This is a genomic window from uncultured Novosphingobium sp., assembly GCF_964277725.1.
GTDB classification, from domain to species: domain Bacteria; phylum Pseudomonadota; class Alphaproteobacteria; order Sphingomonadales; family Sphingomonadaceae; genus Novosphingobium; species Novosphingobium fluoreni.
Map to the genome: position 1 here is coordinate 1 of NZ_CAXYKL010000045.1, position 41,917 is coordinate 41,917.

Consider the following 41,917-nt stretch of genomic DNA (forward strand, 5'->3'; position numbering starts at 1 on the left):
GTATCGGGCAGATGTTCGCGCAGATGCGCCAGATCGTCCCACTTGGTAGCCCCGTTCACGACAAGATAGAACGTGCCGCCGCGGTTGGTGACCATCAGGTCGTCCAGAATGCCGCCATTTTCATCCAGTAACAGCGAGTAGCGCAGACGACCCGGCTTCAGCGCGGAAATCTCGCCCGGGAGCAGTGCTTCCAGAGCCGTGGCGGCGGCGGCTTGGTCGCCGTCTTCGCTCGATATTTCCAGCTGCCCCATGTGGCTGACATCGAACAGGCCTGCATTTTCGCGCGTCCAGAGATGCTCGGCGATGATGCCTTCATATTGCACCGGCATCCAGTACCCGGCGAACTCGACCATGCGGCCGCCCCGCTCGCGATGCCACAAGTCCAGCGGCAGGCGCTGCGTTTCGAGGACGGCTTCCTCATCATCAAAGGAATCGATTTCGCTCAAGGCACAGCTCCGCACAGACTTGGCACACCCAACAGGTGCCCCCTCTGTCACGGAAGCCTGAGAGCTTTCCCCCGGTTCCCGCAAAAAGCGGATCGGGGTTACACCTTCGGCGGCCGCCCCCGCACGGGGATCGGCACTTTCCAGAGTATCGCTATCGACGAAGCGCGGTCCTTTTTGCCTGAGAGTTTCCGGGGCGGTTGCTCCTTCGGCGTCACCAAGACCCGTTTTCGCGAATCGTTGGCGATCTCTCCCGCGCTGTCAGCGAGTGGCCGGAGGGATGCTAGATAGCCTGCGCCAAGTCAACGCGGGCGATGTGACATGTGCGCGCATTCCCTGCCACCGGAACTATTTGGATAATCCGCTTGCCGAACCTACCACATGGTATAGAAAGCCGTTGACAGGCGCGGTTCAGGTTTCTATACCGATAGGTACAGAAGAACGCCGCCGCTCTATCCCCTCGGCATCAACGTCCTTCTTCATCGGCTCCGGCGCCCGCCGTGCCGGAGCGTGTCCTGATGTGCGTTCCGCCATCCCCCCCGCCGGGGCGCACATCAGGGCCTTTTTGGGAGGATTGAGATATGGCATTCGTAAACTTCGCCGATGCCGCTCCTGCGGCTCTACCCATCGCTCACTCGGCGATCTTCGCGATGCGCCGTCCCGAAGCGGTCGAGCCGTACGTCGCGCTGCCGCAGGTCGCGCCGCTCGACGCGCTGGAGCGCCGCGTGATCGAATTGGCTCGGGGCGATGGCATGGAAACACTCAAGCCCCGCCGCAAACGCTCGTGGCTCGCCCGGCTGATCCTGGGACCGCAAGCTCCGTCACCAGTGCTTGCGAACGAGCGGCTGGAGGCGTTGCGCCGCCTGGCCGTACAAGCCTGGCATCACGGCTACACGCTGCCCGCCTCTGCCCTGCACGAAGCCCGCAAGGCGGGCTGGGACGAGCGGCAGATCGGTGCCGTGATCGACATGATCGGCCGCCTGCAGCCTCCCGTCCGGCGCCTCGCCGCCTGACGGCGGACCTGCGCAAACGACGCGGCCCTGATGGGGCGGGCTTCACCACCGAAGCCCGCCCTTTCTCTTATGCTTTGTCGAACAAGTCGCGATACTGGCGCGGCTGAGACCGCAGGTACTGCGGCGGCGCAGTGACCTGCGCACCCAGATGCGCAGCGGCGTGCCACGGCCAGCGGGGGTCGTAGAGAATACCGCGCGCCAGAGCGATCATGTCCGCATCGCCGGTGGCGACGATGGCTTCCGCCTGCTCGAATTCCGTGATGAGACCCACGGCCACTACCGGCATGGTCGTGGCCTGCTTCACCGCGCGGGCGAGCGGCACCTGGTAGTTGGGGCCGACGGGGATCTTCTGCGCCGGATCCAGGCCGCCGCTGGAGATGTGCGCGGCGGCGCAGCCACGCTTTTCCAACTCTCGGACCAAGGCGACAGTCTGCTCGGCATCCCAGCCACCCTCGACCCAGTCGGTGCCGGAAAGGCGCACGGTGACAGGTCGATCCGCCGGAAAGGCAGCCCGCACCGCATCGAACACCTCCAGCGGGAAGCGCATCCGGTTTTCCAAGCTGCCGCCGTACTCGTCTTCTCGATGGTTGGAGAGCGGCGAGAGGAACTGATGCATCAAATAGCCGTGCGCCATGTGCAATTGCACCGCTGCGATATCCAGGCGCGCGGCGCGCCGGGCGGCATCGGCAAAGGCCTGCACCAGCGCCGCGATCTCCGCCTTGTCCAGCGCCAGCGGCGCGGCCTCTCCCTCGGCATAGGGAGCGGGCGACGGCGCACGGGTCTGCCAACCGTTCACGTGATCGGCCGGGATTTGCTTCTCACCCAGCCATGGCACATCCGTGGAAGCCTTGCGTCCGGCGTGCGCCAACTGGATCGCGATCGGCATGTCGGAATAGGAACGCACTGCTTGCAGCGTGCGGGCCATTGCCGCTTCGGTGGCGTCGTCCCAAAGACCGACATCGGCGTAGCTGATGCGCCCTTCGGGCACCACCGCCGTCGCCTCGATCGTCAGCACCGCGGCGCCCGACAGCGCGAGATGGCCGAGGTGGATCGTGTGCCAATCAGTCATGCAGCCATCCACGGCGGAATACTGGCACATCGGGGCGATGACGATGCGGTTGGCAAGCGAGAGACCGCCGACCTCAATCGGCTCGAACAACTTGGGTGAAGGCACGGCGATGCTCCCGGAGAATCCTGCAAAACGGGGACTTGGTATCGCATGAGCCCTCTCACAAGGCGCTGACAGCCGCGCTTATTGGCAAGACGGTTGCATGAAGCGGCAGAGAGGATGAGACGGACCGCCTTAACCCACGAAAAAGGGCGACGCTCCGTTCGAAGCGCCGCCCCCAGATCGGTACTTGAAAGGTCGCTCAGGCTGCGGCTGCAGCCTCGACCTTCTGCGTCGAACCCTGGTAGATTTCGTCGATCGCCTCGCCCAGCGACTTGTCGAACTCGTCGTCGGTCATCTGCGAGCGCAGATCCTGCAGCAGCGCGCGGCTGAAGCTGGCGATGATGCCCTTGTTCTTGGACAGCTCGACGCACGCTTCGGGGCGCTCGTAACCGCCGGAAAGCGCGACGACGCGCAGCACCTTGGGATGCTCCACCAGCGGATCGAACGTGCCGGGCTTCACCGGCAGCGACAGCTTGAGCATCACTTGAACGCCCTCGTCCAAGCCGTCGAGGCCCTTGAGGATTTCCTGAAGCAGGATCGCGTCACACTCGGCGCGGGTCTCGCTCTTGATGTTGATCTCGGGCTCGAGCATCGGCATCATGCCGTGGCTGAGAACCTGCAGGCCGATCTCGAACTGCTGCTTCACGATGGCGGCAATGCCTTCCTGGTTGGCCGAGTTGATCACCGACCGCTCCTTGGTGCCATAGACGCCCAGCGCCTTCGAGCGCTCCAGCAGCGCGTCCAGCTCAGGCATCGGCTTCATCAGCTGCACGCCGTTGGCCTCGTCTTCCAGACCCTTGTCGATCTTGATGAAGGGAACCACGCCCTTCGCAATCAGCGCCTGCGGGGTGGGCACGCCATCGACCTGGCCATCCATGGTGCGCTCAAACAGGATCGCGCCGATCACCTTTTCACCGGTGAACGCGGGCGATGAAATGATGCGGCTGCGCATGTCATGGATCAGGCCGTACATCTCGGCCTCAGTGCTCCACGCGCCCTCCTCGATGCCGTAGCCCTTGAGAGCCTTGGGTGTCGAACCACCGCTTTGGTCAAGTGCCGCGATAAAGCCTTTGCCTGCGGCCATCTTCGCCGTCATGTCGGAGGTCTGCATGATCTTCCCCTGTATTGGATCGCTGAACTTTGGCGACGTCTATCCGCCACCCGCTTTTTTCGCAACTGCGGCAATGGCGGACTGTACCATTTCAGGCGCCCACCGTTTGCCGGCGATTATCCGTCTGGCGCAGCAGCGCTGACAGCTTGCGGCGTAGCGGCAAGTCATACCACCGCACCGCCGCCCAGGACGCGATCAGCATCAGCGCCATGAACAGCGTCGCCGCCGGAATCGGCGTCAGGCCGACATACCGCACCGCCGCACGCATCGGTTCGATGAAGGACCAGTGCACCGCGTAAAGCGCATATGACGTCTCACCAAGGAACGCCGCGGCGGGCGCGATGAAGCGTGCCGGTTCGATCCGGCTGCCCAGGAATACAAGTACTGGCGAGAAGAACAGGATGATCGACAAGTCATAGATGGCGAACCATTCGCGCGGCATCGGCATTGCCAGCAACACGCCGATGGCAAAGATACACGCCACGCCCAGCCAGTGGGCGGGCCGCCCGTGGACAGCACCCCGACCTGGCAGCATCGCGATGATGATCCCCAGCGTGAAGGAGAATGCCGTACGCATCAGCGCGATGCCATATTCCCCCCACAAGGCGCCAATATTGCCCGAGCCGTTGTCCAGAATGATCGGCACCATGCCGATCGCCGCGACAATACAGATCGCCGGCAGGGCAAATCTGGGCAGGCGGAAAATCAGCACGATCAGCGCCAGATTGGCCACCACCTCGAAGAACAAGGACCAGGACGGCACGTTGAAAGGATAAAGCGGCAGCGTTGCCGGCGATGGCAGCATCGCCGCGTTGAACAGCGTGGCATTCAGCAACTTGCTCGCCGCCACCGGACGGTGCGGGTCACCCACCATGAGTTGCTGCACCGCCAGCGCTATACCCAGCAGCAGCCCCAGAAGAAACAGAGGATAGAGCCTGGCGAAGCGCTGCGCCATGAACCGACCGGCACTCAAGCCCGCCCGAAACCGGGGTAAATAGCTGCGATAAAGAACGAAGCCGGACAGCACGAAGAAGAAGTCCACCGCAACGTAGCCATGAGGCATCAGGTAGATATCGAAATGAAACAGCGCGACTGCGATTGCCGCCAGCCCGCGCATCCCGTCCAGAGTGACGTAACGCGCTGGTGGCTGCTCGGTCACGCCGGAGCTGACATCCGGAAAACCCGTCATGAAAGCGTCAACTCTGCGCCAGCTAGCGCCTGATGGTATGGAGGCCTTGGCCCCTGCCCCAGACGTATCGCGCGAAATCGAGGCACGCTGGCGCGAAGCCCGCACCTCTCGACTTCGCCCGCCACAATAAGGGGAAGAGGTTGCATAAGGGAAGAAGGATCAGGCCTCGAGCGCCACGACGCCGGGCAATTCCTTGCCTTCCATCCATTCGAGGAAAGCGCCGCCCGCGGTTGAAATATAGGAAAAGTCCTGCGCCACGCCGGCGTGGTTCAACGCCGCAACGGTATCGCCGCCGCCAGCGACGGAGACCAGCGTTCCCTCATGCGTCAGCGCCGCTGCCGTTTTGGCGAGAGCCACCGTCGCTGCATCGAACGGCTGCATCTCGAACGCACCCAGCGGCCCGTTCCAGACCAGCGTCTTGCAGGTCTTTAGTACGTCGCCCAGCGCCTCGGCAGCCGATGGCCCGGCGTCCAGGATCATCTCGTCCTCGGCCACCTCATGCACGTTGCAGGTGCGCAAGCTGGCCGGGTTTGCCGCGAATTCTTTGGACACGACGACTTCGTACGGAAGATGCACAGTGCAGCCCGACTTGTCGGCCGTTTCCAGGATCTTGTTCGCAGTGTCCGCCAGGTCATGCTCGCACAGCGACTTGCCGACGTTCACGCCTTTGGCGGCGAGGAAGGTGTTCGCCATGCCTCCGCCGATGATCAGGTGATCGACTTGCGTGACGAGGTGCGTCAGCACGTCCAGCTTGGATGAGACCTTGGCCCCGCCGACCACGGCAGCGACCGGCTTCACCGGCTTGCCGAGCGCGGCATCGAGCGCTTTCAGTTCCGCCTCCATCGAGCGTCCGGCATAGGCCGGCAGCACTTTCGCCAAACCCTCGGTCGTCGCATGCGCGCGGTGCGCGGCGGAGAACGCGTCGTTCACGTAGAAGTCGGCGTTTTCGGCCATCGCCTTCGCCAGGTCGGGATCGTTCTTTTCCTCGCCCTTCCAGAACCGCGTGTTCTCCAGGATCGCAATATCGCCAGGACGCAGGATGCCTACGGACTGCTTGACGATGTCACCCGCGATCTCGGGAACGAACATCACTTCCTTGCCCAGCACCTTTTCGACGGCGCCGACGACCATCGAGAGCGATTGTGTCGAGACACGCTCCCCCTTCGGACGGCCAAAATGCGCCAGCAGCAGGACCTTGGCGCCCTTCTGCGACAGTTCCAGTACGGTCGGTGCGGCAGCGCGGATGCGCGTATCGTCAGTGACGCTGCCGTCCTGCATCGGCAGGTTGAGGTCGACACGGACCAGCGCAACTTTACCGTTTACGTCACCAAGATCGTCCAGGGTCTTGAAACTGCTCATCTTTCGATCCTTATTTCATCGCCCACGGCGATCTCGCCGTCCGTCAATACTTTACCCAGAAAACCGCCCCGCCAGTCTGGCAGCAATGCGGCTTTCAGGCCGGGCAGCAATTCTTCCATGCGGCTGCATGGGTCGCATTCCTGCGTGATCTCTATGCGCAAGGTCGCGCCGATCGCCACGATCGTGCCGGCCTCGCGCGGCAGCCGTAGATGTTCGATCAGGAGATTGGCGCGGCGGGCATGCCATGGCAGCCTGTCTCCGGGGCGGACTTGGAGTTCGGCCATCGCCGCGTCCCAGCAATCAGCCTCTATGAGCGAGACTTGCCGGCGCCCCTTGCCGCCCGGTTTCACCGCGCCGCGAAAGTCACCTTGCAAGCCGCCCACGACGGAGACGCTGACGTGATCGATCGGCTCGATAGGTCCGCGCGGCCGTGCATGCCGCGCGATCCCGCCCAATCGTCCCGTCTGCGTCATCCGTTGATCGCGTCGCTTAGATAAGCTTGGCGATCACGCCGGCCGTGTCGACCATGCGGTTGGAGAAGCCCCACTCGTTGTCGTACCACGACAGCACGCGAACCAGCTTGCCTTCAAGCACAGCCGTTTCCAGGCTGTCGATGGTGGACGATGCCGGATCGTGATTGAAGTCGATCGAGACCAGCGGCTCTTCGGTGAACGCCAGCACGCCCTTGAGTTCGCCTTCAGCCGCTTCCTTGAGCAGCTTGTTGACTTCCTCAACCGAAGTGTCGCGGCTGGGCTGGAAGGTCAGGTCGACGACCGAGACGTTCGGGGTCGGCACGCGGATCGACGAACCATCGAGCTTGCCCTTCAGATCAGGCAGGACGAGGCCGACAGCCACGGCGGCGCCAGTGCTGGTGGGGATCATGTTCATCGCCGCAGCGCGGGCGCGGCGCGGGTCTGAATGGATTTGATCCAGGATCTTCTGGTCGTTGGTGTACGAGTGGATCGTAGTCATCAAGCCGCGCTCGATGCCGATCTTCTCGTGCAGGACTTTCGCCATCGGGGCGAGGCAGTTGGTGGTGCACGACGCGTTCGACACGACAAGATGCTCGCCGGTGAGCTGGTCATGGTTGACGCCATAAACCACGGTCAGGTCGACGTTCTTGGCCGGGGCCGAGATCAGCACGCGCTTCGCGCCGGCCGACAGATGCTTGGAGGCGCTGTCCTTGTCGGTGAAGAAGCCGGTGCATTCCAGGGCGATGTCCACGCCATTGGCGGCGTGCGGCAGATTGGCGGGGTCGCGCTCCGCCGTCACCTTGATGCGCTTGCCGTTGATGACGAGATCGTCACCATCGACTTCCACGGTGCCTTCGAAAGCACCGTGAACCGAGTCACGCTTGAAGAGGAGAGCGTTCGCCTTGGCGCTCGCGAGGTCATTGATCGAAACGAGTTCGAGATCGTGGTCGGTCCGCTCCAGGATGGCGCGAGCGACATTGCGCCCGATACGTCCGAAACCGTTGATCGCAACCTTGGTCGCCATGAGAACTTCTCCTTCTTAAGTGCTGATTCTATCCAGAATTTGGGGAACGATCGCATCCGCCGTGAAGCCGAAACGCGCAAACAGGTCCTTGGCGGGAGCCGACGCGCCAAAGCGATCAAGGCCAATGTTGAGGCCGTTGACCATCGTGTAACGCTCCCAACCCCAGGTCACGCCCGCCTCGATCGAGACGCGCAGGATCTGCGACGGGTCGGCATCGGGAAGGAGATCGCGCTTGTAGGCTTGGTCCTGCTGCTCGAACAATTCCAGGCAAGGCGCGGAGATCACGTCTGCACCGATACCCTGGCCTTCCAGTTTCTCGGCCACCTGCAGCGCGATCTGCACTTCCGAGCCGGTCGCCATCAGGATCACCTTGCGGGCGCTTTGCGCGCTCTTGAGGCGATAGGCCCCGCGCGCGGACAGCATGCCGCCTTCGTGGCGCAGCTGCGGCAGGTTCTGGCGGGTCAAGGCCAGCACCGACGGCGTCTTGGGCGATTGCAGAGCCAGCATCCAGCACTCCGCCGTCTCGATCACATCGGCTGGGCGGAACACGTTGAGATTGGGGATCAGCCGCATCGACATGATGTGTTCGATCGGCTGGTGCGTCGGCCCATCCTCACCAAGGCCGATGGAGTCGTGCGTCAACACGTAGACGACGCGCGTTTCCTGCAGCGCCGACATGCGGATGGCGTTGCGGCAATAGTCGGAGAAGATCAGGAACGTGCCGCCGTAGGGGATCACGCCCCCGTGCAGCGCCATACCGTTCATCGCCGCAGCCATGCCGAATTCGCGGATGCCGTAATAGACATAGCGACCGGCATAATCGTCTGCGGTCAACGGAGCCTGGTTCTTGGCCTTGGTGTTGTTCGAGCCGGTGAGATCGGCCGAGCCGCCGATCATCTCGGGGATCGCCGGCACCAGCACGTTCAGCGCGTTTTCAGACGCCTTGCGCGTGGCGATGTTGGCGTCACCCTGCAGCCAGGCATCGAACGCGGCGCGAATATCCGCGTCTTCGGGAAGTTCACCCTTCATGCGGCGCTGCAGTTCCGCTCCTTGCGGATCGGCGGCGGCACGAGCCTCCCACTCCTCACGCGCGGCAACACCGCGGCGACCCGCCTCGCGCCAATCGGCCAGAACGTCTTCAGGAATAACGAAGGCTTCGGACGTCCAGCCCAGGCCCTGGCGGGTCAGCGCGATCTCGTCAGCCCCCAAGGGCGAGCCGTGGACATCGTGACCGCCCTGCTTGTTCGGTGAGCCCTTTCCGATGATCGTGCGGCAAGCGACCAGGGTCGGCTTTTCGGACAGGTCGGCTTCCGCCAGCGCCCGCTCGATGTCCGCGAAGTCGTGACCATCGCACTGGATCACGTCCCAGCCCGAAGCACGATAACGTGCCGGGATATCTTCGGTGGTGGAAAGCGAGGTATCGCCATCGATGGTGATGCGGTTATCATCCCACAGCACTTTGAGGCGGCCCAGCTTCAGCGTGCCGGCTAGGCCGATCGCCTCGTGATTGATGCCTTCCATAAGGCAACCGTCACCCGCGATCACCCAGGTGTTGTGATCAACAAGGTCATCGCCGAAGGTGGCGTTCAAATGACGCTCGGCAGCGGCCATGCCCACGGCCATCGCCAAGCCCTGACCCAGTGGGCCGGTGGTGCATTCGATACCGGGAATCAGGAAATTCTCAGGGTGGCCGGCGCAGACCGAACCCATCTGGCGGAAATTGCGAATATCCTCGATCGCCGGGCTGTCATAACCGGTCAGATAAAGGAGCGAGTAAATCAGCATCGAGCCGTGGCCGGCGGACAGGACGAAACGGTCGCGGTCGGCCCAGTCCGGGCGCGAGGGATCGAAACGCAGGAACTTGCTGAACAGCACCGTGGCGACATCGGCCATCCCCATCGGCATGCCGGGGTGGCCCGAATTGGCTGCCTGCACCGCGTCCATCGACAGCGCACGGATGGCGTTCGCCATCGGCGCGTAGCGGGTGGGATCGAAGCTCATGCAGGTACTCCGCGCAGTCTTTGGTTGGCGAACGCCGATTCGTATTTTCGCGGCCTCCTTCGCGGCTCGGGCCATCCCCGTCAAGGCGCGGCCCGGCGCGTATAGGGCACTGGCGAGGATATTCATTCACAGCTTTCTGCCGCAAATGCTTGTGCCGCCGGGATTGCACGCTAGCCAGAGCGAATGGATGAGGGATCACTCATCGCGTCGCTTGACCGGATCGAGGCTGCCCTCGCCCGCGTCGAGGCGTGCGCGCAGCTTACAGCCGGAGCATCCGCGAAGGCGCCGGACGACGATCTGGAACGCAGGCACGTGGCGCTTCGCGGCAGCGTTCAGGCGGCGCTCGCGCGGTTGGATGCGCTGCTGGACGAGCGGGAAACATGAGCAACGTCCAACTCACGATCGGAGGGCGCGGCTTCACCATCGCCTGCGCCGATGGCGAGGAAGCGCACATCACCCGCCTGGGCGAGATGATCGACGCCATGGTCTCCGAAGGAGGCCTGCGCACCCAGAACGAACCGCGGATGTTGCTCTACGCCTCGCTGATGCTGGCGGACCAGTTGCATGAAGCGTTCCGGCGGCTGGACGCGCAGCCCACGCTCGATCCCTCGGCCGCCCAGCGCCTCGACCAGATCGCGGCCAGGCTGGAAACATTGGCCGCACAAATGGAGCACGCGGCACCTTGAGTGACCGAGTTGCAAGCCCTACATAGGGTTTGACGGGATCTGCCCGGCACGTGCCGTTCGAACATCCCTGAGGCTATAAGTAATCCATATGGGGGCTGTCCCTGGTCGGATCCTGGTCCGGCACACATGGTTCCCACCTGACGTTGACGCGTCAGAGGATTTCTAGGAAACGACCCACGGTGGACCCGTCACCCCCGACCGATCTGAGCGAAGAGAAGACGCGGCTGCGAAAGGCCTTCCGCGCCGCGCGGCGCGAGCATGTGGATGCTCTGCCGCAAACGATGCGCGCGTTGCTGTTTTTGCGACCGCCTGTGCCCGTCGTGCAAAAGATACCTGAGGCGGCGATCGTCGGCCTGTATTTTCCTCATTCCCACGAGGCGCCGGCACTGTCCTACGCACGGTGGTTTCATGAACGCGGGCATTCTGTCGCCCTGCCGCGGTTCGAAAGCCGCGAGGCGGCGATGGCGTTCCATCGCTGGGACAACCCGCTGGACGAGGAAAGCCTGAAGGCCGGACCTTTCGGCATGCCGCAGCCGGACAGTGATACGGATCCGGTCGTTCCTGATGTCCTGTTCATGCCGCTGGTGGCCTTCACTGCAAATGGCCAGCGACTGGGCCAGGGCGGCGGGCATTACGATCGTTGGCTGGAGGCCTATCCCGACACGCTGACCATCGGCCTAGCGTGGGATGCGCAACTCGCGGAAAGCTTGCCACATGAAGCGCATGATCGCCCGCTGAAGATGGTGGTGACGCCGACGCGGCTATACGAAACCCCGGCCTTGCAAGAGAGAGACCGTTGATGCGCGAAGAGCCAACATGGCGGATCCCGGTGGGGATACTGGGCCTGGTGGTCGCGCTGGGGCTATATGGGCTGGCGATCGCCAACCTGCTTGCACCCTGGATCGCCGGGTGGCCGGCTCTGGCGCAGGCGCCGGTTTATCTGGTGCTGGGGATCGTGTGGATCCTACCCTTGCGGCGGTTTCTGATCTGGATGGAAACCGGACGCTGGGGCTGATCCCCGGCCCTTCGCATCGCTTTAATTTTCGTCGGTAACGAACCAAGCTGAGCATTCTGCAGCAGGCGCTGACGCGGCCTGCTTCCGCCCGGCCTGAACGGTCGGAGGGCGGCCCCGGCTAACTTGCCAAGGCCACCCTATCATCCGATAAAATCAGAAAAATTCCCCAAGTGGCGCGAGTGACGGGACTTGAACCCGCGACCTCCGGCGTGACAGGCCGGCGCTCTAACCAACTGAGCTACACCCGCGTTCTAGAACGTTTTTAGGCGTGCACCCCTTGGGGAGCCGCGCCTCTATGGCAGGTGGCGGGGGCTGTCAACACTGCTTTCTCGGCTCTGTCATTTTTCCTGCCGGGCCCCCTAAAATACCACCGCGAATAAGGTGCGGTTAGCGCGGCATTAGCGCGCCAACAGCACCGCCGGAGCCTCTATGAGTTTCTTCAGCGCCTGCGCGAAGCTGGCGGCATCCCAGCCGTCGACGACGCGGTGATCACAACTCATCGAGATATTCATCAGCTTGCGCTTCTCGACCCGCTCCTGCCCGTCCGCACCGCGCACGAACATCGGCCGCTCGACGATGCGGTTGGGACCGATGATCGCGACCTCCGGGCGGTTGATGACAGGCGTCGTCGCCACGCCGCCCATTGGCCCCAGCGAGGTGACCGTGATGGTGGAGCCGGAAAGCTCTGCCGACTTGGCGGTGCCTTCGCGGGCGGCTTGGGCGAGGCGGCCGATCTCGTGCGCCAGTTGCCACAAGTTACGATCCTGCGCGTCCCGAATCACCGGCACCATCAGGCCTGCCGGAGTTTGTGCCGCCATGCCCAGGTGCACCGCGCCGTAGCGGGTCACTACGCCCGCGTCATCGTCGTAATGAGCGTTGAGCATCGGGAACTCGGGGATCAGGCGGCAGATCGCGGTGATCAGGAACGGCAGCATCGTCAGCTTGGCCCGATCCCCCCGGGCTGCATTCAACTGCGCGCGCGCTTCCTCCAAGGCGGTGACGTCGTACTCCTCGACATAGGAAAAGTGCGGGATGCGGCGCTTCGAGGCGGCCATGTTTTCGGCGATGCGACGGCGCAGGCCGATGACGCGCACCTGCTCGTCCGCACCCTTGCGCCCGGCGGGCTGGAAGCCACCTGCGGCGTTGTAGGCCAGGAAGGCATCGAGATCGGCGTGGCGGATGCGGCCATCCTCCGCGGAGCGCACTTCGCCAAGGTCTATGGCCAGATCGGCGGCGCGCTTGCGCACGGCGGGGCTGGCAAGGACTTTGGCGGCGGGGTGTGCTGGCTTTGAGCTACCCTTCCCGTTCGGGTCGAGCGGTGCCGAGACAAGAGGTTCAGGGGTTGCTCGCGGTATCTCGACTTCCGCTGCAGGCGGAAGCTTATCCTGAGCGCCCGCCGTGCGAGCAGACGAAGCGCTCGACACGAACGGGGGTGATGTCTGAATCTGCTCAGCCGCCATGGCGCGATCGGCATCATCGGCGTCGGGGTTTTCGGCCTCGATCCGCTCCTCGACCACCTCGGCCTTTGGCGCGGGAGCAGGCGCGGCAGCAGAAGCCGGAGCCGCCGGAGCTTCCTCCACGTCCCCTTCCGTCTCGATCACCACCAAGGGCGAGCCGATGGCGATCACGTCGCCCTCTGCGCCGGCCACTTCGACGATCTTGCCCGAAACCGGGCTCTCCATCTCTACAGTGGCCTTGTCGGTCATCATGTCGGCCAGGCGGCCGTCTTCCTCGACCATGTCGCCGATCTTGACGTGCCAGGCGACGATTTCAGCCTCGGCGATGCCTTCGCCAATGTCGGGCAAGCGAAATGTGTAACGACCCATTGGATCAGTCCTTCAACAAACGATCGACCGCCTCGCCGATGCGGACGGGACCGGGGAAATACGCCCACTCGAGGCTGTGCGGATAAGGCGTGTCAAAACCGGTGACGCGCTCCACCGGGGCTTCCAGGTGATAGAAGCACCGCTCCTGCACCAGCGCCGACAATTCCGCGCCGAAGCCGGAGGTGCGCGTCGCCTCGTGTATCACCAGGCATTTCCCGGTCTTTTCCACAGAGACTTGCACAGTCTCGATGTCGAGTGGCACCAGGGTGCGCAGGTCGATGATTTCGGCATCGACGCCCTTTTCGGCCAATACCGCCTCGGCAACGTGGATCATCGTGCCGTAAGCCAGCACGGTCAGCGCCGAGCCTTCCCGCACCACGCGCGCCTTGCCCAGCGGGATCTTGTAGTACCCTTCGGGCACCTTGCCGCCGGGATGGCTCTTCCAGGTTTTGGAGGGGTTGTCGTAATAGCCGTCGAACGGACCGTTGTAGATGCGCTTGGGCTCGAAGAAGACGACCGGGTCATTGTCCTCGATCGCGGCGATCAGCAGGCCCTTGGCATCGTGCGGGGTGGCCGGGATCACAGTCTTCAGGCCCGCGACGTGGGTGAACAGCGCCTCCGGGCTCTGGCTGTGCGTCTGCCCGCCGAAAATCCCGCCGCCGAACGGAGAGCGGATCGTGATCGGCGCGGTGAACTCGCCGGCAGAGCGATAGCGCAGCCGGGCCGCCTCGGACACCAGCTGGTCGAGGCCGGGATAGATGTAGTCTGCGAACTGGATTTCCGGCACCGGGCGCAGGCCATAGGCGGCCATGCCCACCGCCGCGCCGATGATGCCGCATTCGTTGATCGGCGAATCGAACACGCGGTTCTTGCCGAACTTGCTCTGCAGCCCGGCGGTGGCGCGAAACACGCCGCCGAAATAGCCCACGTCCTCACCCATGATGACGATATCGGGATCGCGGGCCATCATGATGTCGAGCGCTTCGTTGATCGCCTCGATCATGTTGAGCGGGCGCGAAGGTGCATCGTGCAGGCTGACGGGTTCTTCCTCGATCATCAGCGTGTCTCCCCGTCTTCTTTCCATTCGGGCCATTTGGTCCGCCGCTCGCGAATGGCCTGCTCGGCCTGCTCCTCAAGATGCCAGGGCAGTTCCTCGAACACGTCCTCGAACATCGTGTGGAACGGGTGATGGAGGCCGTGGCCGAGGATGCCGTTCTTCTCGGCCTCCTTGGTGGCGGCCTTCACCTGCTCCGCCAGTTCGCGATCCATCGCGGCCTGCTGCTCTTCAGACCATTCGCCCAGCGCGATAAGGTGGTGCATCAGCCGCGCGATCGGATCGCCCAGTGGCCACTCCTGCCGCTCCTGCGCGGAACGATAGGCGCTGGGATCGTCGGAGGTGGAATGCCCCTCGGCGCGATAGGTGAAGTGCTCGATCAGGGTTGGCCCGCCATTCGCCCGCGCCCGGTCCGCGGCCCAGCGCGTGGCGGCATAGACCGCCAGCGCATCGTTGCCGTCAACGCGAAGCCCGGCGATGCCATAGCCCTCCGCCCGTGCCGCGAAAGTGGCGCGCTCAGCCCCTGCAAAGCCGGAGAAGCTGGAAATCGCCCACTGGTTGTTGACGACGTTCAGCACCACCGGCGCGTTGTAAACGGTGGCGAAGGTCATCGCCGCGTGGAAGTCTCCTTCGGCGCTGGAACCCTCACCGATGAAGGCGGTGGCGATACGGGTGTCGCCCTTGATCGCGCTGGCCATCGCCCAGCCCACCGCCTGCGGGAACTGCGTGGCGAGATTGCCGGAGATCGTGAAGAAGCCATAATCGCGCGCCGAATACATGATCGGCAACTGGCGGCCCTTCAGCTTGTCCGCCCGGTTGGAATAGATCTGGTTGACCATCTCCAGCAGCGGATAATCGCGCGCGATCAGCACGCCTTGCTGGCGATAGCTGGGAAACACCATGTCCTGTCGATCGAGGGCATAGGCGCTGGCGACCGAGGTCGCCTCTTCGCCGGTACACTTCATGTAGAAGCTGGTCTTGCCCTGGCGCTGGCTGCGGTAGAGCCGATCGTCGAACGCCCGCGTCAGCGCCATCGTGCGCAGCATCCGGCGCAGCGTCTCCGCGTCAAGCTTGGGGTCCCACGGCCCGACGGCGCGGTGGTCCTCATCCAGCACGCGGATCAGATCGACGCACAAGGGCTTCGTTTCCGACGCCGGGCATGTCTCATCCGGGCGGGGTTGCGCACCGGCCGGTGGGATATCGATGTGCGAGTAATCGACGGTATCGCCTGGCCGAAAGCGCGGCTCGGGCACATGCAGTTGCAGTGGCGGCAGATTGCCGCGTGGCGGTGCCGAGTTGGAGCCGCTATCGGCCATTTCGCATCTCCCGCGCTTGCCCAGGAGACACGGCACCTGAGAAGCATTGTTCTAAGATGCGGTCATAATATTGCGCGCTTCCGCAATGTCAATCAGACCGCGACAGGTGCCGCGATGTGTTCCTGGGGTGCATATCCGCTCACCGTCATGTCTTCGATCCGATAGTCGAAGATCGAGGCGGGGCGCCGGTTGAAGGTCAATCTCCCCTCTCCTGCCGGGATCCGGGAAAGCTGTTCTTCCACCAGAGCCGCGTGATTGAGATACAGGTGCACGTCGGCTCCTGTCCAAACGACTTCGCCCGGCTCCAGGTTGCATTGCTGCGCCAGCATCCGCGTCAGCAGCGCCAGCGACCACATGTTGAAGGCAAAGCCCAGCCCCAGGTCGCAGCTGCGCTGAAACAGCATGCCGAAAAGCCGCCCGTTGGCGACGTGAAACTGATAAGTCTTGTGGCACGGCGGCAGCGCCATCGCGTCCAGCTCCGCCACGTTCCACCCTTCGATGATATGGCGGCGGCTGCCGGGGTTGTGCTGGAGGCTCTCGACCAACTGCGCGATCTGGTTGACGCCGGGGCCTTGCTTGTACAGCCCTTCGCCCACCGGCTGGTACGTCGGCCAGTCGACCCACTGCTTGCCGTAAACCGGGCCAAGGTCGCCCCAGCGCTCAGCAAAGTCCGCATCCTCCACGATCCGGCGGGAAAAGGCCGCCCGCTCGATCGGCTCACCGGTTTCGCGGCGATAACGGTCCAGCGGCCAGTCAGTCCAGATTTCCACCCCTTGCGCGCACAGGGCGCGGATGTTGGTGTCTCCCGTTAGGAACCACAGCAGTTCGCGCGTGGCTGTTTTCCAGTAGACGCGCTTGGTGGTCAGCAGCGGCATTGCGCCATCGGCCAAATTGAAGCGGATCGTCTCGCCAAACAGTGATCGCGTGCCGACGCCGGTGCGGTCCACCCGCTCGTCGCCCTCTTCCCAAATGCGGCGCATCAGGTCCAGGTACTGCCACTCCCAGTGGCGCGAGCGGTCGTTAGCATCAGCCATCCGCGTTGATTAGGCCCGCCACACCGACGTGCCAAGCCGACGCGGAGAAAAGCACACAGAGTTGTCGCTGCCCGCTTGCCCTCCCCCCAATCGCTCTCTATAGGCGCGCTCCTGCCTCGAGCCGACGCAAGTCGGCACGATCGGTCGGGGAGTAGCTCAGCCTGGTAGAGCACTGTCTTCGGGAGGCAGGGGCCGGAGGTTCGAATCCTCTCTCCCCGACCATTTCATTTTTTTGCTGGTGGTTGCGTTTGCTGGGCTTCGCGACGGTGGCCCTTGGGGCCCGCGAACATCATTACCCGTTCTTAATCACACTCTAAGCATTTCCGGCTAGTTCTGTGCCCGTAGCAGGGGTGGATCGGCATGAATGTTCCGGAGATGCTCGTCCGGCGGGTGGATGAGTTAAATGGCAAGGCGCGCTTTTTCGTTGCCGCCGTGGCGGTGATGGGCCTGTTGCTGATCGGTTCTTCCATCGTCGCATGGCAATCGAGCAAGGAGCAGAAAAGGCTCGACGCCGCCTACACCCAGACGTTGCGCGTGCTGCGCACCACGGCGACCGTCAAGGTGGCGACACTGGAAACCTTGCGGGGTGAACGCGGCTTCCTGCTGACCGGCCGCCCCGCCGAACTGCAACCATACTTTGCCGGTCGCCGCGAACTGGCCCGCAGTCTCGACGAACTCGATCGCTACGTGCCCGAATCGAACGGCCATGATGCGATGTACGATCTGCGGCACAGCGCCGGTGAATTCCTGCTCCATGTGGACGAGGTGGTCCGCCTCACCCGAGCCGGTCAGATCGACCGCGCACGGCTGGCAGTGCAGCGTAGCGCGGTGGGCGATGTGATCGCCGCGATCGATCGCACGTCAGACGTGGTGATCGCCGAGGAGCGCGCGCGGCTGGACGATTTGCAGGACAATGCGGCGCGCGTGATGAAGACGCTGCTGCGGTTCGTCTATCTCACCTCCTTCGCCGGCCTGTGCCTGCTGGCCCTGGCCGTGGTCGCCGCGATCGCCTTGCGCCGCTCGTTCCAGCGCGAGAAGGCCTATCAGGCCGAGCTGCGCAAGCGTGCCGAAACCGACGAGTTGACCGGCGTTTCCAACCGGCGCGAACTGCTCAGCTATCTGGAAACCCGCATGGCCGAAGCGCGTCGACTGGGCACGCCCCTGTCGTTCGCCATGTTCGACATCGACAACTTCAAGCGCGTCAATGACACGCACGGCCATGGCGTGGGAGACGAGGCCATTCGGCACGTCGTGTTCAATGCGCAGGCCACGGTGCGCATCAATGATCGGATCGGACGCATGGGCGGCGAAGAATTCGGGATCGTCCTGCCCAAGTCCTCCGAAGAAAACGCCTACATGGTGTGCGAACGCATGCGCGCGCGGCTGCGAGGCAATCCGTTTGCGCTGGACGACACATCGGTGCTGCTGGTCACGATCAGCACCGGCATCGCCAGCCTGACGGCGGACGATGACGCAGCCAGCTTGATCGAACGAGCGGACAAGGCGCTTTACGAAGCGAAACGCAGCGGACGCGACGTGGTGAAGCTGGCGGCCTGAAGCTGGCTTTTCCCCCTTGATCTATTTCCTAATCAAGGCCGCTCAACCACCCCGCAGCAGTTGCACACCCCAATCGCGTTCGAACAGATAGAGCAACAACCGGGCCGCTTCTCCGCGGGGGCCGGACAGGCCGCCGTCGCGCTCGATCAGCAGCCGCGCGTCGTCATGGGCGATCGGCAGCAGTCTCTGGATCTGCTCCAGCGTCGCCACGCGAAACGGCGTGTCGCCTGACTGGCGCGTGCCGAGCAGTTCGCCGCCGCCGCGCAGTTCCAGGTCTTCCTCCGCCAGACGAAAGCCGTCCTGCGTCTCGCGCATCAAGGCCAGCCGCTTGCGACCGGTCTCCGAAAGCTCGGCACTGCGCAGCAGCAGGCAGACTGACTTTTCCGATCCGCGCCCCACGCGCCCGCGCAGCTGGTGCAACTGCGCCAGGCCAAAGCGCTCGGCCTGCTCGATCACCATCAGCGTGGCGTTGGGCACGTCCACGCCCACCTCGATCACCGTGGTCGCCACCAGCAGCTTGGCCGCGCCGGAGGAAAACCGCTCCATCGCGGCGTCCTTCTGTTCGGGCCGGAGCTGTCCGTGAACCAGCACGACGTCATCTCCGAATCGCAGTTTAAGCGCTGCAAAGCGCGCCTCGGCGGCGGCGAGATCGTCACCCTCGCTTTCGCGCACCATCGGGCAGACCCAATAGGCCTGGCCGCCCCCTTCCAGATGGCGAGCAAGCGCACCGGCCACATCGTCCATCCGGTCGATCGCGATGACGCGGGTGTCGATCGCCTGTCGTCCCGGCGGCAGTTCGTCCAGGCGCGAGACGTCCATCTCGCCATATTGCGCCAAGGTCAGCGTGCGCGGGATCGGCGTTGCGGTCATCGCCAGGAAGTGCGGGGCACGCCGCCCCTTGCGCGCCAGCAGCAGGCGCTGGCTGACGCCGAAGCGATGCTGCTCGTCGATCACCGCCAATGCCAGGTTCTTGTAGGCCACCGCCTCCTGAAAGATCGCATGGGTGCCGACCAGAATGTCGATCGAGCCGTCCAGCAGCCCCATCAGGATCGATTCGCGGGCCCGGCCTTTGTCCCGCCCGGTCAGCAGGGCGATCTCCACCCCGGTGCCCTGCACCATGCGCATCAGCGTTTCGTGATGCTGGCGCGCGAGGATCTCGGTCGGCGCAAGCATGGCCGCCTGCGCGCCGGCCTCCACCGCGATCAGCATGGCAGTGAGCGCCACAACCGTCTTGCCCGAGCCGACATCACCCTGCAGCAGCCGCAGCATCGGCGCGGATTGCGCCAGATCGCCCTCGATCTCCGCGATCGAGCGTTGCTGCGCCCCGGTCAGCGCGAAAGGCAGGCTCAGCTTGGATCGCAAGCGCCCGTCACCCACCAGCGCCAGCCCCTTCTGCGTCCGGTTGCTGGCACGCACCAGCATCAGCGCCAGACCGTTGGCCAGCAGTTCGTCATAGGCCAGCCGATCACGCGCCAGGGGATTGGGGCCGCGATGCGCGAGTTCCAGCGCCTCGCGCCAGGCCGGCCAGCCCATCCGCTCTACCAGGCCCGGCTCGCACCACTCCGGCAAGTCCGGCACCGGCTTCAGCGCCTGGCCGACCAGCCCCGTTATCCGGCCCAGCGTCATTCCTTCCGACAGACCATAGACCGGCTCGCGCACTTGCCCTGCCAAGGCAGAGGCTGCTTCGGCGATATGGTCTGGGTGGACCATCTGCAACATCTGGCCATACTGGTCGAGCCGCCCGGCGATCCACCGCTTCTCCCCCACCGGCAGCGCTTTCTTGGCGGCATAGGAGGCGCGGCCGAAATAGCTGATCGCGCAAACGTTGCCGCGCGCATCTTCCGCCAGCACGCGGAATGGCCCCCGTCCCGTGGACGAGCGATGCTCTCGCACCGTCAGCGCGACGATGATGTTCTCCCCCACCGTGGCCTCATCCAGATCAGCAACGGCATGCCGCTCCACGAAGCGCTCGGGCAGATGGTAGATCAGGTCACGCACGCGCGTGAGGCCCAGCTTTTCCAGCGGGCGCATCAGCTTGGGGCCGACGCCTTCCAGCGCCTGCGCTTCGACGAACAGGGGATTGAGTGCCTCGGGCCGCATGGCGCGCCTTCTAGCCCGCTAACGGACCGTTTCGCCAGTCGCCTCGGAACAGCCGGGTGTAAAGGATCGTTGCGGCTGCACGTTTGTCATAGAAAAGGAGAAGCCATGTCGCTGCCCAAGGGAACCGCCATCGCCGTTGTCGACGGAACCAAGTTCGAATTGTACCGCAACACCGGCACCGAAGCAGAACCCAAGCTGGGCGCGGTCGAGACGCCGGAACTGGAACTGACCAACTTCAGCGCCGGCGCACGCATCAACGATGGCGGCGCAAGGCATTCGGCCCGGACCGGAGACGGCAGCAACGATTCGGTGGATGAAAGCGCGCACGCCATCGCCGTGGCGGATTGGTTGAACCACCAGGTGCTGACCAACAAGATCGAAAGCCTTGTGATCATCGCGGATCCCAAATCGTTGGGAGAGATGCGCAAGCGCTATCACAAGCAGCTGGAAGCCGTGCTGAAAAAGGAACTGTCCAAGACGCTGACCGGGCGCCCGGCAGGCGACATCATGAAGGCGCTGGAAGACTGAACCGCGTGCGTCGCTCCGGGGTTTTCTCGGCGCGACGCGCAGGTGCAGCCTCCTCATCCCCTTGTCCCTCCCTGCACGTTGGCTTACCTCGCACCCCATGTCTTCACCGAACCCCGGCCCCGAGCTTCCGCCCCGCCTCGCCCGCATCCGCTTCCGCGCCTGGCACCGTGGTACGCGGGAGGCGGACTACATGATCGGCTGCTTCTTCGATCGCTTCCACCAGGATTGGTCGGAGGAAGACGTGCTGTGGTTCGAGGATCTGCTGGAAGAGGATGACGTTCACGTGATGGCCTGGGCGCTCAAGACCGAGCCGGTGCCGGAACGCTATGCCGGCGCTCTGATGGAGCAGATGCAGCAACTGGATTACGTTGATATTCCCAGGTGAGCGCATCGGGCTGACTTAGCCGAGCCAGCTTGCCAACCAGAACACTTGCCGAACGCAGCCCTCCCGCTTATCGGGTCGGCGCATGCCCCGCCCTCGCCGATTTCCCAGCAGTCATGCCTGATATCCAACGCATCCTCACCGCGTCCGCGCCGCTGACCCTGTCCTCCGTGGTGCGCGGGGCGCAGCCGCTTGTCATGGCGGACCTCGCGCGGGCGGCGGCATCCAAGGGCAAGGGCGGCCGCGCCGTCTTCGTCGCGACGGCGGAGGCGGAGATGCGCGCGGTGGCAGAAGCCGCCTCGTTCTTCGCGCCCGAGTTGGACGTGATCGAGTTTCCAGCGTGGGACTGCCTGCCTTACGATCGCGCCAGCCCCGCCTTGTCGGTCAGCGCGCGTCGGTTGTCGGCGCTGCATCGCTTGCAGGCTAAGCGCGAGGGGCCGCAGCTTCTCGTCACCACCGTCAATGCCCTGCTGCAACGGGTGCTGACGCCGTTCCGCATCCGCGAATCCGTGCGGCTGCTGATGCCGGGGCTGGAGATCGGGCATGAAAGCCTGATCGGCCTGCTGCGCCGCCAGGGCTATCAGCGCACCGACACCGCTATCGACGCGGGCGAGTTCGCGGTGCGCGGCTCAATCTTCGATATCGTGCCCTCGGGGCTTGATGCGGGCCTGAGGCTCGACTTCTTCGGCGATGAGCTGGAAACGCTCCGCCTGTTCGACACGTCCACCCAGCGATCGACAGGTCCGATCGACGGCCACCTGCTGCTCCCCGCCAGCGAAGCGCTGATGGATGAGGACACGGTGAAGCGTTTCCGTGCCCGCTATCGCGAAAAGTTCGGCGCGAACGCCACGGCTGATCCGCTCTACATGGCGGTCAGCGAAGGCCGCCGCCTTGCCGGCATGGAACACTGGCTGCCGCTGTTCGAAGACAAGCTGGTAACGCTGTTCGATCACCTCTCGAAAGACGATGTGGTGGTGTTCGACAGCGCGGCCCAAAGCGCGGGCGAAGAACGGTTGAAGGACATCGAGGACTATCACAAGTCCCGCCTCGATACCTCAGGCCAGAAGGCGGGCAGCTATCGCCCGCTGGCGCCGGACACGCTCTACCTTACTTCCGCCGAGTACGAGGATTGCGCCGCGAAATGGCCGGTCCACCGCGCCGATCCCTTCGCCCAGCCCGAAAGCGCCAAGGTGCTGGATTTCGGTTTCAGCAACGCCCGCGATTTCGCCCCCGAACGCGCGCGGGGTGACAACGCCTACGAAGCTGCCGCCAAACACCTCCACGCTATCGCCAAGTCGGGCAAGAAGGCGCTGTTGGCCGCCTATTCCACCGGCAGCCGTGCGCGCATCGCCTCGATCTTGGGCGAAGCCATGGCGCCGGAACCGGCGATGGCGGGCAACTGGCAGGATGCGCTGGGCAAGGCAAGCAAGAGCCGCCCCGCCGCGCTGGTGTTGCCGCTGGAAACCGGCTTCGCGAACGACGAACTGGAGATCATCACCGAGCAGGATATCCTGGGTGACCGGCTGGTCCGCCGCAAGAAGAAGAAAAAGGATTCCGACGCCTTCCTCGCCGAACTGGCGGCGCTGACGCCCGGCGACTTCGTGGTCCACATGGATCATGGCATCGGCCGCTACGAGAGGCTGCAGTCGATCCCGGTGGGCAAGAGCCCGCACGACTGCGTGATGCTCACCTACGCAGGCGGCGACAAGCTCTACATCCCGGTCGAGAATCTGGACGTGCTTTCGCGCTACGGCTCGGAAAGCGACGGCGTCGCGCTGGACAAGCTGGGCGGCGAAGGCTGGCAACGGCGCAAGGCCCGCCTCAAGGAACGCATCCGCGAAATCGCGGACGAATTGATGAAGACCGCCGCCGAGCGTGCGCTGCGCCATGCGCCCGTCTTCGAAGTGGAAAGCTCTTCCTTCAATCAGTTCGTCGATCGCTTCCCCTGGCAGGAGACCGACGACCAGGAACGCGCGATTGAGGACGTGCTGGGCGATTTGTCCGAAGGCAAGCCGATGGACCGTCTGGTTTGCGGCGACGTCGGCTTCGGCAAGACCGAAGTCGCCTTGCGCGCCGCATTCGTGGCGGCGATGGCCGGGCATCAGGTGGCGGTTGTCGCGCCGACGACGCTGCTGGCGCGCCAGCACTACACCGGCTTTTCGGATCGCTTCGGCGGCTTCCCGCTCAACGTCGGCCGCCTCTCCCGCCTCGTCACCGACAAGGAGGCGCGCCTTACGCGTGAAGGGCTGGCGAACGGCACCGTCGATGTCGTGGTGGGCACCCATGCCCTGCTGTCGAAGTCGGTCACGTTCAAGAACCTGGGTCTCGTCATCGTCGATGAGGAGCAGCGCTTTGGCGTCACCCACAAGGAAAAGCTGAAGCAGTTGCGCAGCGACGTGCACATGCTGACGCTTACCGCCACGCCGATCCCGCGCACGCTGCAGATGGCGATGAGCGGCCTGCGCGAACTTTCCACCATCCAGACCCCGCCGGTCGACCGCCTCGCGGTGCGGACCTACGTGATGGAATGGGACGACATGGTGATGCGCGAGGCGCTGCTGCGCGAACATCATCGCGGCGGGCAAAGCTTCATCGTCGTGCCGCGCATCTCGGACATGGCCGAGGTCGAAGAATGGCTCGCCAAGCATGTACCCGAAATCAAGCCGATCGCCGCCCACGGGCAGATGAGCCCCACCGAGGTCGAGGAACGCATGAGTGCGTTCTATGAGGGCAAGTACGAGGTGCTGCTCTCCACCACCATCGTAGAGAGCGGGCTGGATATTCCGCGCGCCAACACGATCATCATTCACCGCGCCGACCGCTTCGGCCTGGCCCAGCTCTATCAGTTGCGCGGCCGTGTGGGCCGATCGAAGCTGCGGGCCTATGCCTACCTGACGACGCCGGCCAATCGCGCCTTGTCCGAGGTCGCGGAAAAGCGGCTCAAGGTGCTGGGTGATCTGGACAGCCTGGGCGCAGGGTTCCAGCTGGCCAGCCACGATCTCGACATTCGCGGCGCGGGCAACCTGCTGGGCGACGAACAATCTGGCCATATCCGCGAAGTCGGCTTCGAGCTCTACCAGTCGATGCTGGAGGACGCGATCCTGATGGCGCGCGCGGGCGGCGCTGCGCTGGAAAAGAGCAACGCCGGACTTTCACCGCAAATCACGGTCGATGCGCCGATCCTGATCCCGGAAGATTACGTGCCGGATCTCGCCGTGCGCATGGCGCTTTACCGTCGCCTCAACGATGCCGACAGCACGGCCGAGATCGAGTCGATGTCGGCGGAAATGATCGACCGTTTCGGCCCGCTGCCCGATCCCACCGCCAATCTCGTCCGCCTGATCGAGATCAAGCGCCAGGCGATCGACGCGCATATCGCCAAGATCGACGTCGGCGCGCGTGGCTCGCTGGTCAGCTTCCACAACGATGCCTTCCCCAACCCCGCCGGCCTGATCGCTTATGCCGAGCGGCTTGAAGGCACGATCAAGCTGCGCCCGGACAACAAGCTGGTGATCACGCGCGTCTGGGGCGATCCCAAGGCGCGGCTGAACGGGCTGTACCAACTGACCAAGGGCCTGAGCCAGATCGCGCGCAAGGCGGCGTAGAGGGGCCCGCGCGCCCCATTCCCACGCCTCGTAGCTGGCAGCAAACGTCGACCCGCCCAAGCTTACCCAATCGCAAGCAATCCTCCTTAAACCCTGCGCGCATGGCCACGCTTGCCCCCCGCACCAGAGACAGCATCGCTCCCGCCCGCTGGTCTTTCGCGCTTTCCACCCCCGCCGCCATTGCGATCATCGCCGTGGCGACGCTGCTGTTCCGCCTGGGCAGCCTGTTCCCGGAACAGATCGACTGGGACGAATGGAGCTTCATCCTGATGGGGGCGGACGTGGCGCACGGGCACTTGCCGTTCGTTCACCAGTTCGACCTGAAGCCGCCGCTGATCTTCTTCCTGTTCGGCGGCGTGATCGCGCTGGTCGGCAAGAGCTTGCTGGCGATCCGACTGCTTGGCACGGCCTGCGTCATCGCCGCCTCCAGCCTTGTGTACGTCACCTGCCGCCGCCCTGCCGGGAGATGGCCAGCCTTGGCCGGGGCCATGATCTGCGCCGTGCTGGCCTCTGCACCGTTCGGCCTCTCGACCAGTTCGGAATTGCCGGCGATCGTTTTCCTGAGCGGAGCGGCGTGGTGTCTTTCCCGCTCTCCGGTTTCGGCACGCGATGCCGCCATCGCCGGTCTGCTGATCGCGCTGGCCGTGCTGACGCGCACCAACCTGGCGCTTGTGGCTCTCGTGGTGGGTCTTGCCCTTCTCGCCGCCGCCATGCTGGCCCCGGCCCATGTCGCGCGCCGCTCCTGGCTGGCCTATGGCGTGGCGGGCGCGATCCCGCCGCTGCTGCTGGCCTTGATCTACGCCGCCGCCGGGGAGCTGGCGACATTGAAGCTCGCGATGATCGACGTTCCGCTGGCTTACTCGGGCCAGCTGGGCATGGGTGAAGTCGCGCGCGAACATGCGATGCAGTTCTACTACACCGCCCAGCGCGCACCGCTGCTGTATGGGTCTCCTTTGCTGCTGGCGCTGGCCGGCCTCGGGAGCGCGCTATCGGCCCTGCTGCGTCGGGAGAGGCGATGGGCGGAAGTGATGTTCCTGACCCTGGCCGCCGCGACGACCGGCTCGCTGCTGATCGGCGGCGCGGCTTACCCGCATTACTGGCTGCAACTGATGCCGTTCCTCGGCATCTTCGTAGCCCTTGGCGTCAGCGCGCTGACCAGATGGACCGCTGCCTTGCGATGGGCCGTGCTGGCGCTTGTCGGCCTGCCCGTGGCGGTATCGATTGCCGCGGCGCTACCCGAGGCGCATCGCACGCCGCGCCTGATAGCGCAAGCCGCCGCCTACATCCGCCAGACCGGCGGCGCGAACCCGACGATCTGGGCCTGGCACAAGCATCTGATCCACTGGTATCTCGATGCGCCGCAGCTCTCGCGCGCCGGGGTCCACCCGGACAATCTGGCGCGCCGCGCAATCATCGATACCCTGGCGCGCCATCGCTACGTAGGGCCGGACGAGGTCGGACGATTGATGGCGCTGCGTCCGCAATTCGTGATCACCGATGCGGGCGGCAAAGGCCTCGGCTGGATGCGTGCGGATGGCCGACCGGTGGACGCGTGGCTTGCGGCGAACTATCGGCTGGGCCGCCAATTCGGTGACGTTCTGGTCTACCGCCGCCGCTGACGGGTCAGGCCGAGACGGCCACCAGCTTGGCAAACATCTCCGCGCTCATCGGCTGGGCGCGGATGAAGCCTTGATAGTAAGCACAGCCTTCCGCCGCCACGCGGGCGCGCTGCGCCTCGCTCTCGATCCCTTCGGCGATCACTTCGAGGTCCAGCGCCTTGGCCATGGCGACGATCGCGCGCAGCACCGCCCTGTCGCGCCGATCGCGCCCGATACCGTCCACCATGGAACGGTCGAGCTTGAGATAATGCAACGGCAGCAGCTTCAGGTACCGGAAGTTGCAGAACCCCGCGCCGAAATCATCGAGCGCCATGCGGATACCGTTGGCCACGAATTCCGCCATGATCTGCGCGGCCAGGCCGATGTCGGTGATGAGCGCCTGCTCCGTCACTTCCAGGGTCAGCCGGTTGGGCGGAAATGCCGTCGCCCGTAAGGTGTCCAGCAGCTGGCCCGCATAGCTGCCGAAAGCCAAATCCGCTGCCGTCACATTCAGCGAAAGGCGCAAGTTGGCCGGCCAGTGGCCCGCCTGGTTCAGCGCCTTGCGTGCGATATGCTGGGATAGCGGCGTGATGTGATCGGTGCGTTCGGCAATGGCGAACAGCGCGCTCGCGCCGATGCGCCCCAGCTCCGGATGATTCCACCGCGCCAGCGCCTCCGCGCCGACCAGTCGATCGTCCGACAAGCTGAACTGCGGCTGATAGAGCACCTCGATCTCGTCCCGCTCGATCGCGGCGAGAAGATCGGCCTCCAATTGCGCCGACGAACGGCCCGGCGGTGTCGCCTCGCCGTTGGCCCACACGAATCGCGCCCCTTGCTTCAAGGTGGCCTGGCTGAGCGACTGGCCCAACCGGTCCAGCATCAGCTCGATCGTTTCGCTGGTCAGCATCCGGATCAGCGCCACGCGAGGTGACAGGCGCAGCACACCCGAAGGCAGCGCGATCGGACGTGAGACGACCTCCGTCAGTTCGTCGGCCACAAGTTGCCAACGCTCCCGACTGCAGGGCTCGGCCGCCAGCAGCAGGAACGAGCCGCCTCCGGCACGGGCGACGAGCCAGCGGCCTTCCAGTTCGCCGGCGGCGAAATTATTCATCCGGGTGGCGACTTCTTCCAGCGCTTCGTCCCCGGCCGCCTCGCCATAAGCCAGGTTCACCGCGTCGAACCGGCGTAGGCCCACCAGCATCGCGTGAAGGTGGGTGCTGCCTTCCTCGATCCCTTCGGTCGCCATCCACTCGGTAATGCGGCTTTGCGCGCTGTCTAGCCCGGTGGCACGATCGCGCGGCGCAGGTTCTCCGGCGTTGCTCAAGCCCGGCTCCCCGTTGGAGGACGGGGGCGCTGGAGCCGCCATATCTGCCTGTCGATAACCGCGCATCCTGATTGCCATAGCGCGAAAGCCCTTGCCAAACACGCGCAAATTGGACAGCCAATCTGTCGCCTGGCGGGACAACACGCGTCGGCGGTGAGGATATAGCGACGCGTGCAAACCAAGCTGGCCCTGATCGTCTCCGATACGCCCCAGGCGCAGGCCGGGGTGGAAGCCCTGCGCAGCTCTCACGATTGGGTTGCCCCGGCAGAGGCCGACGTGCTGGTCGTGGTGGGCGGAGACGGCTTCCTGCTCCATGTCCTGCATGAGATGCTCGATTGGGACCATGTGTTGCCCTGCTACGGCATGAACCTTGGCACCGTGGGCTTTCTGATGAACAGCCAGCAGGATGACGGTCGCCCGATCGCCCAGCGCGTGGCCGAAGCGCATTCCGTATCCGTCCGCCCGATCGAGATGCATGCGGTGGACAAGCACGGGCAGGAATTTTGCTACTACGCCATCAACGAAGTCTCTCTGCTGCGCGAAACCCGGCAGACGGCGAAGCTGGAAGTGCGCGTGAACGGCAAGGTGCGTATGGAGGAACTGGCGGGGGACGGCATCATGGTGGCGACGCCTGCCGGCTCTACCGCGTACAACCTTTCCGCTGGTGGGCCGATCCTGCCGCTGGGCTCTCGCATGCTGGCGCTGACCCCGCTCAGCCCCTTTCGCCCGCGTCGGTGGAAAGGGGCGATCCTGCCCGAAAGCGCCGAAGTGGAGTTCCGCATTCGCGAGCCGGAGAAGCGCCCCGTCGCCGCCGTGGCTGACCAAAAAGAAGTACGCGAAGTGCGCAGCGTGCGGATCGTCGCCAGCCAGGCCAAGGAACTGACCCTGCTGTTCGACCCCGGTGCCAGCCTGGAAGAACGCATCTTCGCCGAGCAATTCGAAGTTTGAAAACCCCTCGCAGCGGCAATGTCACCGACCATGCGAAAACGCGCCAATCCCGCTTGCCAAACGAATCCATGCTGGTATACGCGCACCCCTGCCCGACGGTGGAGACACTGACGGGCTGCTCCCCGATAGCTCAGCGGTAGAGCATTCGACTGTTAATCGAATGGCCGTAGGTTCGAATCCTACTCGGGGAGCCAATACATCTCACCATCTGGATGACTTGCGAAGCGCCTTCGGGTGCGGCGCTTCTGCATGATCGAGGCGTCTGTTCTGCCGCATGCGCCTTGATCCGTATCGCACGGGCTGACTATAAGAATTTCCGGAGGAGACGGCCCTCACCCGCTGACCGCGCTGCTGCGTGACGGGGCAAACACCCGGGACGGCCCGGCAACTGCCAAGGGAGGCTGTTGTGGCCTGGCTCTATCTGATTGTCGCGGGTTTGCTGGAAGTCGTCTGGGCTTACGCGATGAAGCTGTCCGACGGTTTTTCGCGGCCCATCCCCTCTGCCATCACCATCGGTGCGATGATCGCCAGTTTCACCCTGCTGGCGCTGGCGATGCGCAGCTTGCCGCTGGGCACGGCCTATACGATCTGGACGGGAATAGGCGCTGTCGGCGCGTTCGCTCTTGGCGTCATCGCCCTGGGCGAGCAAGCCAGCCTGGCGCGGATGCTCGCCGCAGCGCTCATCTTGTCCGGATTGGTGCTGATGAAGCTATCCTCGCCGGGTTGACGCCTGCCGGGCAATCAGTCCTTGGGCTTCACCGTCACCCAGATATCGACCGGGGCGACGAACTTGCCGGGGGCAGGCTTGCCCACGTCGATGCGCTCTGCGGTGACAAGCTCGCCCGTCTCAAGGTTGAAGCTGATCCAGGGCTTGGGCATCCGCCCGAACGTCATCTTCTGGAGAGGACGACCGGTGGCGGTGTTCATGATGGTGGCGACAATGCTCATGCCGCTGCCGATAGCGATGCCTGGCCGCGCCTGTCCACGCAGCGTATCGGGATATCGACGGGCGCCTGCCGGGTTCAATCGCCGCGGCGGGATTCGCGGATGGCCGTGGCGACAAGGACACTGGTCGAAAGCAGAATGCCGCTCACCATCGCCCCGATGCTGAGCAGGCCGATCGGCGTCAACTCAACCGTCGCGCGAACCTTTACGAACTTTCCTACCCGGACGAGTGAGCGAGCGACCTGACGTTCGGACAAAGCCTTCATGCCTTTAGAACTCTGCGACGAAACACTTGTTTCTGGCCGATTTTGCGTATGTTTTGCGCATAATTACGTGTCTTCCCGTAGGTGGCAAATCAACGTATTGTCCCTTCGATGGAACGGTATACAACTATATCCCTCATCAACGCCGATGTACGGCGGCGGGCGGAGATCGGGCGAGGGTTGGCCGGCATCCGCTTTCATGTCGAACCGTATGAAAGCGTCGCCGAGTTTCGCGCGCAAGGCAATGTGCAGACGCTGATCATCGCGCGCGATGAAGACTCTAGCCTGGCCGACCTGCTGGACGATATGCGGGTGCGGGATTACTGGGCCCCCGCGCTGGGATACGGGCCGACGTTGGAGCCGGTGCGATGCAGCCACTTCATGCTGCGTGGCTTGGCGGGATACCTGCCCGACCCGTTCGACCGGTACGACATCGAAGCGCTGCTGGATGGCGCGGCCACGGAATTGACCGCGCTGATCGACTTGCGCGCTGGCGCTGCCGACGCCCGGCGCCGGATCCGCACCCTGACCAAGCGCGAAGGGCAAGTGCTGGAACGATTGCATTCGGGCCTGACAAACCGCGAGATTGCCGAGGCGCTGGACATCAGCCCGCGCACCGTGGAAATCCACCGCGCCAACATGCTGAAAAAGATGGACGCCAAATCCGCGCTGTCGGCCATCCGCATGAGCGTGCAAGCCAAGCTCATGCTCTAGGGCGTCTCACCCCGAAAGGACGGCGGCTTACTGCCCGTCCAAGAAGCGGATCATCGCGGAGAAATCGCGCTGCCCTTCGCCGCGATTGGCCAGCATCTGGTAAAGAGCCTCGGCTGCGTTGCCCATGGGCACGCTGGCTCCCACTTGCGCGGCAGCTTCACTGGCCAGCTTCAGGTCCTTGAGCATCAACGCTACCGCGAAACCGCCCTGGTAATCGTTGTCGGCCGGAGATTGCGGACCGACGCCGGGCAGCGGGCAATAGCTCGTCATCGACCAGCTCTGCCCCGAAGATACGCTGGAGATGTCGTAGAAGGTCTGCGGGTCCAGCCCCAGCTTGCCGGCCATGGCAAATGCCTCGCACGTGGCGACCATCGTCGCGCCCAGCAGCATGTTGTTGCAGATCTTCGCGGCCTGCCCGGTGCCCGCGGGACCGGCGTGGATCACCGCCTTGCCCATGGCGGAAAGGATCGGCTGTGCCCGGGCAAACGCCTCGTCGCTGCCACCGACCATGAAGGTCAGCGACCCGGCAGCAGCGGCTGCGATCCCGCCCGAAACCGGCGCGTCCACCATCGCGAACCCGGCGGCGCCCGCCGCTTCGGAAACCCGGCGCGCGGTGGCGACATCGATGGTGGAGCAATCCAGCAGCAACGCGCCCGCGCTGGCAGCGCCGAAAACCGCGTCGTTATAAACCGCTTCCACGTGCTTGCCTGCCGGCAACATGGTGACGACCGCATCGGCTCCGGCAACCGCGTCCTCGACAGTGGCGGCGATCGTCGCGCCGTTCTCACCTGCCTTGGCGAGTGCCGCCTGGGACAAGTCGAACGCGCGTACGGTGAAGCCGTTCTTCACCAGGTTGGCGGCCATGCCGCCGCCCATGTTGCCCAAACCGATGAATGCGACTGTACCGACCATTGCCTTGCCTCTCGTTTATTTTTGTACGCGATCAGTCGCGCAGCATGTCTCGCGCCACGATCATGCGCATGACCTGATTGGTGCCCTCCAGGATCGAGTGCACACGCAGGTCACGCCAGAACCGCTCGATCGGATAGTCCATCAGGTAACCGTAACCACCGTGAAGCTGCAGCGCGCGATCGACCACGGACGAGCCGGTGTCGGTGGCCAGGCGCTTGGCCATCGCGGCAAAACGCGTCTTGTCCGGCGCCCCGGCCGTCACCTTGGCGGCGGCCGCGTAAAGCAATGCCCGCGCGGCTTCCAGCTCGGTCAGCATGTCCGCCAGCATGAATTGCGTGTTCTGGAAATCCGCGATGCTCTGGCCGAACTGCTTGCGCTCCTTTGTGTAGCGCACTGTTTCGTCGATGCAGCGCTGCGCACCGCCCAGCGAGCACGCCCCAATGTTCAGCCGCCCACCGTCCAGCCCGGACATGGCGATGCTGAAGCCCTGGCCTTCCTGCCCCAGCAGGTTTTCCACCGGAACGCGCACTTCGTCGAAGTTGACTTGCGCGGTGGGCTGCGAGTGCCAGCCCAGCTTGCGCTCCCGCGCGCCGAAGCTGACGCCGGGCATGTCCCTTTCGATCACGACGCAGCTGATGCCCTTGGGACCGTCCGCGCCGGTTCGCACCATCACGACGTAGACTTCGTTCTCACCGCCGCCGGAGATGAACTGCTTGGAGCCCGAGACGACGTAATGGTCGCCATCACGCACCGCCCGCGTCTTCAGCGCCGCCGCGTCGGAACCGGAGCCTGCCTCGGTCAGGCAATAGGATCCCAGCACCTCCATCGGCACCATGCCGGGCAGGTATTTTTCCTTCACCGCCTGCCCGCCGTAAGTGTCGATCATCCAGCTGGCCATGTTATGGATCGAGATGAAGGCGCTGGTGGAAGGGCAGCCATAGGCCATCGCTTCCATGATCAAGGCCGCCTCCATCCGCCCCAGGCCGATCCCGCCCCACTCTTCGGATACGTAGATGCTGCCGAAGCCCAGTTCTCCTGCGGCCCGAATCGTATCGCGGGGGAAGATGTGCTTTTCGTCCCATTCCGCCGCGTTCGGGGTGATCGCATCGGCGGTGAAACGCCGGGCAAGATCCTGAATTTCACGCTGATCGGAAGTGAGATCGAATTGGCTCATGTTTTCAACCCATTGTCGGAATGACGAAGGCACTGTCGGCGCTGGCGCCGCCATCCGGCCAGCGCTGGGTCACGGTTTTCACCTTGGTCCAGAACTTCACGCCTTCCATGCCGTGCTGGTTCGTATCGCCAAACGCAGAACGCTTCCACCCGCCGAAGGTGTGATAGGCCACCGGCACCGGGATCGGGACATTGATGCCGACCATGCCGACATTGACCCGCGCCGCAAACTCACGCGCGGCATGGCCGTTGCGGGTAAACAGGGCGACGCCATTGCCGTATTGATGCTGGCTGGGCAGCTTCAACGCTTCCTCGAAGGTTTCCGCCCGCACGATCTGCAAGACCGGGCCAAAGATTTCCTCTTGGTAGGTGCGCATCTTCGTGGTCACGCGGTCGAATAAGCTGGGTCCGATGAAGAAGCCCTGCTCATGCCCCTGCAGCGTAAAGCCGCGTCCGTCGATCACCAGTTCCGCGCCTTCATCGACGCCCATCTGGATGTAGCTTTCCACCTTGGCCTTGTGCGCTGCATTCACCACCGGACCATAGTGCGCCTCCGAATCGGTGGAGACGCCGACGCGCAAGGCATGGATCGCCGGGATCAGCTTTTCGCGCAGGGCGATGGCGGTCTTTTCACCCACCGGCACCACGACGGGCAGCGCCATGCACCGCTCACCCGCAGAGCCGAAGGCCGCACCGGCCAGGTCGCTGACCACTTGGTCGAGATCGGCGTCAGGCATGACGATGCCGTGGTTCTTCGCGCCACCCATCGCCTGAACGCGCTTGCCGGCATCGACGCCGCGCTTGTAAACGTAGTGCGCGATGTCGGACGAACCGACGAAGCTGACCGCCGCGATATCGGGGTGATCGAGGATCGCGTCCACCATTTCCTTGTCACCCTGCACCACTTGCAGGATGCCTTCCGGAAGCCCCGCTTCCTGGAACAATTCGGCCAGGCGGACAGGGACCGAGGGGTCGCGCTCGGACGGCTTCAGGATGAAAGCGTTGCCGGTGGCGATCGCCACGCCGGACATCCACAGCGGGATCATCGCCGGGAAGTTGAAGGGTGTGATGCCCACGCCGATGCCGAGCGGCTGGCGGAACGAATAGACGTCGATCCCCGGCCCTGCGCCTTGAGTGAACTCACCCTTCAGCACGTGCGGGATGCCGCAGCAGAATTCGATGACCTCAAGCCCGCGCTGGATGTCGCCCTTGGCGTCGGCGATGACCTTGCCATGCTCGGAACTAAGCATGTGCGCCAGTTCGTCCATGTGCTGTTCGACCAGCGCCTTGAAATTGAACATCACGCGCGCCCGGCGCTGCGGGTTGACGGCGGCCCAGGCGGGCTGCGCCTGCTTCGCGGCCAGAACCGCCGCGTCCAGCAAGGCCTTGTCGCCCAGTGTCACGCGCGCCTGCACGGTCCCATTGTTGGGATCGAACACGTCGCTGAATCGTGTCGTTGCCTGGGCGTTTTCAAACGCCAGCTTATGAGTGATCTCGCGCATTCAGGCCTCTCATCTTATGGTGCCGATCTCCATGGGCCTGTGCGATCTTGCAATCAATATCGCATCGCTGCAGGACTGCTCTGCAATTTTGCAGAGCGACGAGTTCAAGGCACGATGTTCGACTGGGACGATCTGCGCGTGTTCCTGGCGGTGGCGCGAAATCGGCGGGTCGGCCCTGCCGCCCGCGCGCTGGGCATAGACGCCACCACGATCGCCCGCCGCCTGCAGCGTCTGGAAGCGGCGCTGGACAGCCAGTTGTTCGAGCAAGTCGGCGCGGATCGCATCCTGACACTGCGCGGGTCGGCGTTGCTGGCCCATGCCGAGAGCGTAGAGGGCGCCACGCTGGAGGCGCTGGCCGATGTCAAGGGAGAGCGGCACAGCCTGCACGGGCATATCCGGCTCTCGGTGGCGGAAGGGTTTGGTACCTACATACTGGCCCCGGCGCTCCCTGCCTTTCATGCAGCGCATCCCGGCATCCGGCTGGACGTGATCACTGCCTCAGGCTTCCTGAACCCTTCCAAACGCGAGGCGGATATGGCGGTGATGCTGGCCCGCCCGCAACGCGGCGACTTGCACGTGCAGAAGCTGGGTGACTATCGCCTGCGGCTCTACGCATCCCGCAGCTATCTCGCCACGCGCGGGGAGCCGCAGGATCGGTCGGCGCTGAAAGACCATGCGCTGGTCGGCTATGTGCCCGACTTTCTGTTCTCGCCCGAACTGGATTATCTGGACGAGGTTCACACCGGCCTGGAAGCGTCGCTGCGGTCCAGTAGCATCGGCATTCAACGCCGGCTCGTAATCGACGGTGGGGGATTGGGTATCCTGCCCGACTTCATGGTGGCGAACGCGGAAGACCTGGTTGTGGTGCTGCCTGGTGATGTGGTCATCACGCGCAGCTTCTGGCTGGTGACGCACAGCAACCAGAGGAAATTGGCGCGGATCGCGGCGGTGTCGAACTTGTTGCGCACGTGCGCGGAGGGGCTTGGCGATCGAGCCTAGGCGGCAAGTCCGCTGGCGATGGTCAGAAAGCCCAGGCCAAGAGACAGCGGTGTGCGCAGACGCATCCACCACGCCGGGGCCAGTTGCGCCGCCACCAGCTTGCGATCGACCGCCAGGCTTAGGACGATGGCGGCACCCAGCACGATCAAGGAGGGGCCCGGCCATTCCAGCCCGGTCGCCCAGGGAATCGCCGTCACCAGGGCGATCAGCGAAGGCGCGATGGCCGCATACCAGACCCAGCCGGGCGCACGGTCGGGCCGCGCCGCCGCCAGGCCCCACCACAGTCCGCCCAAGAAGCTGAAGATCAACGCAGCATAGGCATAGGCGAGAGACAAAGCGGCAAAACGCCAGGCGATCCAGCCCATCAGCAGGACCAGCAGCGCCGCCGCCTGCGGGGCCAGCCCCAGGAAGCCCAGGATACGCGCGTTCCGGGGCATTGTCCGCTGATCGCCACTATATTGCTTTGCCATGGTCCACCCGGTTGACACTCTGCGCATCTCGGCCTTGAACGTCCAGGCCATCACCCTGTTGCCGGCACCATCGGGCATAGCCCCCCAGCGGATTCGTCAATTAGCCCGAAAGACGCGCCAAGAGGCGGGTCAGTTCGGGCTGGCTGGTCGTTTCGGTCTTGGCGAAGATGCTGGCCAATTGCGTGCGCACGGTGGAATAGGCGATGCCCAGCCGCTCCGCCGTGCGCCGCAAGGCAAAGTCCTCATCCAGCAGTGTCTGAGCCAGCCGGGCTTCGGCCGGAGTCAGGTTCCAAAGGTTACCCAGTTGCCGTGACATATCGGCGGCGGCGGCATCGCGATCCACCACGCGGACCAGGATATCCCTTGCCCGGGCACCAAACGCGTGAGTTTGCAAGACGGCGCTGATGGTGACGGCGAGGGGCCGGCGATCATCGCCATGCGGAATCAACATGGCTTCCTCGTCCGGACCGGTCGGCAAGGAGACACGCCAGACCGCCTCACGCCATGGCGTCCGGCAGCGGCTATCTTGCGGAAGCAATTCGCCCTGCAAGACGCGAAAGCCCTGCCCCGATTCCACCATTGCCTGGCCTGCGGGCGACATGCCCTTCACCCAGCCCGCACCGTTCAGCAGCATCACCGCGCCGCGATGGCTACCCAGGTCCGCCTTACGGCCAGCCACCCGCCAAGCACGCGCCATATGCCCGAAAAGCATCTCGAACCTGGCGCGATCGTCTTCGGCATGAGGCTCATCGGGAGACCGGGAATGCACCGAGACCCCGAACATCATTCCGTCCCTCACATCGAACCGGGCCGTCCAATGCGAGTTCCCCAGATAATGCCGGTTCCATTTAACGTGGGGATGAGCGGCGTGTTGATCGCGGTCGATCTGATGATCGGTGGCGAAGGTACCGCCTTGGGGGCATTTGTTGGCGAAATGCGCGGTGGGATCGGTGGCGAACGCGCCGGCCGCATACTCGGCAAGGCCATCCAACCGGCGGCTCGTCATATCTCCCGCGAACAAGGGCTGGATCGGGGAGTTCGGACGGTGCGCACTCAGCACCATGAAGTGCGAGTTGGTCACCCGCATCACCTCATCAAGGACAAGTCCATGGTCCTCTGGCGACAGGATCGAATCGTAGACCCGGTCCACGATGCGCAACAATGCCTCGTCCTGCATCGCCAAGTATCTGATTCCCGCCCATTCCCCTTACCGCGCCTTAGCAATGCGCGGGCCAGTGTCCAGAACGGGTTGGGCAGCTTCCCTCCGCCATGGCGAAAAGAGGGCCCGGAACCTTGGCTCCGAGCCCTAGGAGAAGGTCGGCTAAGCCGCCCTCGGGTCGCGAGGGCGAATTACGAAAGCACGCTGGATTCGCCATCATCCAATTGATGTATGCGCGGCAATATTTGAAGGCGGCCGTCAGTCTTCCACCGCGTCGCGCAGAACTGCCACACCGGCTTGGCGTTGCCGCTTCAACTCGCGCTTCAGAGCGGTAGGATCACGGGCCACCACGAAGCCAAAGCTAACGCCGCCTTCCTTGCCGATCGTGGCGTGATGCAGCTTGTGCGCCTGAACCAGCCGCTTGGCATAGCCGCGCTTGGGCACCCAGCGGAAGTAGCGCTGATGCACCAGGCCATCGTGCACCAGGGTATAGATCACCCCGTAAGCCAGGATACCCAAGCCAATCCACGTACCCGGCCACCATGCCGCCGTACCCATCACCAGCGGCGAGCCGACTGCGAACGCCGTGATGCTCATCCCGGCACCGACGATGGCGTAAAGGTCGTTCTTCTCCAGCAGCTTGTCATGCGGCTCGTGATGATCGCGATGCCAGCCCCAGCCAAAGCCATGCATGATGTACTTGTGGCTGAACCAGGCGAGGAACTCCATCCCGGCAATTGTGGCAAGGACGATCAGAACAGGGCCGATAGCGGACATAGCCATTCCCCTACGCCGATCCCCCCGCTTTGTCAGCCGTCCCGGAGTGCCGACCGGCCTACGACAATTTCGTACATTTCTTCAAAGATCTGCGACGAACCTTTGCGCTCTCGTTCAGTTAAGCAGGTGTAATTCTGAACACATCGGACCGCTGAAACGGGTTCGCACCTAAGGAGACTATCGATGCGCAAGCCTATCCTGATCGCCGCCACCGCCCTGCTCGCTGCTACCGGCTTCGGCTCGGCGGCGTCGGCCCAGCCGATGGCCTATGGTCACCACAACGCCGGTCGGCCGACCCCCGTGCGCGATGCCAACATCCGCAACGATATCTGGCAGCTAAACCGCAACATCGATCGCGCCGTCGCGCGCCGCACGATCTCCAACCGCGAGGCGACGGGCCTGCGCCGCGAAAGCGCGCAACTGCAGCGCCTTTATACCTCCTACGCTCGTAACGGGCTGACACGTGCCGAAACGAGCACACTGCGCGCCCGGGTCGATCGCGTTCAGTACGCGCTTCGTGCCGAGCGCAACGATCGCGACCGCCGCCGCGGCTGATCCCAGCAGGGTCCGGGGCAAACATCCCCGGGCCCGGCCCGCGCGCCCATATCTGCGCCACCCATCTTGAATATTGCGCGAAGCGGGCTTAGTCGCGCCTGATCATGACAATCGCACCGCGCACATTGTACCAGAAGATCTGGGACGCCCATGTTATCGAAACTCGCGATGACGGCACCAGCCTTGTCTATATCGACCGGCACCTCGTGCATGAGGTCACCAGTCCGCAAGCGTTCGAGGGGCTCCGCACTGCTGGCCGCACCGTGCGCCGTCCAGACCTGACGCTCGCCGTCCCCGATCACAACCTGCCTACCACCGCACGCAAGGATGCGGCGGGAAATCAACTGCCGATCGCGGACCTGGAAAGCGCCAACCAGCTCGCCACGCTGCGTCGCAATGCACCCGAATTCGGCATCCGTTATATTGACGCGACCGACCGTGAGCAGGGCATCGTTCACGTAGTCGGGCCGGAACAGGGCTTTTCACTGCCCGGCGCGACGATCGTGTGCGGCGATAGCCATACCGCCTGCCACGGCGGCGTCGGCGCGCTGGCCTTCGGCATCGGCACCACCGAGGTCGAGCATGTCCTCGCCACGCAGACACTGCTGCTCAAGCAAAGCAAGACGATGGAAGTGCGCATCGACGGCCAGCTTGGCCCCGGCGTCACGCCCAAGGACGTGGTGCTGCACATCATCGGCGTCACCGGCATGGGCGGCGGCACTGGCCATGTCATCGAATATCGCGGCAATGTGTTCGAGGAAATGAGCATCGAAGGCCGCCTGACGGTTTGCAACATGGCGATTGAGGGTGGCGCGCGATCCGGCCTGATCGCGCCCGACGAGAAAACGTTCACCTATCTCAAAGGCCGTCCCTACGCGCCTAAGGGCGAGGATTGGGACAAGGCCGTGGCATGGTGGAAAAGCCTGGCGACTGACGCGGGTGCGTCTTTCGACAAGTCCGTGGTTATCCGCGCAGAGGATATTCAGCCCACCGTCACTTGGGGCACCAGCCCTGAAGACACGTCTTCGATCGGCGGCGTGGTCCCCTCGCCCGAGGACTTTGCGGACGCATCCAAGCGTGACGCGGTGAAGGTCAGCCTGGACTATATGGGCCTCACCCCCGGCACGCGCCTGACCGACGTGGAAGTGCAGAACGTCTTCATCGGCAGCTGCACCAACAGCCGCATCGAGGATATTCGTGCCGCTGCCGCCGTGCTGAAGGGTCGCCACAAGGCGGACAACGTGCGCTGGGCGATCGTCGTCCCCGGCTCCGGGCTCGTGAAGCAACAGGCCGAGGCCGAGGGGCTGGACAAGATCATCGTCGACGCTGGGCTTGAATGGCGCGAGCCGGGTTGTTCGGCCTGCCTGGCGATGAACCCGGACAAGGTTCCGGCAGGAGAACGCTGCGCCTCCACCAGCAACCGCAACTTCACCGGTCGCCAAGGTCCTGGAAGCCGCACACACCTGATGAGCCCGGCGATGGCCGCGGCCGCCGCGGTGACCGGTCGACTGACCGACGTGCGCGAACTGGTGGGGTGAAGGCCGCTCGCATCTGAGTTACAACCCTTCGCGGGAGTGGCTAAGGTGGTATGGATCGCCCGACGGGATCGATCCGCGAAAGGAAGTTTGAAATGGCAGATGAATCTGACAACTCCATAGCCTCGCGCGCGGCCGTGGCAGCCGGGGCGGCGATCGGTTCCGCAGCCGTTGCCGCGGCGCTGATGTTCGTGAAGCGCCGCAAGGACAGGAAGTCCGCCAACGCACTGCCACCGCCGACCAGCACCGCACCGCACTTTCCGCCTGAGACTGACTGAACCGAGACCTCACAGATGAAGCCGATCAATCACGTCGCCGGCCGCGCCTATCCGTTTGGGCGCAAAAACGTCGATACCGATGTCATCATTCCTGCGCACTGGCTCAAGACGGTGACGCGCGAAGGCCTGGGTAAAGGAGCGTTCGAAGCGGTTCGCAAGGAGCCCGGCAACGTATTCGACGATCCGGAATACGCCGGTTCGCCGATCATCGTGGCGGGCGACAATTTCGGTTGCGGCTCCAGCCGTGAGCATGCCGCCTGGGCCTTGCTCGACATGGGTGTGACGTGCGTGATCGCGCCCAGCTTCTCGGACATCTTTTCGGGCAATGCGTTCAAGAATGGCATCCTCACCGTGGCTCTGCCGCAGGCGGCGATCGATCGCCTGATGGAAGTGGCGCAGACCGATCCGATCGCGATCGACCTGGAGAGCCAGACCGTCACCACCCAATTCCAGGATCGTTATACGTTCGATATCGATCCCTTCCGCAAGCATTGCCTGCTTGAGGGGCTGGACGAAGTGGGGCTGACGATGGCGCAGGGCGACACCATCGCAGCGTTCGAGAGCAAGGCGGCGCAAGAGCGGTCCTTTCTGTCCCGGATGCCCGCGGCGGCTGCCTGATCATGTGCGGATCTTGATCCTTCAAAGGGACAAATCAACTGGCTCCGGCAAGTCCGGGATTGAACCGCGCGTCGGCTCCCCGTATCGCGCGTGAGCGTCATATCGACGAGGGGAACCCAGATGACCACATTCGACGACCGTGAGCGCGCCGAAGAGGCCAAGTTCTCCCACGATGCCGAGATGCAGTTTCGCATCCAGGCGCGCCGCAACCGTCTATTGGGCGAGTGGGCGGCCGAGCGCATGAACCTGCTCCCCGCCGAGCGGGAGGCTTATGCCAAAGCCGTGGTCCAAGCCGATTTCGAAGAGGCGGGCGACGAAGACGTGATCCGCAAGCTGCTGGGCGATCTCACCAGCGCCGGCGTGGAAACCGACGAAGCCGAAGTGCGCGCCGCTCTCGAGAACAAACTGGTCGAAGCGCGCCGCGCCCTGATGGGCTGACGCTTCAGATAAAGGACCCTGCCCCATGGCGATGCCCGCCGCAGAAATCGAAACCCTGATCCGCAGCGCACTTCCCGATGCGCAAGTCACGATCACCGATCTGGCAGGCGATGGCGATCATTACGCCGCCCATGTCGTATCGGGCGCTTTCGCCGGCAAAAGCCGGGTTGCCCAGCACAAGCTCGTCTACGAAGCGCTGGGCGGAAGGATGGGCGGCGTGCTCCACGCCTTGCAACTCACCACCGCTGTTCCCAACTGATCATCAGCATACCGCCCGACGTGTGTTCGCACGGGGGCCACAAGGAAATCGAAGCCATGCCCGACGTGAACAGCCGCCTCGACGAGATCGTAAAGTCCAACGACGTTGTGCTTTTCATGAAGGGGACGCCGCTGTTCCCCCAGTGCGGATTTTCCAGCCGTGCCATTGCGATCCTTGATCATCTGGGCGTCGCCTACGACAGCGTGGACGTGTTGCAGGACATGGAAATCCGCCAGGGCATCAAGGCCTTCTCCGATTGGCCGACGATCCCGCAGCTCTACGTGAAGGGTGAGTTCGTGGGGGGCAGCGACATCATGATGGAGATGTACGAGGCGGGCGAACTGCAGCAGCTAATGGGTGAAAAGGGCGTCGCGCGCGCAAGCTGACCTTTCAGTCTATCCGCTCGTAACAAACCGCAAGACGGCGCTCGAAAGGGCGCCGTTTTTCGTTTGGGTCACATATCTGGAAGGAGGGGGGCTCGGGGGAGGCGGGGCCGGAGATTTGGGCAGCCCCGCCTCTAGTTCGAGACGTACTCGGGAGTACGTCACTTGTTTAGCATGGAC

The 41,917-nt window shown here is 64.2% G+C and carries 42 protein-coding genes, 3 tRNA genes, 1 pseudogene and 2 riboswitches; of the genes and pseudogenes, 23 read left to right on the forward strand and 23 right to left on the reverse strand.

The genetic code is table 11. The annotated features are described in order from the left end of the window. A pseudogene (locus ACHWRX_RS02675) lies at window positions 1-446 on the reverse strand (glycine cleavage system protein T); the annotation flags it as partial. Window positions 447-480: 34 nt separating this feature from the next. Further along, a riboswitch (glycine riboswitch) is annotated at window positions 481-600 on the reverse strand. Between the two features lies 1 nt (window position 601). Then, window positions 602-709: riboswitch (glycine riboswitch) on the reverse strand. Window positions 710-1,024: 315 nt separating this feature from the next. Here ACHWRX_RS02675 and ACHWRX_RS02680 point away from each other — a divergent pair. Beyond that, a complete protein-coding gene (locus ACHWRX_RS02680) occupies window positions 1,025-1,456 on the forward strand; it encodes a hypothetical protein (protein WP_058738174.1) in 432 nt (143 codons plus the stop codon). A 67-nt stretch (window positions 1,457-1,523) separates the two neighbouring features. Here ACHWRX_RS02680 and ACHWRX_RS02685 read toward each other — a convergent pair whose 3' ends face one another. From ACHWRX_RS02685 to tkt, 7 genes are all read right to left on the reverse strand, one after another. Next, complete coding sequence (locus ACHWRX_RS02685; protein ID WP_394657998.1) at window positions 1,524-2,630, reverse strand: NADH:flavin oxidoreductase/NADH oxidase; 1,107 nt, start codon at window positions 2,628-2,630, stop codon at window positions 1,524-1,526. 196 nt (window positions 2,631-2,826) lie between these two features. Then, window positions 2,827-3,738 (reverse strand): fructose bisphosphate aldolase, encoded by a 912-nt coding sequence (locus ACHWRX_RS02690; protein WP_394657999.1) that lies wholly within the window; start codon window positions 3,736-3,738, stop codon window positions 2,827-2,829. A 91-nt stretch (window positions 3,739-3,829) separates the two neighbouring features. Next, window positions 3,830-4,927 (reverse strand): acyltransferase family protein, encoded by a 1,098-nt coding sequence (locus ACHWRX_RS02695; protein WP_394658000.1) that lies wholly within the window; start codon window positions 4,925-4,927, stop codon window positions 3,830-3,832. 159 nt (window positions 4,928-5,086) lie between these two features. Beyond that, a complete protein-coding gene (locus tag ACHWRX_RS02700; protein ID WP_394658001.1) occupies window positions 5,087-6,286 on the reverse strand; it encodes a phosphoglycerate kinase in 1,200 nt (399 codons plus the stop codon). Then, complete coding sequence (locus ACHWRX_RS02705; protein ID WP_394658002.1) at window positions 6,283-6,759, reverse strand: MOSC domain-containing protein; 477 nt, start codon at window positions 6,757-6,759, stop codon at window positions 6,283-6,285. Before ACHWRX_RS02705 ends, ACHWRX_RS02700 begins: the two co-directional genes overlap by 4 nt. A 16-nt stretch (window positions 6,760-6,775) precedes the next feature. After that, window positions 6,776-7,783 (reverse strand): type I glyceraldehyde-3-phosphate dehydrogenase, encoded by a 1,008-nt coding sequence (gene gap, locus ACHWRX_RS02710; protein WP_058737592.1) that lies wholly within the window; start codon window positions 7,781-7,783, stop codon window positions 6,776-6,778. 15 nt (window positions 7,784-7,798) lie between these two features. Next, window positions 7,799-9,784, reverse strand: a complete 1,986-nt coding sequence (gene tkt / locus ACHWRX_RS02715; protein ID WP_394658003.1) for a transketolase — start codon at window positions 9,782-9,784, stop codon at window positions 7,799-7,801. Window positions 9,785-9,967: 183 nt separating this feature from the next. Here tkt and ACHWRX_RS02720 point away from each other — a divergent pair, with 183 nt between their 5' ends. The 4 genes from ACHWRX_RS02720 to ACHWRX_RS02735 all read left to right on the forward strand — a co-directional run bounded on the left by ACHWRX_RS02720 (window position 9,968) and on the right by ACHWRX_RS02735 (window position 11,485). Next, the gene (locus tag ACHWRX_RS02720; protein ID WP_394658004.1) at window positions 9,968-10,168 is read left to right on the forward strand and encodes a hypothetical protein; all 201 of its coding nucleotides are present in this window, start codon (window positions 9,968-9,970) and stop codon (window positions 10,166-10,168) included. Then, complete coding sequence (locus ACHWRX_RS02725) at window positions 10,165-10,470, forward strand: cell division protein ZapA (RefSeq protein WP_058737595.1); 306 nt, start codon at window positions 10,165-10,167, stop codon at window positions 10,468-10,470. The genes ACHWRX_RS02720 and ACHWRX_RS02725 overlap by 4 nt, the downstream gene beginning before the upstream one ends. Window positions 10,471-10,649: 179 nt before the next feature. After that, complete coding sequence (locus tag ACHWRX_RS02730) at window positions 10,650-11,270, forward strand: 5-formyltetrahydrofolate cyclo-ligase (RefSeq protein WP_394658005.1); 621 nt, start codon at window positions 10,650-10,652, stop codon at window positions 11,268-11,270. After that, on the forward strand, window positions 11,270-11,485 hold the full coding sequence (locus ACHWRX_RS02735) for a DUF2842 domain-containing protein (RefSeq protein WP_058737596.1): 216 nt from the start codon (window positions 11,270-11,272) through the stop codon (window positions 11,483-11,485). The genes ACHWRX_RS02730 and ACHWRX_RS02735 overlap by 1 nt, the downstream gene beginning before the upstream one ends. Before the next feature lie 171 nt (window positions 11,486-11,656). On the opposite strand, the gene ACHWRX_RS02740 is transcribed toward ACHWRX_RS02735, so the two are convergent. The 5 genes from ACHWRX_RS02740 to thyA all read right to left on the reverse strand — a co-directional run bounded on the left by ACHWRX_RS02740 (window position 11,657) and on the right by thyA (window position 16,715). Next, window positions 11,657-11,733: transfer RNA gene (locus ACHWRX_RS02740), tRNA-Asp, on the reverse strand. Between the two features lie 150 nt (window positions 11,734-11,883). Further along, a complete protein-coding gene (locus tag ACHWRX_RS02745; RefSeq protein WP_394658006.1) occupies window positions 11,884-13,311 on the reverse strand; it encodes a dihydrolipoamide acetyltransferase family protein in 1,428 nt (475 codons plus the stop codon). Window positions 13,312-13,315: 4 nt separating this feature from the next. Continuing rightward, window positions 13,316-14,368: an alpha-ketoacid dehydrogenase subunit beta gene (locus ACHWRX_RS02750; protein ID WP_394658007.1), complete on the reverse strand. Its 1,053-nt coding sequence runs from the start codon at window positions 14,366-14,368 to the stop codon at window positions 13,316-13,318. Then, on the reverse strand, window positions 14,368-15,681 hold the full coding sequence (locus ACHWRX_RS02755) for a 3-methyl-2-oxobutanoate dehydrogenase (2-methylpropanoyl-transferring) subunit alpha (RefSeq protein WP_394658008.1): 1,314 nt from the start codon (window positions 15,679-15,681) through the stop codon (window positions 14,368-14,370). Before ACHWRX_RS02755 ends, ACHWRX_RS02750 begins: the two co-directional genes overlap by 1 nt. 92 nt (window positions 15,682-15,773) lie before the next feature. Then, window positions 15,774-16,715, reverse strand: coding sequence for a thymidylate synthase (thyA, locus tag ACHWRX_RS02760; protein ID WP_394658009.1), 942 nt, complete (start codon window positions 16,713-16,715; stop codon window positions 15,774-15,776). A 145-nt stretch (window positions 16,716-16,860) separates the two neighbouring features. Between thyA and ACHWRX_RS02765 the strand changes: the two genes are divergently transcribed. Further along, window positions 16,861-16,937, forward strand: a tRNA-Pro gene (locus tag ACHWRX_RS02765). Between the two features lie 138 nt (window positions 16,938-17,075). Beyond that, window positions 17,076-18,272, forward strand: a complete 1,197-nt coding sequence (locus ACHWRX_RS02770; protein ID WP_394658010.1) for a diguanylate cyclase — start codon at window positions 17,076-17,078, stop codon at window positions 18,270-18,272. 42 nt (window positions 18,273-18,314) lie between these two features. On the opposite strand, the gene recG is transcribed toward ACHWRX_RS02770, so the two are convergent. Continuing rightward, entirely contained in the window at window positions 18,315-20,372 is a 2,058-nt protein-coding gene (gene recG / locus ACHWRX_RS02775) for an ATP-dependent DNA helicase RecG (RefSeq protein ID WP_394658011.1), read from the reverse strand. Between the two features lie 105 nt (window positions 20,373-20,477). Between recG and ACHWRX_RS02780 the strand changes: the two genes are divergently transcribed. The 4 genes from ACHWRX_RS02780 to ACHWRX_RS02795 all read left to right on the forward strand — a co-directional run bounded on the left by ACHWRX_RS02780 (window position 20,478) and on the right by ACHWRX_RS02795 (window position 26,506). Continuing rightward, the gene (locus ACHWRX_RS02780) at window positions 20,478-20,900 is read left to right on the forward strand and encodes a host attachment protein (RefSeq protein ID WP_394658012.1); all 423 of its coding nucleotides are present in this window, start codon (window positions 20,478-20,480) and stop codon (window positions 20,898-20,900) included. 97 nt (window positions 20,901-20,997) lie between these two features. Further along, entirely contained in the window at window positions 20,998-21,285 is a 288-nt protein-coding gene (locus ACHWRX_RS02785; protein WP_394658013.1) for a succinate dehydrogenase assembly factor 2, read from the forward strand. A gap of 113 nt (window positions 21,286-21,398) precedes the next feature. Beyond that, a complete protein-coding gene (mfd, locus tag ACHWRX_RS02790; protein WP_394658014.1) occupies window positions 21,399-24,887 on the forward strand; it encodes a transcription-repair coupling factor in 3,489 nt (1,162 codons plus the stop codon). A 101-nt stretch (window positions 24,888-24,988) separates the two neighbouring features. Beyond that, the gene (locus tag ACHWRX_RS02795) at window positions 24,989-26,506 is read left to right on the forward strand and encodes an ArnT family glycosyltransferase (protein WP_394658015.1); all 1,518 of its coding nucleotides are present in this window, start codon (window positions 24,989-24,991) and stop codon (window positions 26,504-26,506) included. Between the two features lie 4 nt (window positions 26,507-26,510). Here ACHWRX_RS02795 and ACHWRX_RS02800 read toward each other — a convergent pair whose 3' ends face one another. After that, complete coding sequence (locus tag ACHWRX_RS02800) at window positions 26,511-27,809, reverse strand: EAL domain-containing protein (protein ID WP_394658016.1); 1,299 nt, start codon at window positions 27,807-27,809, stop codon at window positions 26,511-26,513. 171 nt (window positions 27,810-27,980) lie between these two features. Here ACHWRX_RS02800 and ACHWRX_RS02805 point away from each other — a divergent pair, with 171 nt between their 5' ends. The 3 genes from ACHWRX_RS02805 (at window position 27,981) to sugE (ending at window position 29,484) form a co-directional block, all read left to right on the forward strand. Beyond that, window positions 27,981-28,757 (forward strand): NAD kinase, encoded by a 777-nt coding sequence (locus tag ACHWRX_RS02805; protein ID WP_288415540.1) that lies wholly within the window; start codon window positions 27,981-27,983, stop codon window positions 28,755-28,757. 119 nt (window positions 28,758-28,876) lie between these two features. Continuing rightward, window positions 28,877-28,951, forward strand: a tRNA-Asn gene (locus ACHWRX_RS02810). Between the two features lie 212 nt (window positions 28,952-29,163). Continuing rightward, window positions 29,164-29,484: a quaternary ammonium compound efflux SMR transporter SugE gene (gene sugE, locus ACHWRX_RS02815; RefSeq protein ID WP_394658017.1), complete on the forward strand. Its 321-nt coding sequence runs from the start codon at window positions 29,164-29,166 to the stop codon at window positions 29,482-29,484. 14 nt (window positions 29,485-29,498) lie between these two features. On the opposite strand, the gene ACHWRX_RS02820 is transcribed toward sugE, so the two are convergent. Together ACHWRX_RS02820 and ACHWRX_RS02825 are read right to left on the reverse strand one after the other, a co-directional pair. Continuing rightward, entirely contained in the window at window positions 29,499-29,705 is a 207-nt protein-coding gene (locus tag ACHWRX_RS02820; protein ID WP_082668094.1) for a hypothetical protein, read from the reverse strand. A gap of 74 nt (window positions 29,706-29,779) precedes the next feature. Further along, entirely contained in the window at window positions 29,780-29,968 is a 189-nt protein-coding gene (locus ACHWRX_RS02825) for a hypothetical protein (RefSeq protein WP_183616678.1), read from the reverse strand. 108 nt (window positions 29,969-30,076) lie between these two features. Between ACHWRX_RS02825 and ACHWRX_RS02830 the strand changes: the two genes are divergently transcribed. Beyond that, window positions 30,077-30,679 carry a response regulator transcription factor gene (locus ACHWRX_RS02830; protein ID WP_183616679.1) on the forward strand — a complete coding sequence of 201 codons (603 nt, stop codon included), beginning with the start codon at window positions 30,077-30,079 and terminating at the stop codon, window positions 30,677-30,679. A gap of 27 nt (window positions 30,680-30,706) precedes the next feature. On the opposite strand, the gene mmsB is transcribed toward ACHWRX_RS02830, so the two are convergent. Genes mmsB through ACHWRX_RS02845 form a run of 3 tightly spaced genes read right to left on the reverse strand, consistent with a single transcriptional unit; the run spans window position 30,707 to window position 34,266 of the window. Then, entirely contained in the window at window positions 30,707-31,591 is an 885-nt protein-coding gene (gene mmsB, locus ACHWRX_RS02835; protein ID WP_058737620.1) for a 3-hydroxyisobutyrate dehydrogenase, read from the reverse strand. A 31-nt stretch (window positions 31,592-31,622) separates the two neighbouring features. Then, window positions 31,623-32,765 carry an acyl-CoA dehydrogenase family protein gene (locus ACHWRX_RS02840; protein WP_394658018.1) on the reverse strand — a complete coding sequence of 381 codons (1,143 nt, stop codon included), beginning with the start codon at window positions 32,763-32,765 and terminating at the stop codon, window positions 31,623-31,625. Between the two features lie 4 nt (window positions 32,766-32,769). Then, on the reverse strand, window positions 32,770-34,266 hold the full coding sequence (locus ACHWRX_RS02845) for a CoA-acylating methylmalonate-semialdehyde dehydrogenase (protein ID WP_394658019.1): 1,497 nt from the start codon (window positions 34,264-34,266) through the stop codon (window positions 32,770-32,772). 114 nt (window positions 34,267-34,380) lie between these two features. Between ACHWRX_RS02845 and ACHWRX_RS02850 the strand changes: the two genes are divergently transcribed. Beyond that, window positions 34,381-35,265, forward strand: coding sequence for a LysR family transcriptional regulator (locus ACHWRX_RS02850; protein ID WP_394658020.1), 885 nt, complete (start codon window positions 34,381-34,383; stop codon window positions 35,263-35,265). On the opposite strand, the gene ACHWRX_RS02855 is transcribed toward ACHWRX_RS02850, so the two are convergent. The 3 genes from ACHWRX_RS02855 to ACHWRX_RS02865 form a co-directional block, all read right to left on the reverse strand. Next, window positions 35,262-35,702 (reverse strand): DUF3429 domain-containing protein, encoded by a 441-nt coding sequence (locus ACHWRX_RS02855; RefSeq protein ID WP_394658021.1) that lies wholly within the window; start codon window positions 35,700-35,702, stop codon window positions 35,262-35,264. The genes ACHWRX_RS02850 and ACHWRX_RS02855 overlap by 4 nt on opposite strands. Before the next feature lie 133 nt (window positions 35,703-35,835). Further along, window positions 35,836-36,918, reverse strand: a complete 1,083-nt coding sequence (locus ACHWRX_RS02860; RefSeq protein WP_394658022.1) for a helix-turn-helix transcriptional regulator — start codon at window positions 36,916-36,918, stop codon at window positions 35,836-35,838. 234 nt (window positions 36,919-37,152) lie between these two features. Beyond that, window positions 37,153-37,671, reverse strand: a complete 519-nt coding sequence (locus tag ACHWRX_RS02865) for a sterol desaturase family protein (protein ID WP_058737625.1) — start codon at window positions 37,669-37,671, stop codon at window positions 37,153-37,155. 183 nt (window positions 37,672-37,854) lie between these two features. Here ACHWRX_RS02865 and ACHWRX_RS02870 point away from each other — a divergent pair, with 183 nt between their 5' ends. The 7 genes from ACHWRX_RS02870 (at window position 37,855) to grxD (ending at window position 41,740) form a co-directional block, all read left to right on the forward strand. Beyond that, window positions 37,855-38,226, forward strand: a complete 372-nt coding sequence (locus ACHWRX_RS02870) for a hypothetical protein (RefSeq protein ID WP_394658023.1) — start codon at window positions 37,855-37,857, stop codon at window positions 38,224-38,226. Window positions 38,227-38,330: 104 nt separating this feature from the next. Further along, window positions 38,331-39,764 (forward strand): 3-isopropylmalate dehydratase large subunit, encoded by a 1,434-nt coding sequence (gene leuC / locus ACHWRX_RS02875; protein ID WP_394658024.1) that lies wholly within the window; start codon window positions 38,331-38,333, stop codon window positions 39,762-39,764. Between the two features lie 92 nt (window positions 39,765-39,856). Next, a complete protein-coding gene (locus tag ACHWRX_RS02880; protein ID WP_058737639.1) occupies window positions 39,857-40,039 on the forward strand; it encodes a hypothetical protein in 183 nt (60 codons plus the stop codon). A 15-nt stretch (window positions 40,040-40,054) separates the two neighbouring features. Continuing rightward, window positions 40,055-40,657: a 3-isopropylmalate dehydratase small subunit gene (leuD, locus tag ACHWRX_RS02885; protein WP_394658025.1), complete on the forward strand. Its 603-nt coding sequence runs from the start codon at window positions 40,055-40,057 to the stop codon at window positions 40,655-40,657. A 120-nt stretch (window positions 40,658-40,777) separates the two neighbouring features. Continuing rightward, on the forward strand, window positions 40,778-41,095 hold the full coding sequence (locus ACHWRX_RS02890) for a DUF1476 domain-containing protein (protein WP_183616688.1): 318 nt from the start codon (window positions 40,778-40,780) through the stop codon (window positions 41,093-41,095). A gap of 25 nt (window positions 41,096-41,120) precedes the next feature. After that, a complete protein-coding gene (locus ACHWRX_RS02895; protein WP_058737630.1) occupies window positions 41,121-41,354 on the forward strand; it encodes a BolA family protein in 234 nt (77 codons plus the stop codon). 56 nt (window positions 41,355-41,410) lie between these two features. Next, on the forward strand, window positions 41,411-41,740 hold the full coding sequence (gene grxD / locus ACHWRX_RS02900; protein WP_058737631.1) for a Grx4 family monothiol glutaredoxin: 330 nt from the start codon (window positions 41,411-41,413) through the stop codon (window positions 41,738-41,740). Window positions 41,741-41,917 lie beyond the last annotated feature (177 nt).

Excerpts from the sequence above, each read along its gene's own strand:
- ACHWRX_RS02695 (WP_394658000.1), bottom strand. The coding sequence starts at position 4,927 with ATGACGGGTTTTCCGGATGTCAGCTCCGGCGTGACCGAGCAGCCACCA.
- ACHWRX_RS02830 (WP_183616679.1), top strand. The coding sequence starts at position 30,077 with ATGGAACGGTATACAACTATATCCCTCATCAACGCCGATGTACGGCGG.
- ACHWRX_RS02720 (WP_394658004.1), top strand. The coding sequence starts at position 9,968 with ATGGATGAGGGATCACTCATCGCGTCGCTTGACCGGATCGAGGCTGCC.
- ACHWRX_RS02845 (WP_394658019.1), bottom strand. The coding sequence starts at position 34,266 with ATGCGCGAGATCACTCATAAGCTGGCGTTTGAAAACGCCCAGGCAACG.
- ACHWRX_RS02850 (WP_394658020.1), top strand. The coding sequence starts at position 34,381 with ATGTTCGACTGGGACGATCTGCGCGTGTTCCTGGCGGTGGCGCGAAAT.
- ACHWRX_RS02795 (WP_394658015.1), top strand. The coding sequence starts at position 24,989 with ATGGCCACGCTTGCCCCCCGCACCAGAGACAGCATCGCTCCCGCCCGC.
- ACHWRX_RS02745 (WP_394658006.1), bottom strand. The coding sequence starts at position 13,311 with ATGGGTCGTTACACATTTCGCTTGCCCGACATTGGCGAAGGCATCGCC.
- gap (WP_058737592.1), bottom strand. The coding sequence starts at position 7,783 with ATGGCGACCAAGGTTGCGATCAACGGTTTCGGACGTATCGGGCGCAAT.
- ACHWRX_RS02870 (WP_394658023.1), top strand. The coding sequence starts at position 37,855 with ATGCGCAAGCCTATCCTGATCGCCGCCACCGCCCTGCTCGCTGCTACC.
- mfd (WP_394658014.1), top strand. The coding sequence starts at position 21,399 with ATGCCTGATATCCAACGCATCCTCACCGCGTCCGCGCCGCTGACCCTG.
- ACHWRX_RS02880 (WP_058737639.1), top strand. The coding sequence starts at position 39,857 with ATGGCAGATGAATCTGACAACTCCATAGCCTCGCGCGCGGCCGTGGCA.
- grxD (WP_058737631.1), top strand. The coding sequence starts at position 41,411 with ATGCCCGACGTGAACAGCCGCCTCGACGAGATCGTAAAGTCCAACGAC.
- ACHWRX_RS02785 (WP_394658013.1), top strand. The coding sequence starts at position 20,998 with ATGTCTTCACCGAACCCCGGCCCCGAGCTTCCGCCCCGCCTCGCCCGC.
- ACHWRX_RS02855 (WP_394658021.1), bottom strand. The coding sequence starts at position 35,702 with ATGCCCCGGAACGCGCGTATCCTGGGCTTCCTGGGGCTGGCCCCGCAG.
- ACHWRX_RS02750 (WP_394658007.1), bottom strand. The coding sequence starts at position 14,368 with ATGATCGAGGAAGAACCCGTCAGCCTGCACGATGCACCTTCGCGCCCG.
- ACHWRX_RS02825 (WP_183616678.1), bottom strand. The coding sequence starts at position 29,968 with ATGAAGGCTTTGTCCGAACGTCAGGTCGCTCGCTCACTCGTCCGGGTA.
- ACHWRX_RS02690 (WP_394657999.1), bottom strand. The coding sequence starts at position 3,738 with ATGCAGACCTCCGACATGACGGCGAAGATGGCCGCAGGCAAAGGCTTT.
- ACHWRX_RS02705 (WP_394658002.1), bottom strand. The coding sequence starts at position 6,759 with ATGACGCAGACGGGACGATTGGGCGGGATCGCGCGGCATGCACGGCCG.
- mmsB (WP_058737620.1), bottom strand. The coding sequence starts at position 31,591 with ATGGTCGGTACAGTCGCATTCATCGGTTTGGGCAACATGGGCGGCGGC.
- ACHWRX_RS02865 (WP_058737625.1), bottom strand. The coding sequence starts at position 37,671 with ATGTCCGCTATCGGCCCTGTTCTGATCGTCCTTGCCACAATTGCCGGG.
- ACHWRX_RS02820 (WP_082668094.1), bottom strand. The coding sequence starts at position 29,705 with ATGAGCATTGTCGCCACCATCATGAACACCGCCACCGGTCGTCCTCTC.
- recG (WP_394658011.1), bottom strand. The coding sequence starts at position 20,372 with ATGCGGCCCGAGGCACTCAATCCCCTGTTCGTCGAAGCGCAGGCGCTG.
- leuC (WP_394658024.1), top strand. The coding sequence starts at position 38,331 with ATGACAATCGCACCGCGCACATTGTACCAGAAGATCTGGGACGCCCAT.
- ACHWRX_RS02840 (WP_394658018.1), bottom strand. The coding sequence starts at position 32,765 with ATGAGCCAATTCGATCTCACTTCCGATCAGCGTGAAATTCAGGATCTT.
- ACHWRX_RS02725 (WP_058737595.1), top strand. The coding sequence starts at position 10,165 with ATGAGCAACGTCCAACTCACGATCGGAGGGCGCGGCTTCACCATCGCC.
- ACHWRX_RS02780 (WP_394658012.1), top strand. The coding sequence starts at position 20,478 with ATGTCGCTGCCCAAGGGAACCGCCATCGCCGTTGTCGACGGAACCAAG.
- ACHWRX_RS02770 (WP_394658010.1), top strand. The coding sequence starts at position 17,076 with ATGAATGTTCCGGAGATGCTCGTCCGGCGGGTGGATGAGTTAAATGGC.
- leuD (WP_394658025.1), top strand. The coding sequence starts at position 40,055 with ATGAAGCCGATCAATCACGTCGCCGGCCGCGCCTATCCGTTTGGGCGC.
- ACHWRX_RS02895 (WP_058737630.1), top strand. The coding sequence starts at position 41,121 with ATGGCGATGCCCGCCGCAGAAATCGAAACCCTGATCCGCAGCGCACTT.
- ACHWRX_RS02680 (WP_058738174.1), top strand. The coding sequence starts at position 1,025 with ATGGCATTCGTAAACTTCGCCGATGCCGCTCCTGCGGCTCTACCCATC.
- thyA (WP_394658009.1), bottom strand. The coding sequence starts at position 16,715 with ATGGCTGATGCTAACGACCGCTCGCGCCACTGGGAGTGGCAGTACCTG.
- ACHWRX_RS02890 (WP_183616688.1), top strand. The coding sequence starts at position 40,778 with ATGACCACATTCGACGACCGTGAGCGCGCCGAAGAGGCCAAGTTCTCC.
- ACHWRX_RS02735 (WP_058737596.1), top strand. The coding sequence starts at position 11,270 with ATGCGCGAAGAGCCAACATGGCGGATCCCGGTGGGGATACTGGGCCTG.
- ACHWRX_RS02700 (WP_394658001.1), bottom strand. The coding sequence starts at position 6,286 with ATGAGCAGTTTCAAGACCCTGGACGATCTTGGTGACGTAAACGGTAAA.
- tkt (WP_394658003.1), bottom strand. The coding sequence starts at position 9,784 with ATGAGCTTCGATCCCACCCGCTACGCGCCGATGGCGAACGCCATCCGT.
- ACHWRX_RS02755 (WP_394658008.1), bottom strand. The coding sequence starts at position 15,681 with ATGGCCGATAGCGGCTCCAACTCGGCACCGCCACGCGGCAATCTGCCG.